Annotated in this window: 54 protein-coding genes and 1 tRNA gene (1 of these 55 only partly in view); 26 read left to right on the top strand and 29 right to left on the bottom strand. The window is 63.4% G+C overall.

Annotated features, from left to right (window positions below; translation table 11 throughout):
* Nucleotides 1-36 precede the first annotated feature (36 nt).
* Complete coding sequence (locus ABVQ20_RS35790) at nt 37-4,851, bottom strand: NAD-glutamate dehydrogenase (protein ID WP_354464543.1); 4,815 nt, start codon at nt 4,849-4,851, stop codon at nt 37-39.
* A gap of 138 nt (nt 4,852-4,989) precedes the next feature.
* Here ABVQ20_RS35790 and ABVQ20_RS35795 point away from each other — a divergent pair, with 138 nt between their 5' ends.
* Nucleotides 4,990-5,553 carry a peroxidase-related enzyme gene (locus tag ABVQ20_RS35795; RefSeq protein ID WP_354464544.1) on the top strand — a complete coding sequence of 188 codons (564 nt, stop codon included), beginning with the start codon at nt 4,990-4,992 and terminating at the stop codon, nt 5,551-5,553.
* 135 nt (nt 5,554-5,688) lie between these two features.
* The gene (locus ABVQ20_RS35800) at nt 5,689-6,015 is read left to right on the top strand and encodes a YciI family protein (protein WP_354464665.1); all 327 of its coding nucleotides are present in this window, start codon (nt 5,689-5,691) and stop codon (nt 6,013-6,015) included.
* Between the two features lie 9 nt (nt 6,016-6,024).
* On the opposite strand, the gene ABVQ20_RS35805 is transcribed toward ABVQ20_RS35800, so the two are convergent.
* Complete coding sequence (locus ABVQ20_RS35805; protein WP_354464545.1) at nt 6,025-6,639, bottom strand: LysE family translocator; 615 nt, start codon at nt 6,637-6,639, stop codon at nt 6,025-6,027.
* Between the two features lie 625 nt (nt 6,640-7,264).
* On the opposite strand from ABVQ20_RS35805, the gene ABVQ20_RS35810 reads away from it, so the two are divergent.
* Nucleotides 7,265-7,891, top strand: coding sequence for a DUF1062 domain-containing protein (locus tag ABVQ20_RS35810; protein WP_354464546.1), 627 nt, complete (start codon nt 7,265-7,267; stop codon nt 7,889-7,891).
* 62 nt (nt 7,892-7,953) lie between these two features.
* Here ABVQ20_RS35810 and typA read toward each other — a convergent pair whose 3' ends face one another.
* On the bottom strand, nt 7,954-9,783 hold the full coding sequence (typA, locus tag ABVQ20_RS35815; protein WP_354464547.1) for a translational GTPase TypA: 1,830 nt from the start codon (nt 9,781-9,783) through the stop codon (nt 7,954-7,956).
* Nucleotides 9,784-9,980: 197 nt separating this feature from the next.
* On the opposite strand from typA, the gene ABVQ20_RS35820 reads away from it, so the two are divergent.
* Complete coding sequence (locus ABVQ20_RS35820; RefSeq protein WP_354464548.1) at nt 9,981-10,262, top strand: hypothetical protein; 282 nt, start codon at nt 9,981-9,983, stop codon at nt 10,260-10,262.
* A gap of 55 nt (nt 10,263-10,317) precedes the next feature.
* Here the strand turns inward: ABVQ20_RS35820 and ABVQ20_RS35825 are convergent, their stop codons facing one another.
* Nucleotides 10,318-11,601, bottom strand: coding sequence for an MFS transporter (locus ABVQ20_RS35825; RefSeq protein ID WP_354464549.1), 1,284 nt, complete (start codon nt 11,599-11,601; stop codon nt 10,318-10,320).
* A 73-nt stretch (nt 11,602-11,674) separates the two neighbouring features.
* Here ABVQ20_RS35825 and ABVQ20_RS35830 point away from each other — a divergent pair, with 73 nt between their 5' ends.
* Together ABVQ20_RS35830 and ABVQ20_RS35835 are read left to right on the top strand one after the other, a co-directional pair.
* Nucleotides 11,675-12,292 (top strand): TetR/AcrR family transcriptional regulator, encoded by a 618-nt coding sequence (locus tag ABVQ20_RS35830; RefSeq protein ID WP_354464550.1) that lies wholly within the window; start codon nt 11,675-11,677, stop codon nt 12,290-12,292.
* A gap of 44 nt (nt 12,293-12,336) precedes the next feature.
* Entirely contained in the window at nt 12,337-12,927 is a 591-nt protein-coding gene (locus ABVQ20_RS35835) for a hypothetical protein (RefSeq protein ID WP_354464551.1), read from the top strand.
* A gap of 170 nt (nt 12,928-13,097) precedes the next feature.
* On the opposite strand, the gene ppa is transcribed toward ABVQ20_RS35835, so the two are convergent.
* The 5 genes from ppa to ABVQ20_RS35860 all read right to left on the bottom strand — a co-directional run bounded on the left by ppa (nt 13,098) and on the right by ABVQ20_RS35860 (nt 16,593).
* Nucleotides 13,098-13,631 (bottom strand): inorganic diphosphatase, encoded by a 534-nt coding sequence (gene ppa, locus ABVQ20_RS35840; protein ID WP_354464552.1) that lies wholly within the window; start codon nt 13,629-13,631, stop codon nt 13,098-13,100.
* 202 nt (nt 13,632-13,833) lie between these two features.
* A complete protein-coding gene (locus tag ABVQ20_RS35845) occupies nt 13,834-14,340 on the bottom strand; it encodes a GNAT family N-acetyltransferase (RefSeq protein ID WP_354464553.1) in 507 nt (168 codons plus the stop codon).
* A 119-nt stretch (nt 14,341-14,459) separates the two neighbouring features.
* A complete protein-coding gene (locus ABVQ20_RS35850; protein WP_354464554.1) occupies nt 14,460-15,098 on the bottom strand; it encodes a TPM domain-containing protein in 639 nt (212 codons plus the stop codon).
* Nucleotides 15,099-15,102: 4 nt separating this feature from the next.
* Complete coding sequence (locus tag ABVQ20_RS35855; RefSeq protein WP_435528489.1) at nt 15,103-15,927, bottom strand: TPM domain-containing protein; 825 nt, start codon at nt 15,925-15,927, stop codon at nt 15,103-15,105.
* Between the two features lie 21 nt (nt 15,928-15,948).
* Complete coding sequence (locus tag ABVQ20_RS35860) at nt 15,949-16,593, bottom strand: LemA family protein (RefSeq protein WP_354464555.1); 645 nt, start codon at nt 16,591-16,593, stop codon at nt 15,949-15,951.
* Between the two features lie 208 nt (nt 16,594-16,801).
* Between ABVQ20_RS35860 and ABVQ20_RS35865 the strand changes: the two genes are divergently transcribed.
* The 6 genes from ABVQ20_RS35865 to ABVQ20_RS35890 all read left to right on the top strand — a co-directional run bounded on the left by ABVQ20_RS35865 (nt 16,802) and on the right by ABVQ20_RS35890 (nt 22,208).
* Nucleotides 16,802-17,053 carry a hypothetical protein gene (locus ABVQ20_RS35865; RefSeq protein WP_354464556.1) on the top strand — a complete coding sequence of 84 codons (252 nt, stop codon included), beginning with the start codon at nt 16,802-16,804 and terminating at the stop codon, nt 17,051-17,053.
* Nucleotides 17,054-17,068: 15 nt separating this feature from the next.
* The gene (gene pdxY, locus ABVQ20_RS35870; protein ID WP_354464557.1) at nt 17,069-17,953 is read left to right on the top strand and encodes a pyridoxal kinase PdxY; all 885 of its coding nucleotides are present in this window, start codon (nt 17,069-17,071) and stop codon (nt 17,951-17,953) included.
* A complete protein-coding gene (locus ABVQ20_RS35875) occupies nt 17,950-18,720 on the top strand; it encodes a DUF429 domain-containing protein (RefSeq protein WP_354464558.1) in 771 nt (256 codons plus the stop codon). The genes pdxY and ABVQ20_RS35875 overlap by 4 nt, the downstream gene beginning before the upstream one ends.
* Before the next feature lie 147 nt (nt 18,721-18,867).
* On the top strand, nt 18,868-19,512 hold the full coding sequence (locus tag ABVQ20_RS35880) for a carbonic anhydrase (protein ID WP_354464559.1): 645 nt from the start codon (nt 18,868-18,870) through the stop codon (nt 19,510-19,512).
* A gap of 158 nt (nt 19,513-19,670) precedes the next feature.
* The gene (locus ABVQ20_RS35885; RefSeq protein WP_435528490.1) at nt 19,671-20,054 is read left to right on the top strand and encodes a nuclear transport factor 2 family protein; all 384 of its coding nucleotides are present in this window, start codon (nt 19,671-19,673) and stop codon (nt 20,052-20,054) included.
* 99 nt (nt 20,055-20,153) lie between these two features.
* Nucleotides 20,154-22,208, top strand: a complete 2,055-nt coding sequence (locus ABVQ20_RS35890; protein WP_354464560.1) for a M3 family metallopeptidase — start codon at nt 20,154-20,156, stop codon at nt 22,206-22,208.
* 163 nt (nt 22,209-22,371) lie between these two features.
* Here the strand turns inward: ABVQ20_RS35890 and ABVQ20_RS35895 are convergent, their stop codons facing one another.
* The 4 genes from ABVQ20_RS35895 to ABVQ20_RS35910 form a co-directional block, all read right to left on the bottom strand.
* Nucleotides 22,372-23,847, bottom strand: a complete 1,476-nt coding sequence (locus ABVQ20_RS35895) for a M81 family metallopeptidase (protein WP_354464561.1) — start codon at nt 23,845-23,847, stop codon at nt 22,372-22,374.
* Between the two features lie 139 nt (nt 23,848-23,986).
* The gene (locus tag ABVQ20_RS35900) at nt 23,987-24,811 is read right to left on the bottom strand and encodes a carbohydrate ABC transporter permease (protein WP_354464562.1); all 825 of its coding nucleotides are present in this window, start codon (nt 24,809-24,811) and stop codon (nt 23,987-23,989) included.
* A complete protein-coding gene (locus ABVQ20_RS35905; RefSeq protein WP_227344657.1) occupies nt 24,808-25,677 on the bottom strand; it encodes a carbohydrate ABC transporter permease in 870 nt (289 codons plus the stop codon). Before ABVQ20_RS35905 ends, ABVQ20_RS35900 begins: the two co-directional genes overlap by 4 nt.
* Nucleotides 25,678-25,824: 147 nt before the next feature.
* Complete coding sequence (locus ABVQ20_RS35910; RefSeq protein WP_354464563.1) at nt 25,825-27,057, bottom strand: ABC transporter substrate-binding protein; 1,233 nt, start codon at nt 27,055-27,057, stop codon at nt 25,825-25,827.
* A 181-nt stretch (nt 27,058-27,238) separates the two neighbouring features.
* On the opposite strand from ABVQ20_RS35910, the gene ABVQ20_RS35915 reads away from it, so the two are divergent.
* The 3 genes from ABVQ20_RS35915 to ABVQ20_RS35925 are packed head-to-tail and all read left to right on the top strand — an operon-like array spanning nt 27,239 to nt 29,971.
* Complete coding sequence (locus tag ABVQ20_RS35915; RefSeq protein WP_354464564.1) at nt 27,239-28,009, top strand: SDR family NAD(P)-dependent oxidoreductase; 771 nt, start codon at nt 27,239-27,241, stop codon at nt 28,007-28,009.
* A gap of 2 nt (nt 28,010-28,011) precedes the next feature.
* Nucleotides 28,012-29,079, top strand: coding sequence for an ABC transporter ATP-binding protein (locus ABVQ20_RS35920; protein WP_354464565.1), 1,068 nt, complete (start codon nt 28,012-28,014; stop codon nt 29,077-29,079).
* A gap of 10 nt (nt 29,080-29,089) precedes the next feature.
* On the top strand, nt 29,090-29,971 hold the full coding sequence (locus ABVQ20_RS35925; protein ID WP_354464566.1) for a MurR/RpiR family transcriptional regulator: 882 nt from the start codon (nt 29,090-29,092) through the stop codon (nt 29,969-29,971).
* Between the two features lie 206 nt (nt 29,972-30,177).
* Here ABVQ20_RS35925 and ABVQ20_RS35930 read toward each other — a convergent pair whose 3' ends face one another.
* Both ABVQ20_RS35930 and ABVQ20_RS35935 read right to left on the bottom strand, forming a co-directional pair.
* On the bottom strand, nt 30,178-30,489 hold the full coding sequence (locus ABVQ20_RS35930) for a DUF167 family protein (RefSeq protein ID WP_354464567.1): 312 nt from the start codon (nt 30,487-30,489) through the stop codon (nt 30,178-30,180).
* A gap of 13 nt (nt 30,490-30,502) precedes the next feature.
* Nucleotides 30,503-30,793 carry a YggT family protein gene (locus tag ABVQ20_RS35935; protein WP_227344663.1) on the bottom strand — a complete coding sequence of 97 codons (291 nt, stop codon included), beginning with the start codon at nt 30,791-30,793 and terminating at the stop codon, nt 30,503-30,505.
* Between the two features lie 161 nt (nt 30,794-30,954).
* On the opposite strand from ABVQ20_RS35935, the gene ABVQ20_RS35940 reads away from it, so the two are divergent.
* From ABVQ20_RS35940 to ABVQ20_RS35965, 6 genes are all read left to right on the top strand, one after another.
* Nucleotides 30,955-31,030: transfer RNA gene (locus ABVQ20_RS35940), tRNA-Ala, on the top strand.
* Between the two features lie 275 nt (nt 31,031-31,305).
* Complete coding sequence (locus tag ABVQ20_RS35945; RefSeq protein ID WP_354464568.1) at nt 31,306-31,542, top strand: hypothetical protein; 237 nt, start codon at nt 31,306-31,308, stop codon at nt 31,540-31,542.
* Nucleotides 31,543-31,856: 314 nt separating this feature from the next.
* A complete protein-coding gene (locus tag ABVQ20_RS35950) occupies nt 31,857-32,606 on the top strand; it encodes a helix-turn-helix transcriptional regulator (RefSeq protein ID WP_354464668.1) in 750 nt (249 codons plus the stop codon).
* Between the two features lie 399 nt (nt 32,607-33,005).
* Nucleotides 33,006-34,070: a SagB/ThcOx family dehydrogenase gene (locus ABVQ20_RS35955; RefSeq protein ID WP_354464569.1), complete on the top strand. Its 1,065-nt coding sequence runs from the start codon at nt 33,006-33,008 to the stop codon at nt 34,068-34,070.
* Between the two features lie 151 nt (nt 34,071-34,221).
* Complete coding sequence (locus ABVQ20_RS35960; protein WP_354464570.1) at nt 34,222-34,473, top strand: hypothetical protein; 252 nt, start codon at nt 34,222-34,224, stop codon at nt 34,471-34,473.
* 280 nt (nt 34,474-34,753) lie between these two features.
* Nucleotides 34,754-35,074, top strand: a complete 321-nt coding sequence (locus ABVQ20_RS35965; protein WP_354464571.1) for a hypothetical protein — start codon at nt 34,754-34,756, stop codon at nt 35,072-35,074.
* 58 nt (nt 35,075-35,132) lie between these two features.
* Here ABVQ20_RS35965 and ABVQ20_RS35970 read toward each other — a convergent pair whose 3' ends face one another.
* On the bottom strand, nt 35,133-35,333 hold the full coding sequence (locus ABVQ20_RS35970) for a DUF1127 domain-containing protein (RefSeq protein ID WP_354464669.1): 201 nt from the start codon (nt 35,331-35,333) through the stop codon (nt 35,133-35,135).
* A gap of 177 nt (nt 35,334-35,510) precedes the next feature.
* On the opposite strand from ABVQ20_RS35970, the gene ABVQ20_RS35975 reads away from it, so the two are divergent.
* Complete coding sequence (locus ABVQ20_RS35975; protein ID WP_354464572.1) at nt 35,511-37,028, top strand: winged helix-turn-helix domain-containing tetratricopeptide repeat protein; 1,518 nt, start codon at nt 35,511-35,513, stop codon at nt 37,026-37,028.
* 36 nt (nt 37,029-37,064) lie between these two features.
* On the opposite strand, the gene ABVQ20_RS35980 is transcribed toward ABVQ20_RS35975, so the two are convergent.
* Both ABVQ20_RS35980 and rtcR read right to left on the bottom strand, forming a co-directional pair.
* Complete coding sequence (locus tag ABVQ20_RS35980) at nt 37,065-37,460, bottom strand: GFA family protein (RefSeq protein ID WP_354464573.1); 396 nt, start codon at nt 37,458-37,460, stop codon at nt 37,065-37,067.
* A 110-nt stretch (nt 37,461-37,570) separates the two neighbouring features.
* On the bottom strand, nt 37,571-39,166 hold the full coding sequence (gene rtcR / locus ABVQ20_RS35985) for an RNA repair transcriptional activator RtcR (RefSeq protein WP_354464574.1): 1,596 nt from the start codon (nt 39,164-39,166) through the stop codon (nt 37,571-37,573).
* Between the two features lie 208 nt (nt 39,167-39,374).
* On the opposite strand from rtcR, the gene ABVQ20_RS35990 reads away from it, so the two are divergent.
* The gene (locus tag ABVQ20_RS35990) at nt 39,375-40,934 is read left to right on the top strand and encodes a vWA domain-containing protein (RefSeq protein WP_354464575.1); all 1,560 of its coding nucleotides are present in this window, start codon (nt 39,375-39,377) and stop codon (nt 40,932-40,934) included.
* Nucleotides 40,935-41,694: 760 nt separating this feature from the next.
* Entirely contained in the window at nt 41,695-43,107 is a 1,413-nt protein-coding gene (locus tag ABVQ20_RS35995) for an RtcB family protein (protein WP_354464576.1), read from the top strand.
* A 42-nt stretch (nt 43,108-43,149) separates the two neighbouring features.
* Here the strand turns inward: ABVQ20_RS35995 and ABVQ20_RS36000 are convergent, their stop codons facing one another.
* The 4 genes from ABVQ20_RS36000 to ABVQ20_RS36015 are packed head-to-tail and all read right to left on the bottom strand — an operon-like array spanning nt 43,150 to nt 45,833.
* Nucleotides 43,150-44,103 (bottom strand): TonB family protein, encoded by a 954-nt coding sequence (locus tag ABVQ20_RS36000; RefSeq protein WP_354464577.1) that lies wholly within the window; start codon nt 44,101-44,103, stop codon nt 43,150-43,152.
* Entirely contained in the window at nt 44,100-44,567 is a 468-nt protein-coding gene (gene exbD, locus ABVQ20_RS36005) for a TonB system transport protein ExbD (protein WP_354464578.1), read from the bottom strand. The genes ABVQ20_RS36000 and exbD overlap by 4 nt, the downstream gene beginning before the upstream one ends.
* A 12-nt stretch (nt 44,568-44,579) precedes the next feature.
* On the bottom strand, nt 44,580-45,548 hold the full coding sequence (gene exbB / locus ABVQ20_RS36010; protein ID WP_354464579.1) for a tonB-system energizer ExbB: 969 nt from the start codon (nt 45,546-45,548) through the stop codon (nt 44,580-44,582).
* A gap of 60 nt (nt 45,549-45,608) precedes the next feature.
* Entirely contained in the window at nt 45,609-45,833 is a 225-nt protein-coding gene (locus ABVQ20_RS36015; protein WP_354464580.1) for a hypothetical protein, read from the bottom strand.
* 299 nt (nt 45,834-46,132) lie between these two features.
* Between ABVQ20_RS36015 and ABVQ20_RS36020 the strand changes: the two genes are divergently transcribed.
* Nucleotides 46,133-47,857 (top strand): ABC transporter ATP-binding protein, encoded by a 1,725-nt coding sequence (locus tag ABVQ20_RS36020; protein WP_354464581.1) that lies wholly within the window; start codon nt 46,133-46,135, stop codon nt 47,855-47,857.
* A 60-nt stretch (nt 47,858-47,917) separates the two neighbouring features.
* Here the strand turns inward: ABVQ20_RS36020 and ABVQ20_RS36025 are convergent, their stop codons facing one another.
* Together ABVQ20_RS36025 and ABVQ20_RS36030 are read right to left on the bottom strand one after the other, a co-directional pair.
* Nucleotides 47,918-48,874: an LLM class flavin-dependent oxidoreductase gene (locus tag ABVQ20_RS36025; RefSeq protein ID WP_354464582.1), complete on the bottom strand. Its 957-nt coding sequence runs from the start codon at nt 48,872-48,874 to the stop codon at nt 47,918-47,920.
* A 147-nt stretch (nt 48,875-49,021) separates the two neighbouring features.
* Nucleotides 49,022-49,177, bottom strand: a complete 156-nt coding sequence (locus ABVQ20_RS36030) for a hypothetical protein (RefSeq protein WP_354464583.1) — start codon at nt 49,175-49,177, stop codon at nt 49,022-49,024.
* Between the two features lie 287 nt (nt 49,178-49,464).
* Here ABVQ20_RS36030 and ABVQ20_RS36035 point away from each other — a divergent pair, with 287 nt between their 5' ends.
* Nucleotides 49,465-50,232, top strand: coding sequence for an SDR family NAD(P)-dependent oxidoreductase (locus tag ABVQ20_RS36035; RefSeq protein WP_354464584.1), 768 nt, complete (start codon nt 49,465-49,467; stop codon nt 50,230-50,232).
* Between the two features lie 222 nt (nt 50,233-50,454).
* Here the strand turns inward: ABVQ20_RS36035 and ABVQ20_RS36040 are convergent, their stop codons facing one another.
* From ABVQ20_RS36040 to pcaF, 5 genes are all read right to left on the bottom strand, one after another.
* Nucleotides 50,455-51,399 (bottom strand): ABC transporter permease, encoded by a 945-nt coding sequence (locus ABVQ20_RS36040; protein WP_354464585.1) that lies wholly within the window; start codon nt 51,397-51,399, stop codon nt 50,455-50,457.
* Nucleotides 51,396-52,451, bottom strand: a complete 1,056-nt coding sequence (locus ABVQ20_RS36045) for an ABC transporter permease (protein ID WP_354464586.1) — start codon at nt 52,449-52,451, stop codon at nt 51,396-51,398. The genes ABVQ20_RS36040 and ABVQ20_RS36045 overlap by 4 nt, the downstream gene beginning before the upstream one ends.
* A gap of 309 nt (nt 52,452-52,760) precedes the next feature.
* Nucleotides 52,761-54,272 carry an ABC transporter ATP-binding protein gene (locus ABVQ20_RS36050; protein WP_354464587.1) on the bottom strand — a complete coding sequence of 504 codons (1,512 nt, stop codon included), beginning with the start codon at nt 54,270-54,272 and terminating at the stop codon, nt 52,761-52,763.
* Between the two features lie 174 nt (nt 54,273-54,446).
* Nucleotides 54,447-55,472 (bottom strand): BMP family protein, encoded by a 1,026-nt coding sequence (locus ABVQ20_RS36055; RefSeq protein WP_354464588.1) that lies wholly within the window; start codon nt 55,470-55,472, stop codon nt 54,447-54,449.
* A gap of 180 nt (nt 55,473-55,652) precedes the next feature.
* Nucleotides 55,653-56,298 carry the 3' portion of a 3-oxoadipyl-CoA thiolase gene (gene pcaF, locus ABVQ20_RS36060; RefSeq protein WP_354464589.1) on the bottom strand. 560 nt of this gene lie beyond the right edge of the window, so the window shows 646 of its 1,206 coding nt (coding positions 561-1,206); its start codon lies off the right edge, out of view; it ends in the stop codon at nt 55,653-55,655.

A 56,298-nucleotide genomic window follows, 5' to 3' on the forward strand; every position in this document is an offset into this window, starting at 1 on the left:
CGTTTAGCGGGGCGAGGAACCTAAGCTTGCAAGGCCTCACATCCCCGTCAGATCGCTCATCAGCCCGGACGCCACCGATAGCCGTGACACGGTGATATCGCCGCCCTCGGTCAGCGCCTGCAGCCGCTCGCGGATGCGCGCCACGCGCTCGCCGCCTGCTTCCAGCCACGCCGCCACCGGGTCCGCTGCACTGGCGTGACCGGTCAGCGCGGCCACGGCAATGCCGCGCCGGGCAGCGCCGATCGTGTCGGTGGCGCGGGACAGCGCGAGCTGGTCGTAGTAATCCGACGGCGTGATCGAGCGCGCCGCGTCCTCGACGCGAGGGATGCGGAAGGCGTCACTGACGGCGAAGAACGCCTTGGCCGCCGCGACGATGTCGGCGCCTGCCGCGCGTGCCGTCAGTGCGATGTCGGGAATAAGTTCCGCCACCTCGCTCAGTGCCAGTTGCTCGGCCAGTTTTTCCGGCGCGCCGGCCTTGAACAGCCCGTGCCGCTTCTCCTCGATCCGCTCGCGCGAGAAGGCCGGCAGCAATGAGACGAGCTTGGGCTCCAGCGCCTTGCGCGCGTCCTGCAACTCGGCGATGCGCTGGGCCAATGGCACCGTGCCCGCATCGTTCTTCAGGTACCAGCCGCTGGTCACATAGATCAGCCGGCTGACCGCCTGGTAGAGGTCGAGCTGCACCTGCCCGTCGATCTGGTTGTCGAGCCCGTCGATCTCGCGATAGAGCGCCGGCAAGGCAAAACCGTCACGCACCACGGCGAAGGTGCTGACCACGTCGGCGGCGGTGCGGCCGGTCGCTTCCTGCAACCGGTTGACGAAGGATGGACCGCCGCGATTGACCAGATCGTTGGCGACGACGCGGGCGATGATCTCGCGGCGCAGCCGGTGGCCACGGATTTCGGCGGCGTATTTCTTCGCCATGCGGTCGGGAAAATAGCCCATCAAGTCGCGGTCGAAATGCGGCTCGTCCGGCACGTCGCTGGCAACGATGTCGGAAAACAGCACGATCTTGGCATAGGCGAGCAGCACGCCGAGCTCGGCCCGGGTCAGCGGCTCGCCGCGCGCTTCGCGCTCGGCAAGGGCTGCCGGCGACGGCAGCGTTTCCACGGCACGGTCGAGCAGGCCGCGCGCCTCCAGCGCCGTCATGAACCGGCTCTGGTGCGCGATGTCGGCAAGCCCGCGCTTGCGGGCGATGGAGAGCGCCAGCGTCTGCTCGTAATTGTTGGACAGCACCAGGGCGCCGACCTCCCCGGTCATTTCGGCCAGCAGCTTGTTGCGCGCCGGCCGTGTCAGCGATCCATTGCGCATGGCGGACGCCAGCGCGATCTTGATGTTGACCTCGACGTCGGAGCAATTGACGCCGCCCGAATTGTCGATGGCGTCGGAATTGCAGCGCCCGCCATTCATGCCGAACTCGATGCGCGCCCGCTGGGTGACGCCGAGATTGGCGCCCTCCCCGATCACCTTGGCGCGCACGTCGAGCGCCGTGATGCGGATGGCGTCGTTGGCGCGGTCGCCGACCTCGGCGTTGGTTTCGGTCGATGCCCTGAGGTACGTGCCGATGCCGCCGAACCACAGAAGGTCGACCGGTGCCTTGAGGATGGCGGTCATGATCTCGACCGGCGTGGCGGTCGTCTTGCTGAGCCCGATCGCCGCCGCCGCTGCCGCCGGCAAGGTGATCGACTTCTGGTTGCGCGAGACGATGATGCCGCCTTCCGACAGTTTGGTCTTGTCGTAGTCCTGCCAGCTCGAACGCGGCAGGGCGAACATGCGCTCGCGTTCGGCCATCGACGCCGCCATGTCCGGATCGGGATCGATGAAGATGTCGCGATGATCGAAGGCGGCGATCAGCCGGGTCTTCGGCGACAGAAGCATGCCGTTGCCGAACACGTCGCCCGACATGTCACCCACCCCGACCACGGTGAAGGGCGAAGTCTGGATGTCCCGGTTCATCTCGCGAAAATGCCGCTTGACCGCTTCCCAGGCACCCTTGGCGGTGATGCCCATCTTCTTGTGGTCATAGCCGGCCGAGCCGCCGCTGGCGAAGGCATCGTCGAGCCAGAAGCCATGCTGCTCGGAAATGGCGTTGGCGGTATCAGAGAAGGTCGCCGTGCCCTTGTCGGCGGCGACGACGAAATAGGGATCGTCAGGGTCGCGCCTGATGACGCCGGCAGGCGGGATGACACCGTCGAGACCGATATTGTCGGTGATCGACAAAAGGCTGGAGACAAAGTTCTTGTAGGCCGATGTGCCGGCCTCGAAGATCGCGTCGCGACTGCCGCCCGCCGGCAGGCGCTTGGGGAAGAAACCGCCCTTGGCGCCGACCGGTACGATGACGGCGTTCTTGACCTGTTGCGCCTTGACCAGGCCCAGCACCTCGGTGCGGTAGTCCTGTGCGCGATCCGACCAGCGCAGGCCGCCACGCGCCACCGGGCCGAAGCGCAGATGCAGGCCCTCGACCTCGGAACCATAGACGAAGATCTCGCGCCACGGCCGCGGCGCTGGCAATCCCTCGACCGCATGCGAATCGAGCTTGATCGCCAGCGACTGGCCTTTCTCTTTCGTATCGGCAACGAAATGATTGGTGCGCAGCGAGGCTTCGATCAGGTTGAGGTAACGGCGGATGATGGTGTCGTCATCGATGTTCGGCACCTCCTCCAGCGCGTCCTTGATCTTGGCCTTGAGATGCTTTGCCGCGACCACGCCTTCGCCCTCCGCTGTCGGGCCGAGCCGGGCGATGAACAGCGCATGCAGACCGCGCGCGATGTCGGGGTAGCGGTTGAGTGCGGCGGCGATAAAATCCTGGCTTTGCGGGATGCCGACCTGCTGCAGATAGCGGCCATAGGCGCGCAGGACGGTGATCTCGCTCGACCACAGGCCGGCGGTCTGGGCAAGGCCGCTATAGCCGTCATTGTCGACGTCGCCGCGCCACACCGACAGGAAAGCATCCTCGAACAGCGCGCCGCCATCGGCAAGGTCGATCGGCTTGCCGTAGCGGTTCTCCAGCTCCATGTCGTGGATGAAGACCATGCCGGACTGGTCGTCGCCGATCTCGAAAGTGCGCTCGCTGATGACCCGGAAGCCGATGTTTTCCAGCACCGGGACGCGCCGCGACAACGCCACCGGTGCGCCATGATGATAGATTTTCAGCGCCGCCTGCTGCGGCTTCTGGTGGGCATGGCGATAATAGTCGATGGCGATCGGATTGGCCGCGCTGATCCTGGCGATGCGCCCGGCATCGACCAGCGCCACGGTCGGCGAGAAACTGTCGCGATAGCTCTCCGAAAAGCGTGAGGCGATGGCGGTAAGCGCGGCATCGGCGCCGGTTTCGGCCGCGGTTTCGCGCAGCGCATCGTCCCAGGTCCGCACGATGTCGCGGATCGCCGCCTCGATCGCCGCTTGCTCGACCTTGGGCGTCTTGCCGCCGGAGCGGCCGATGATGAAATGGACGCGCGCCAGCCCGCCTTCCGGGAAAGCCGGATAGTAGGCCGACAGCCGGCCTTCGAATACGGTCTTGAGGTACGTGCCTACCTTCTCGCGCACGACGCTGTCGTAGCGGTCGCGCGGCACGAAGACGAGGATCGAGACGAAGCGATCGAACTGGTCGGCACGCACCAGCGCGCGCACACGCGGCCGTTCGATCAGTCCCAGAATGGCTTCGGCGTGTTTCCGCAGGATCGGCACCGGTACCTGGAACAGCTCGTCACGCGGATAGCTTTCCAGCACGTTGATCAGTGCCTTGCCGGAATGGTCGCCGGGATTGAAGCCGGATTTGGCGATGATGGTCTCGGCCTTCGAGCGCAGATAGGGGATCTTCATCACCGAGCGCGTGTAGGCGGTCGAGGTGAACAGGCCGACGATGCGCAGCTCGCCCGAAAGCGCGCCCTTGGCGGTGTAGGTCTTGACGCCGATATAGTCGAGATAGATGCGGCGATGCACCGCCGACTTGGCATTGGCCTTGGTGACGATCAGCGGTTCCGGCCCGTGCAGGAAGGCGCGGATTTCCGGCGTCGTCGTCACCGCTTCGGTGCCACGCCTCAGCACCAGCACATCGGGATCGGTCAGGATGCCGAGGCCGGCCTTGTCGGCGCGTTCCAGCGTGCCGCTCTTCTCGCCGCCGGTGTACTTGAACTCGCGCATGCCGAGGAAGGTGAAATTGTCATCGCGCAGCCATTCGAGGAAGGCGATCGCCTCGGTGACATGGGCCTTGTCGAGCGGCACCGGCGCATAGCGGAATTCCGAGATCGCCTGGTCGAGACGGGCCAGCATCGGTTTCCAGTCGGTGACGGCGGCGCGCACCTGCGACAGGATCTTCTTCAGCCGCGCGGCCAGCGCCTCCGCCTGCTCGGCGGAGAGACGGCCGATATGGACGTGGACGACGCTCAGCCGGTCATGGTTGTGATCGCCCTTGGCGAAGCCGCCATCGCCGAGAATTTCGTCGACGCCGGCCTTGCCGTGCTTCACGACGATGACCGGATGGGTGACCAGCAGCGGCTCACCGGCGCTCTCGGTGATTTCGCCGAGGATGGAATCGAACAGGAACGGCATGTTGTCGTTGACGACGGTGATGATGGTCATCGGCCGGCCCTGCCGGACGACACCCGAATCAACATCTATGGCGACGACGCAATCACCCTTCTTGTGCCGGGCGACGGCGCGGCCGGCGAGGTCGGCGGCGCGCTCGAGATCGGCGACATCATAGGCGGCGACATCTTCCGCCGGGGCTCGGGCAAGCAGGTAATCCGCCAGCCTGCCGGGCTTTTCGCTCGCCTTCGCAGCAGCCCCGCTTGTCCCGCTTCCCTTGGTCCCGCTCGTCTTTTTTGGACCACCAGCGGTTTTCAGGCTTGCCATGATGCCAATTTCCTCCCGTCACATGCTTTTACGACTATCGTAGCAGATGACCCGTATTTGGCGACAAAGGTTTGACGGCTTGCGAACAAATATCGGAATTCATCGGAAAATCGCCCAGAGAATGAGGAGAAACGCTCCATGACCGGCAGAATCACCGCGCTTGACCTCGGCACCGTCGAGCTCAGCGAAGCCACAAAAGCCTATTTCGCCAAATGCGAGGAGAAGCTCGGCCTCGTTCCAAATGTGCTGCGCGCCTATGCCTTCGACGAGAAGAAACTGCGCGCCTTCACCGACATGTACAACGACCTGATGCTGGGCGAATCCGGCCTGTCCAAACTGGAGCGCGAAATGATCGCGGTCGCCGTCTCCTCGATCAACCACTGTTACTATTGCCTAACCGCGCATGGCGCGGCGGTGCGTCAGCTGTCCGGGGCCCCGGCGCTCGGCGAGATGATGGTGATGAATTTCCGCGCCGCCGACCTTTCGCCCAGGCAGACCGCAATGCTCGAATTCGCCGTCAAGCTGACCGAAGAGCCGGCAAAGATCGTCGAGGCTGACCGGGCCGCGCTTCGCGAAGCCGGCTTCACCGATCGCGATATCTGGGACATCGCGTCGACCGCCGCCTTCTTCAACATGTCGAACCGGGTGGCAGCCGCCATAGATATGCGGCCGAACGACGAATACCACGCCATGGCGCGGTGACGGGTCCCGGTTGCCGCAATCCCATGGAATATTAGGCGATTCGCATATTTATTGCTTGTTTGCCGGTTTGGTCCGATGATCACAGCGCGGCGTGACCGCATGCCCGGTTCGACGCCGCTGATCAAGGAGGAGAACATGGCGAAGTTTCTCTACGTGTATCATGGCTCCGGCAAGATGCCCGCGACCGAAGCTGAGCGAAAAGCGGCAACAGATGCCTGGACAGGCTGGTTTGGAAAGCTTGGCGCGGCCGTGGTCGACGGCGGCAATCCGGTCGGCATGTCGAAGACCGTGCTTCCCGGCGGCAAGGTCGAGAACAATGGCGGCAGCAACCCGACTGGCGGCTATTCGATCATCGAGGCGAAGGACATCGATGATGCCGCCAGAAAGGCAAAGGATTGCCCGATGCTGGCCATGCCCAACTGCAGCGTCGAGATTGCGCCCATCATCAATATGATGGGCTGAGGCGCCAGGTCAGGACCGTGCCGCGATCGCCGCCGCGGCACCGGCCATCGTGGTGGCACTGACGCGGTTGGCGATCTTCATCGCCCGCTTGCTCTTCAGCAGTCTTCGCGCCTGGGATGCGGCAAGCACCCAGGCGAGATCGATGGCGATGAGGACCACGGCCATTGTCAGCGTCAGCTCGACCCAGCCGACCACCGTCACCGAGGCGAGGTCGATGATGGTCGGAAGCAGCGCCAGGTAGAACATCATGATCTTGGGATTGCCGAGCGTCACCGCCATGCCGGCGAAGAACAGTTTAGCCGGCGAATCTTCACGCGGCATCTCGCCTTCCCCGGCTTCAACAGGCGCCGTCCACATCTTCCAGGCCAGATAGGCGAGATAGGCGACGCCAACCCATTTCACGACGACGAAGGCGAAATGGAAGGTCTGCGCCACGACAGCCAGCCCGAACACCGCCAGCGACAGCCAGATACCCTCGCCGATCCACATGGCGAGCAGGAACGGGAACACGTCGCGAAACCCCTTGGAGATGACGCGTGCCACGAGCGCCGCGATCGACGGGCCGGGCGAGCCGGCCGCGACGAACAGCGCGGCGGCGAAGATCAAGAGCGAGGTGAGATGCATGGCGAGGATCCCGACTTTGGGGTTGACGGCCATACTAAGCAGCAGCAGCGACATTGGCAAAGACAGCACAATCGCGTTGGTTAGCGCTGCCCCTCATTGCCCTGCCGGGCATTTCTCCCCGTATAGTGACGGGGAGAAAAAGCGCCGTCGCGAATGATTTGGCCAAATTATCGACGTTGCTGAATAAGCGACGAGGCCGCGGCCAGCCCTCTTCTCCCCGTCACTATACGGGGAGAAGGTGCCGGCAGGCGGATGAGGGGCGGCGCCGACGTCCGAAAAATCGAGCCCATATGCCGTCGTGTCGGTCGAACAGGCTCTTGCCCGTCTGCCACCTCGCCGCTAGAGAAGCCGCCCCGACATCCATTTCGAGCTTCACTTTGCCTCAGTAACCGCCGGTCTCGTCAACTCCCCTGGTACACCGCAAGGCGTCGAATTGGCGGCGTCTGCTTTATTTCATGTGTTCCTCAGGCGGCGGTTCGAGACCGGTTTGGCACTGCTGAACCGCTGTCGCGCGCATTGCGACGCCTGACTTTCCATTGCCGCAGCCTCTTCGCCACGCCGTGCCCGCATGGGCATCTCGACATCGCCGGCCTGAAGAACTTCCCAACGGGAAGGACTTTTCGGCATGTCTGGACACCTGCGTATCCGCTGGACGATCGTCCCCAGCACCGCGCCTCAACCTCTCATCAACTGCAATCGTTGCGGCGGCCTGAAGCCCTATCGCTGCAGCGGCAGATTCCGCGTCAATGCCAACGGCAAGCGCATCGACGCGTGGCTGATCTATCGCTGCGTCGACTGCGACAATTCCTGGAATTTTGGCATCCTCGAACGCTGCAGCCGCCGCGACATCGAGCCAGCGCGGCTGGCGGCGCTCGAAAGCAACGATCCAGTCCTGGCGTATCGTCACGCCTTCGATGTGATAGCGCTGCGACGCCAGGTCGGGCGCGTCGAGGAATTTCCGGATGTCGCCGTGCGCAAGGAAGTGCTCGAAGGCACCCGGGAAAGCGCGGCGGTTCTGGAACTCCGGCTTGGGCTGGAAATGTCGACGTCACTCCGACTCGACCGCCTGCTTTCCGGCGAACTCTCCATATCGCGCTCGCGACTTCAGGCGCTGGAGGAGAAGCGGTTGTTGAGCGTCGACCCGGAGGGGGCCAAAGCCTTGCGCAAGCCGGCCCGTCAGGGAACCACCGTCCGCATTGATCTCGTTGGCGAAGACGATCGGCAAGCCATCATCTCGGCGGCCGGTGGCTGAATGAAAGAAGGGGTGGAGCACCAGGTGCTCCACCCCTCTCAAACCTATCGAAAGCTGAAGGATTACGCCGCGCCGACCACCTTCGACGACTTCTCGAAGCGCTTGCGCTCATTGGGGTCGAGATAGAGTTTGCGCAGGCGAATGGTCTTCGGCGTCACCTCGACCAGCTCGTCATCCTGGATCCAGGCCAAAGCGCGTTCCAGCGTCATGCGGATCGGCGGCGTCAGCTTCACCGCTTCATCCTTGCCGGCGGCGCGGATGTTGGTCAGCTTCTTGCCCTTCAGCACGTTCACTTCGAGATCGTTGTCCCTGGAGTGGATGCCGATGATCATGCCCTGATAGACCTTGACGCCGGGGTCGATGACCATCGGGCCACGATCTTCCAGGTTCCACATTGCATAGGCGACAGATTCGCCCTGCTCGTTGGAGATCAGCACGCCGTTGGTGCGGCCCGGCAATTCGCCCTTGTAGGGCTCATAGGCATGGAAGAGCCGGTTCATCACGGCGGTGCCGCGCGTGTCGGTCAGCAGTTCCGACTGGTAGCCGATCAGGCCACGCGTCGGCGCGTGGAAGACGATGCGCTGGCGGTTGCCGCCGGAGGGGCGCAGCTCGACCATCTCGGCCTTGCGCTCCGACATCTTCTGCACGACGACGCCGGCATGCTCCTCGTCGACGTCGATGACGACTTCCTCGACCGGCTCCAGCAATTCGCCGTTCTCGCCCTTCTGCATGACGACGCGCGGCCGCGACACGGCGATTTCAAAGCCTTCGCGGCGCATCGTCTCGATCAGCACGGCCAGCTGCAATTCGCCGCGGCCGGAGACGAAGAACGAATCCTTGTCCGGCGATTCCTCGATCTTCAGCGCGACATTGCCTTCGGCCTCGCGCAGCAGGCGGTCGCGGATGACGCGGCTGGTCACCTTGTCGCCCTCGGTGCCGGCGAGCGGCGAATCGTTGACGAGGAAGGACATGGTCACGGTCGGCGGGTCGATCGGCTGCGCATGCAGCGCCTCGGTCACCGCCAGGTCGCAGAACGTGTCGGCAACGGTGCCCTTGGACAGGCCGGCAATGGCGACGATGTCGCCCGCCTGCGCTTCTTCGATCGGCTGGCGCTCGAGGCCACGGAAAGCGAGGATCTTCGAGATGCGGCCGGTTTCGATCTGCGTGCCGTCATGGTGCAGAACCTTGACCGCCTGGTTGGCCTTCAGTGTGCCGGATTCGATACGGCCGGTGATGATGCGGCCGAGGAAGGGGTTGGCTTCCAGGATGGTGCCGATCATGCGGAACGGGCCGGGATGAACGGTCGGCTCCGGCACATGCTTGATGACGAGATCGAACAGCGGCGCAAGCTGCTGGTCCTTGGGGCCTTCCGGATTTTCCGAAACCCAGCCGTCGCGGCCCGAACCGTAGAGGATCGGGAAGTCGAGCTGGTCGTCGGTGGCGTCGAGCGCCGCGAACAGGTCGAACACCTCGTTGACCACTTCGACATGGCGGGCGTCCGGGCGGTCGATCTTGTTGATGACGACGATCGGCTTCAGGCCAACCTTCAGCGCCTTGCCGACGACGAACTTGGTCTGCGGCATCGGCCCTTCAGCGGCATCGACCAGCACGATGGCCGAATCCACCATCGAAAGGATGCGCTCCACCTCACCGCCGAAATCGGCGTGGCCGGGCGTGTCGACGATGTTGATGCGGGTGTCCTTCCAGTCGACCGAGGTCGCCTTGGCCAGGATGGTGATGCCGCGTTCTTTTTCGAGATCGTTGGAATCCATGGCGCGTTCGGCGACGCGTTGGTTGTCGCGGAAGGAGCCGGATTGCCGGAGCAACTGGTCGACCAGGGTTGTTTTTCCATGGTCGACGTGCGCGATGATCGCGATATTACGGATTTTCATGTTCTGGTCTCGGGAGCGTTGCAGGCAGCAGGCCAAAGGCGCTGCCTTCTTTCGGTTGCGCGGCTCATACAGGGTTTTTCGCATTTGCGAAAGAGGAAGCGAGACACCAAATACTCATCAAATCTTAAGCATCATCGTGTGAGATGATTTTGTTAACCAAGGCGGGAACCTTCGGGAGCCCGGACAGTTCGAACATCATGACCGACAAACTCACCCGTTTCTGGCCACTCATAGCGTCCGCTGCATTTGCCGTCCTGCTGGCGGTCAACGCCGCGCAGTCCGCCGCAACGCGTAATGACGCGCGCACGGTTCTGCCGCCAGACACGATTTCCGCGCAACAGGTCTATGCCAATGCGCCAGACGGCGTCGATCCGATCGTGACCGGCCCCGTCAGCACCGCCTTCAAGCAAAGGCAGGATGCCGCCAACTGCGAAACCGCTGTATGGCCGAACATTCCGATGGTTTGCTACCCGAACTGATTTTTGATCCCTATCGCTGCAACGCCTCGAGGCCGGCAGAACGCCGACCTTCCCGTCAAGCCGCCTGCGGTTCAGGATCGAAGGCCGGGCGGCTGGTGTTGATCAGCAGCGAAATGCAGGCGGCGGCTATTGCCGTCATGCCGGCGATGAGGAAGGCAAGCTGGTAATTGCCCTGCAGTTCGCGCATCGTGCCGCCAAAGGCTGCCGCGGACGCCGCACCGATCTGATGGCCGGCCACGATCCAGCCGAAGACGATGGGACCGCTGCGGTCGCCGAATGCCTCGTTGGCCAGCCTGAGCGTCGGCGGCACGGTGGCGATCCAGTCAAGCCCATAGAGCACGGCGAAGATGATCAGGCTGACCGCCGAGAAACCGGAATAGGGCAGGTAGATCAGCGACAGGCCACGCACCGCATAGTAGAAGCCGAGCAGCTTGCGCGGGTCGAACCGATCGGTGAGCCAGCCCGACAGCGTGGTGCCGATCAGGTCGAAAATGCCCATCATCGACAGCAGGCCGGCGGCTTGCACCTCGCCAATGCCCATGTCGCCGCAAAAGGCGATCAGATGCGTGCCGACCAGCCCGTTGGTGGTGAAGCCGCAGACGAAGAAGGTGGCGAACAGGTACCAGAACACCCGAGTGCCGGCGGCGCGACGCAGCGTGTTTAACGTGTGCGCGAGGAAATTGCCTTGCGAGGCCGGCGGCGTCGGCGGCACGTCGTCGAGCTCCGCGCCATAGCGCACCATGCCGATGGACGCCGGCCGTTCCGGCACCAGCAACCAGACCAAAGGGATAAGACAGGCGGTGGCGACAGCCACGGCGACGGCAACCGGCTTCCAGCCGCCCGACTGCGCCAATGCCGCGAGCAAAGGCAGGAACACCAGCAGGCCGGTGGCGCTGGAGGCCGACATCAGCCCCATGACCAGGCCGCGATTGGTCTTGAACCAGCGATTGACGATCGTGGCGCCGAGCACGCTGGCGACCGCGCCCGAGCCTATGCCCGAAAACACGCCCCAGGTGATGAACAGATGCCATGGCTTGGTCATCAGCAGGCTGAGCGCTGTCGAGGCCGACATCACAACCAGCGAAGCAAGCAATGTGCGGCGCAGCCCGATACGTTCCATGAGGGCTGCGGCGAATGGTCCCGTCAGGCCATAGAGCAGGATGCCGACGCCGGCGGCAAGGGAGACGACATCACGCCGCCAGCCAAAACTGTCCTCCAACGGCAGCATCATGACAGCAGGCGCGGACCGGAGCCCGGCCGCGATGAGCAGGCAAAGGAAGATGACAGCGACCACAACGAAGGCGTAGCGCTGGCCAAAGGGACGGGACTGAGCTATCATGTTACTGACCGGTACGTTGCAGTTGGCTTCACGTATACGTACCGATCGGTAACACTGTCAAGCGAGTCCCCGAATGCCATCGGACAAAAATATTGAACCATCCATCAAGGATGATCACGGATCTGCCCCGCTGAAGGCCGGCGAAAAGATCCTCGACGTGGCGCGTGACCTGTTCTACCGGGAGGGCATCCGAGCGATCGGCGTCGATGAGATCGTCAAGCGCGCCGGCGTCACCAAGCCCAGCCTCTATCGCAGTTTCCCGTCGAAGGACGAACTCGCCGCCTCCTATCTCAGGCAGTACGATCTCGAATTCTGGGCCCGTTTCGATGAGGCGGTGGACGCCCATCCGGGGAATCCTCGTGCCCAGATCATCGCTTTCCTGACCCGTGTCGGCAAGCGTACGCAGATGCCGCAATATCGCGGCTGCGGCATGACCAACGCGGCCGTCGAATATCCAGAACACGGCCATCCGGCCCGCGTGGTCAGCGAGGCCAACAAGCAGGAATTGCGCCGGCGCCTGCGCGCCATGGCCACGGCGATGGGTGCTGGCGATGCCGAGACGCTCGGCGACGGTCTGCTGCTGTTGATCGAGGGCGCCTATATCAGCGGCCAGTTGTTTGGCCTCGGCGGCCCCGCGCAGTCGGTCGCCCGCAACGCCGACCTGCTGATCGAAGCGAGCTTGAAGAAATAGCGTTTGGCGGTACGCTGCGGCGGCTCGAAACGGAGTTGTCCGCCATGCGCGCGCTGCTGATCCCGCTTGTCCTCGCTGGCTTATGCCAAGCGGCCCGCGCGGGCGACATTTCCAGCGCCTACACCGATCTCGACTGGAAGAAGGACTGCGTGACTTATGCGCAGTCCGGACAGGGCGACGGCGACTGGGCCGACCTCGCCTGCTCCGGCTATCGCGGCTATCCCGTGCTCATCGCCTATGACGACAGCAGGGAATCGCTGTTCTACGGCTTTTCGCCCAGTGATATGACCTCGGTCTGGGAGAGCTTTTCCAGTTTCAATTCGGCTGGGCCGAAGGTCGAATGGCGTATCGAGACCAATGGCGACGCCGCGGTGCCCTTCGCGGCAATTCATCGCCGCTCGGTCAACGACCCGGAAAATGCCGACAAGAAAACCGAAGTCCTGATCGTCGCCAAGGTCGGCCAGATCGAGGCCCGCGACGGCTGCACGGTCGGGCTCGTATTGGCCACAGGCAATCCCGACGCCAACGACCAGGCGCGCAAGCTTGCCGACGAGAAGGCGCGGACATTCGCCTGCGGCAAGGACCGCCACACCGTCATCGGCAACGTGCCGGCTTTCGGTCGGGTGGATAACTGAGGGCGCATCGCGTTGAACCGACCGCATGCAACGCATTGACTAAGGATCGTCGGTCCGCGCCGCCCCTCATTGCCCTGCCGGGCATTTCTCCCCGTATAGGGACGGGGAGAAGGTGCCGGCAGGCGGGGCAGCGCTACGTTCGGAACTGTTCGCAGCTCCGGGGCGTCGGCCTACTTGTTCTTCTTCGCCCGCTCGATCGCCTCGACGATCATCTTCTTGGCATAGGCGGAATCGTGCCAGCCTTCGATCTTGACCCATTTGCCGGGTTCGAGGTCCTTGTAGTGCTGGAAGAAGTGCTGCACCTGGTCGCGCGTGATCTCAGGCAGATGCGTGTACTCGGTGACGTTCTCGTAGCGCAGCGTCAGCTTTGGCGAAGGCACCGCGATGACTTTCTCGTCCTGGCCGGCATTGTCTTCCATCACCAGAACGCCGATCGGCCGGACATTGATGACGCAGCCCGGCACCAGCGCGCGCGTGTTGCAGACCAGCACGTCGATCGGGTCGCCGTCGCCCGACAGCGTATGCGGCACGAAGCCGTAATTGCCGGGATACCGCATGGATGTGTGCAGGAAGCGGTCGACGAACAGCGTGCCGGCTTCCTTGTCCATCTCGTACTTGATCGGCTCGCCGCCGATCGGCACCTCGATGATGACGTTGACGTCCTCGGGTGGATTCTTTCCAGTGGCTATGGCTTCGATGCGCATGGCATTAGTCCCTCTCTCGATGGGAGACCGATAGCGGGCGGCGCGGAATGGCGCAATGCGGCGAATGGTGTTCGCCGGCGTCAGGCGAGACACGATGTCGCCCGGCGTGTTCAATCATCAGTACAAGATGTTTCAGCGTCGTGATTTCGTGTTGGATTCGTCCCGCGAACCGGCTTCGCCTTCCGCGATCATCCGCTGGCGGTCACTCCCAGACGAAGGCGACTTTCTTCAGCGCTTTCTGTTCGAAGACCTCGACGCCCTCGGCGACATCGCGGCCACCGGCGCCGGCATAGAAGGCAAGTGCGTTCTGGTTGTCTTCCAGCGCCCACACCACCATGCCCTTGAGCCCGTGGTCGGCAAGCCGTGCCCGGGCCGCGGCGAACAGCCGGCTGCCGAGCCCGATGCCCTGATATTCGGGGCGCATGTAAAGTTCGTAGATCTCGCCCTGCTGCCTGAGCTCCCTGGCGCGGTTCTTGCCGATCGTAGCGTAGCCGGCAATCTTGCCGCCGATTTCGACGACCAGCACGGTGGCGGCCCGGCGAATCGCGTTCGCCCACCAATCGGCGCCGCGGCGGTTGATCATCGAGGTCAGCGTCTTGTAAGGGATGATGCCGGAATAGGCGCCTTGCCAGGCCTGCTGGTGCACGTCGGCGATGTCTTGTGCATCGCGCGGCTCGGCTTTCCGGATGTCGATCGTCAACGTGTTCATGATTGGTTAACCATAAACCCGCATCGCCCGATTGCAAGAGTCCGCGTCGGCCGTGGCCACGCTTTCGCACAAGCGATCTTTCACACCTGCCGGACCGCGTCTTGGCTTGTTGGAGTGACCTAGATTTCGACCAGATGGTCGTCGAGCTCGTTGATATCGCCGGGGGTAACCGGAAAATGCTCGGCCAGCACGGCGCCCACGGATTCGATGGTCTTGATAAAGCCGTCGGCGAGACGGTCGTCGCCGGCATGCGCGGTCAGGTCGCGCACGGCGCCGTCCCAGACATGCTGGCCAACACGGCCATCGATGCCGCTGTCGGCGACCACTTCGGCATAGCGTTCGGCGATAGAGACGAACACCAGAACACCGGTGCGCGCGGCGGTACGGTGGACGTTGCGGGCCAGGAACTGTTTGAGCGCATTGGCGTGCGCCGCCTTGTAGCGCAGCCGCCTCGGCACGAGATGAATGCGCAATCCCGGCGCCACCCACAAAAGCAACACCACGCAGGCCAGCGCCAGAAGCTGGACGATGACAAAATGCGGCAGGCGCAGCGACAGCCACCACGCCTCCAGCCCATAGGCAACGGCGAGGCTGACGATGAGCATGCCGAGCGTCGCCATGAAGGCTGCCGGATAGAAATAGTCGTCGCTGGCATGCGCCACGACGCAATAGATCTCGCCGTCGGTCCGGGCCTCCGCGGCACGGATCGCGGCGGCGATGCGGTCATGATCCTGCGGGCTGATCGGTCGTGTCGCCATGATCTCACCAGCTTCCCGAGGAGCCGCCGCCGCCGGACGAACCGCCGCCGCCGGAAAAACCACCGCCCCCGCCGCCGGACGACCAGCCGCCACCGGAACTTCCCGACGACCAGCCGCCGGACGAACGGTGCCCGGGTTCGAACGTCATGCCGAGCCAGCGATAGCGGCCCGGCCCGAGTTTTTGGCCGAAGATCGGCGGCAGCACGGAGGCCGCGAGGCCGCCGAAGAAGATCAGCGCCCAGATACCGATGAAGACGGCGAAGAAGAGATTATCCGTGTTGAGCGGAGCGTGTTCGTTGCGCTTGCCGCGCGCCTCGAGCTCTTCGGGATTGCCGTTCAGCACCATGACCATGTCGTCGACGGCCTTGCTGATGCCGCCGGAGAAATCGCCGGCACGGAAGGCCGGCACCATGTCGTTCTCGATGATCAGCTTGGTGTGCAGGTCGGTCAGCGTGCCTTCGAGGCCATAGCCGACCTCGATGCGCATCTTGTGGTCGCTCGGCGCGACCAGAAGCAGGACGCCGTTGTTTTCCTTGGCCTGGCCGAGCTTCCAGAAGCGGAACAGACGGTTGGCGTAGGGTTCGATCTCCTCGCCGTCGAGGCTGGGAATCGTGGCGACGACGATCTGGTCGGACCCCTTGGTCTCGAAATCCGCGAGCTTCTGCGTCAACGCCGCCTTGGTCCCGGCATCGATGATGCCGGCATTGTCGACCACCCGCCCGGTCAGCGCCGGCAGCTCGGCGGCGAAGAGCCTGAGCGGAAGCAGAGCGACGAGAAGCGCTGCCGCAAGAATGCAAACGCGGTGCCAGCTCTTGTCAGCCTGGGAGATCACGGCAATCGGCCCTGGATATCAGCCGCCCTGCTTCGTTGTCGTTCCGAAGTCGACCTTCGGCACCTGCAGCTTGTCTTCGTCGATGGTGAAGTTCGCGAAGGGCTGGTTGCTGCGGAACCACAAGCTTGCCCATATCACCGAGGGGAAGGTCCTCAGCGTCAGATTGTAATCCTTCACCGCCTGGATGTAATCGCGGCGGGCGACCGCGATACGGTTCTCGGTGCCTTCGAGCTGCGCCTGCAGCGCCAGGAAGTTCTGGTTGGCCTTGAGATCCGGATAGGCCTCCGACACCGCGATCAGCCGCGACAACGCGCTCGTCAGCCCCGCCTGGGCATCCTGGAACTTCTTGAGAGCTTCCGGATCCTTCAGCGTTTCCGGCGTCACCGTTATCTGCGTCGCCTTGGCGCGGGCTTCGACCACGGCATCCAGCGTGTCCTTCTCGTGCGTGGCGTAGCCCTTGACCGTCTCGACCAGGTTGGGGATCAGGTCGGCGCGGCGCTGATACTGGTTCAGCACCTCGCTCCACGCTGCCTTGGCATTTTCCTCGGCGGTCGGGATGGTGTTGAAGCCGCAACCGGCCAGCAACGGCAGCACGATGGCCATCATCACGAAGGCGGGCAAGGCGCGGAGCCTGGACGGTGAGGAAAGGCGCTGGGCAAACATGATCGGATCCCTCGGCAGAAGTTGCAGGCAAAGCATTACCACAATCCGCGCGCAAGAAAATGACCCTGCCGGAAAGCATTTCCTGGCCCTGCCGGAAAGCATTTCCTGGCTTGAAGGGCGAGCATTTCCTGGCACGGCGCCATCCGGCGCACAGCCCCTGTGATTGGCAGGGCGAACACGCTAGGATCATCGCGAACGGGACATCACCATGGCGGGACGCCAGGACAACGACGACGAATCGCGCCGGATCCTCGAGCGCATTGCGCGCGAGACCGATCCGTCCGGTACGTCGTTCATGGCGCGGGCCGTGAAGGGCGCGCACGATCACGTCACCGCCACGGATGCCGACCGCTCGGATCCGATCGAATATTGGGGGACCCGCGTTGGCCGGGCACTCGGCCTTCTTCTGGCCATTGGCCTGATGATCTGGCTCGTGCTTTTCATCATCCGGGGCAATTAGCAGACAAGGAACATAATGAGCGCCGAACACACCGACGCGCCGCGCGCGGTCATCGTCATCTCCAGCCATGTCGTGCGTGGTTCGGTCGGCAATCGTGCCGCCGTCTTTGCGCTGGAAATGCTGGGCTTCCCGGTTTGGGCGGTGCCGACGGTCATCCTGCCCTGGCATCCGGGCCACGGCCGGGCAACGCGCATCGTGCCGCCGCTCGACCAGTTCAAGGCGATGATGGCCGATCTCGAGCGCGCGCCGTGGCTGGGGGAGGTCGGCGCCGTGCTGTCGGGCTATCTCGGCGAAGCAGGCCAGGCCGAGGCGGTCGCCTCGCTGGTTTCAGCGATCAAGGCCAGGACGCCGGACGCCATCTACATCTGCGACCCGGTGATGGGCGACAAGGGCGGTCTCTACGTGCCGGAACCGACAGCCGCCGCCATGCGCGACCGGCTGATGCCGATCGCCGATATCGCCACGCCCAACCGCTATGAGCTGGAATGGATGGCCGGCGCACCGCTGCCCGACCTGAAGTCGACCATTGCGGCCGCGCTCCACGCCGGACCGTCGACCATGCTGGTCACCTCGGCGCCGTCGATGATGACGGGCGGCACCGGCAATCTGCTGCTCAACGGCAGCCAGGCGCTGCTGGCCGAGCACCGCCTGATCGACAAGCCGCCGAATGGACTGGGCGACCTGACGGCGGCGGTCTACCTGGCGCGTACCCTGTCCGGTCAGCCGGCGGTCAAGGCGCTGCAGTCGACCACGGCCGCGGTCTACGAGATCCTGGCGCGCACGGCCAAGCGCGGCGGTGACGAATTGCAGCTTGAAACCGACGCGCAGAGCCTGTCGCATCCGATGGCCATGGTGCAGCTTCGCCACCTCACGCATCCAGGGCGGGACCGCCGGGCGTGATCGTCCAAAACCGCGTGCTTGTCGGCGTCGACGGCTGCAAGGCCGGCTGGATCGCCGTCATCGGCAATCCGGATGCCGCGCCCGTGGCGAAAGTCGTTGCATCCTTCGCCGTACTGCTTGCGGCACTTCCCGCCGATGCGGTCGTCGCCGTCGACATGCCGATCGGCCTGCCGGAGTTTTCGCAAAGAGGCGGGCGCGGACCGGAGGCGCTGGTGCGGCCGCTGCTTGGGCAGCGCCAGTCCAGTGTCTTCTCCATCCCCTCACGCGCCGCCGTCTATGCCGACACGGACGAGTTCACCACGATCGAAGCCTGGTATTCAGCCCACCGCAGGGCAAGCGACGTAGCCAAGACCACATCCGATCCGCCACGCGGCGTTTCGATCCAGGCGTTCGGCATCTTCTCCAAGATCCGCGAGATCGATGCATTGCTGATCGCGCGGCCGGAGTTGCGCGGCAGCGTCTTCGAATCCCATCCGGAGGTCGCCTTCTGCCGGCTGAATGGCGACCGGGCCATGCAACTGCCCAAGAAGATCAAGGGCGCCATCAATCCGGCCGGCATGGAAGAGCGCAAGGCGCTGCTCTGCCGGCACGGCTATGGCCGTGCCTTTCTCGATCAGGCACCGCCGCGCGGCGCGGCCGCCGACGATTTTCTCGATGCGGCGGCAATGATGCTGATCGCCGGCCGCATCGCCAGCGGCAAGGCCACGCCATTTCCCAACCCGCCGCTCACCGACCGTTTTGGCATACCGATCGCCATCTGGGCGTGACAGCGTCGGCGCCCGTCATGCTTTGGCGCATGGCATTTATGGCCAGCCCCCGCAATTCTGCATTGCTCGTGACAGGCTTTTACCGTTAGAGCCTTTTTCGACCGCAACGAGCTGCCGCCTCCAACCCCGGAAAGGCCTTAGCCGCCCATGCCCCATCTTCCCGACCATCTCATCGCCGGCTACCGCAATTTCATGAACGGCCGCTATCTCACCGAGAGCGGGCGCTATCGCGAGCTCGCCCGCGAGGGGCAGTCGCCGGAGACGATGATCGTCGCCTGCTGCGACTCGCGCGCGGCCCCCGAGGCGATCTTCGACGCAGGGCCGGGTGAGCTCTTCGTGCTGCGCAATGTCGGCAACCTCGTGCCGCCCTACGCGCCGGACGGCGAGTTCCATTCGACATCGGCGGCGCTGGAATTCGCCGTGCAGAGCCTCAAGGTCAAGAACATCGTCGTCATGGGCCACGGCCGCTGCGGCGGCATCCGCGCCGCGCTCGACACCACCTCCGCCCCCTTGTCGCCCGGCGACTTCATCGGCAAATGGATGAGCCTGATCGCGCCGGCCGCCGAAACGGTCTCGTCCAGCACCTTCATGACGGCAACGGAGCGTCAGACTGCGCTGGAGCGCATCTCGATCCGTTATTCGATCGCCAATCTCAGGACCTTTCCCTGCGTCTCGATCCTCGAAGGCAAGGGGCGGCTGTCGCTGCATGGAGCATGGTTCGACATCTCGACCGGCGAACTTTGGGTGATGAACAAGGACACCGGCGATTTCGAGCGGCCGGAGATGGCATAGAACGGTTTCTGAACTGGAGTTTGGCGCCCAAGAAAGCGGGAAGCGATTTAGTCTCGATCATGATAAGATGCGAGATGGAGCTCATCTCGGCTCCATCGGTGCAGGACAAGCTCCAGGGGGTGAGCATGGTGCGAAATTGGCGTCCGTTCGCATTGTCCATGGCAGCGCTTGCGTTTTTGCTGACATCGGCCCTTGCCGACGACAGCGCGCTGATCAGCCGCTGGTACGCGGCCTTGCTGGTTGCCGACCGTACCGAAATCTCGGATCTGCTTTCGGACGACGTGCGCATAAAACTCGATGATCTCGGCATCGTGCAAAGCAAGCAGGAGTTCATCGCCTCGATGGACGACTGGCAAGGCGCCGTCGCGGGCGCCGCGATCCGGCACCGGATCGCCAAGAGCGAGGGTGGCGTCACCACGGTCATTGCCTGCTACGATTTCCCCAGCAATGATATGCTGATGCAGGAGACCTTCGCTGTGACCGACAACCGCATCACCGCCAGTTCGCAGGCGGCGATCTCCGAGACCTGCGACGGCTACTGACGAAGTCCTGATCGGTTGCGATGTTGCGCGCCGCAAGCCCGCGCCCTACATCCGTGACGACACAACCTCCCCTCGCCGCCAATAAGCGAAAGTCTGTCCATGCCCTCCACGAAGACGCTCGACCTTGCCGCCCATCCGTTGACCGCGTGGCAGGGACCGCTTGGCCTGCCCGATTTCGCCAGCATTGGCGACGGTGATTTCTCCGATGTCTTCGACGCGGCGCTCAAGGCGCATGACGCCGAGATAGAGGCGATCGCCGGCAATGCCGAGGCGCCGACCATCGAGAACACGCTTGCCGCGCTGGAACTTGGCGGCGAAGCGCTCGACCATGTCTCGTCGATCTTCTGGTGCCGCGCCGGCGCCCACACCAACGAGGCGATCCAGGCGCTGGAGCGCGACATCTCGCCGAGGATGTCCAGGCATTTCTCGGCGATCTCGATGAACGAGAGGCTGTTTGCCCGCATCGACGATCTCTACCAGCGCCGCGAGACACTGGAGCTCGACGCCGAGACGCTGCGCGTGCTGGAAAAGACCTGGAAAGGCTTTGTCCGCTCCGGCGCCAAGCTCGACGCCGACGGCAAGAAGCGGCTGGCGAAGATCAGTGAGGAGTTGTCATCGCTCGGCACGAATTTCGGCCAGAACGTGCTTGCCGACGAGCGCGACTGGGCGCTGTTCCTCGACGAGGCCGACCTTGCCGGCCTGCCCGATTTCCTGAAAGGCTCGATGGCGGAGGCCGCCGAGATGCGCGGCCAGAAGGGCCGCTACGCCGTCACCCTGTCGCGTTCGATCTACGAGCCGTTCTCGACCTTCTCCGAACGCCGCGACCTGCGCGAGATCGCCTTCCGCGCCTTCACCATGCGCGGCCAGAACGGTGGCGCCACCGACAACATCGCCGTTGTCAGCGATATGCTGCGCCTGCGCGCCGAGAAGGCGAAGCTGCTGGGCTACGCCTCCTACGCCGCGCTGAAGCTCGACGACACCATGGCCAAGACGCCAAAGGCGGTGCATGCGCTGCTCGATCCCGTATGGGAAAAGGCGTTGGAAAAGGCAGCCGCCGACCAGGTTGAGCTGGAGCGGCTCGCAACGGAAGCCGGCAGCAACGAAAAATTCGCCGCTTGGGACTGGCGCTTCTACCAGGAGAAGCTGCGCGCCGAGAAATTCGCCTTCGATGAGGCGGAGCTGAAACCCTACCTGCAGCTCGACCGTGTCATCGATGCCTGCTTCGACGTGGCGACAAAACTGTTCGGCATCACCTTCGAGGAGAAGAAGGGCATTGCCGCCTGGCATCCCGACGCGCGCGTGTTCGTCGTGAAGAATGCTGACGGCAGCGAGCGCGGCCTGTTCCTGGCCGACTATTTCGCACGGCCGTCAAAGCGCTCCGGCGCCTGGATGAGCGCGCTGAAGTCCGGCTACAAGCTGGGTCGCGGCTCGAAGCCGGTGATCTACAACATCATGAACTTCGCCAAGCCGCCGGTCGGCGAGCCGGCCTTGCTGTCGGTCGATGAAGCAAAGACGCTGTTCCACGAATTCGGCCACGCGCTGCACGGCATGCTGACTGACGTCACCTGGCCTTCGGTTGCCGGCACCTCGGTCAGCCGCGATTTCGTAGAGCTGCCCTCGCAGCTCTACGAGCACTGGCTGACGGTGCCGGCCGTGCTGGAAAAGCACGCGCTGCATGTGAAGACCGGCAAGCCGATGCCGAAGGCTCTGCTCGACAAGATGCTGGCGACACGCACTTTCGGTGCCGGCTTCGCCACCGTCGAATTCACCGCCTCGGCGCTGGTCGACATGGCCTATCACGCGCGGCCAAATGGTCCGGAAGAGCCGCTTCGTTTCGAAGCCGAAACGCTCGAGACGTTGCATATGCCGGACACCATCGCGATGCGTCACCGCACCCCGCATTTCGGCCATGTCTTTGCCGGCGACGGCTATTCGGCCGGCTACTATTCCTACATGTGGTCGGAAGTGCTCGACGCCGACGCCTTCGCCGCATTCGAGGAAACCGGCGACCCCTTCAACCCGGCGCTGGCCGAGCGGCTGCGCAAGAACATCTATGCTGCAGGAGGTTCGAAGGACCCTGAAGAGCTCTACACCGCGTTTCGCGGCAAGATGCCGTCGCCGGACGCGATGATGGCCAAGCGGGGATTGGTTTGATTGGCTAATCTCCCCCCTCGAGGGGGAGATGGCCGGCAGGCCAGAGGGGGTCGGTTCGACCGGGCGCGACTCCCTGCGGCAGATGGAGGTTGCGCTTCACGCGCGGCGACCCCCTCTGTCGCCTTTGGCGACATCTCCCCCTCAAGGGGGGAGATTACCGGCGTCATACCTTCCAAGGATCAGCCACCCGAGGCCAGATCGGCCGCGTCAGCTTGGTGTAATTCGTCACCGCTGGCTCGCTCGGATACGAACTCGGCGCCGCGACATAGATGATCTCGGCGGCGATCGGTTCGAAGCCTGCATAAAAATGGTTGGTCGACTTGATCAGCAAGATATCCTTGCTCATCGGATCGACGCCGATATTGGAAAAGATATCCGGCTCGAATGTCTGGGTGCGATTGGTGTTGAGGATGATGTCGACCTCGGTGCCCTCGATGCGGACCAACGCGGTCGGCCCGAGCGTCACGCGGCTCGGTCCGAAACTCTGCCATCCCTCGGGAACCGCCTTCAGCACGCGCACGCGCGCGTCGATCGGCTCGCCAGCCTGCGGCCCGGCCTTGCCGCCGAAGCGCAGGTCGATGATGGCGCCCTCGCCCGCGGCCTGGCAGAAGGTCACCGCGATCGGATCCCAGATCGTCGCCACGCCGACCTTGTTCAACCCACGCGCCAGCATCTGCCGCAGCACGACGGTGCCGTCGCCGGGAACGCCACCGCCGGGATTGTCCCAGATGTCGGCGATGACCACCGGCTTGCCCGGCTTTAGCGCGCACACGGCCACCGCCCGGTCGATGCCGGCGGCGGCGCTCAGCATCGTCATCGCCGTCTTCTCGCGAAGCTCGTAGAGTTCCCGCCCCAGCCGCTCCGCCAGCGCATCGCCCTTGGCCTTGTCATTGTCGGTGACGACCAGGATGCGCGTACCCATTTCGGCCACGTCGGCCGCCATGAAACCATGAATGACGGAGACAGACAGCACGCCGTCCTTGCCGTGCAGCGCCTTGATGCGGTCGACAAAGGAGCGCATCGGCTCGCGGCTGGTTGGCAGCACCTGGATCATGCGGCAGTCGAAGGTCGAGATGACCGGCTTGATCTCGCCACGCGCCGCGGCAAGGCCAAGCTCCACCACATGCTCGCCGCGCTCGTAGAAATCAGTGTGCGGAAATTCGAGGAAGAAGGCGAGGATGTTGGAGGCGGCTACCCGCTTCGGCGTCAGATGGCTGTGCGGATCGAGCTCCACCGCGATCACCACATCCGGCCCGACCATCGTGCGGACGCGCTCGAGCAGGTCGCCTTCGCAATCGTCATAGCCCTGCGCCACCATGGCGCCATGCAGGCCGAGGATCACCGCATCGACGGGGAGCGCGACCTGCAACTGGCCGAGGATCTCGTCGCGCAGCGCCTCATAGGTCTGACGCTGCACGAGGCCACCCGGCTCGGCCCAGGTGGCGGTGCCCTCGATGACGGTGAGGCCCTCGGCGGCCGCGCGTCGTCGCAAGGCGACGATCGGCGAGGAGCACAACGTCGGCGTTTCCGGATGCTTGCCGGGACCTGCATAGAAGGCCATATCGAATGAAGCCCGGTCGGTCGGCACCGGCGAGAAGGTGTTGGTTTCCGTCGCCAGCGAGGCGGTGAAGATGCGCATGTTTGGAATTCCGCTTCGCTTCTCAGTTCGGGTTCGTTGCGGCTGGGCATGTAGACGAGATCATCGGCTGTGGCGACAGCGATGCATGCGACGACCCGGACACATGTTTGTGTGACATCCAAAATTCCATTCGGCGCGGCTACTTGACCGCCCCGAGCGCCAGGCCCCGGACCAGATAGCGCTGCAGCCAGATGAACAGGATCGCCACCGGCAAGGTCGCGAGCAGCGTCGCGGCCATCACATGGTGCCATTCGATCGTGTAGCGGCCGGCGACCAGCGAAAACACCTGGATCGGCAAGGTGTAGCTCTCCTGGCTGCGCAGCATGGTGAGCGCCACGACGAATTCGTTCCAGGCATTGATGAAGGTGAAGATGGCGGTCACCGCGATCGCCGGCAGGCATAGCGGCAGGAACACTTTGCGCAAGGTCAGCCAGCGGCCGGCGCCTTCCATCCAGGCGGCTTCCTCGAGATCGCGCGGAATGGTGTCGAAGTAGCTTTGCAGCATCCATACGGTGAAAGCGACGTTGAACGCCATGTAGATGACGCCGAGCGCAGTCGTGCTTTCGATCAGGCCCCAGGCGGCCATCAGGCGGAACAGGCCGAGCACCAGCACGATCGGCGAGATCATCTGCGAGATCAGCAGGAACTGGCGGAAGGCACCGTAGCCGGCGAAGCGAAATCGCGACATGGAGTAGGCGGCGGGAACGGAGATGATGATGGCGCCGACCGTGGCGATGATCGACACGTAGAGCGAGTTGGCGAGCGCCTGGCCAAAGCCGGTCGCCACCCACATGTCGGAAAAGTTCGACCAGCGGAACTCGCTCGGCCACCAGGTCGGCGACAGCACTTCCTGCCTTGGCTTGACCGCGGTGAGGAACATCACGGCGAAGGGAAAGATCGTCACCACGATCAGCGGCGCCAGCAGCAGCCAGGCGATGACGGTACGCTTCAGCTTGCTGTTCATGCGCGTTGCTCCCGCATCGCCAGCCGCACATAGATCATGGTGAAGACCAGCAATATGGCCAGCATCACCAGCGACACGGCCGACGCTTCCCCCAGCTTGCCGATGCGGAAGGCCAGCTTGTAGAGATGGGTGACCAGGATGTCGGTCGAGTTGGCCGGCCCGCCCTGCGTCATCACCCAGATGATCGGGAAGGAATTGAAGACATAGATCGTGTTGAGCACGATGGCGATGTTGATGAACGGCTTCAGCAGCGGGAAGGTAATCTCCCGGAATTGCTGCACGGGCGTCGCGCCCTCAAGTGCCGCCGCCTCGTAGAGGTCCTCGGGGATCGATGACAGGCCGCCGAGGAAGATGGTCGTCGTGAACGGCACCGTCACCAGGATGCCGATCAGCACCTGCATCGGGAACGCCGTCTCGGCCCGCGCCAGCCACTGGATGTTCTCATGGATCAGGCCGAGCCCCATCAGCGCGGAATTCAGCATGCCGCTTTCGCCGTTCAGCGCCCAGCGCCAGACCACCGCCGTCATGGTGAGCGAGACCGCCCAGGGCAGCATGATGATGACGCGGGCGAGGCCGCGGCCATAGAAGTCGGTGTTGAGGATCATCGCCACGGGCACCGATACCAGCAGCGCGCCGCCAACCACCAGGACGGTCCACAAGCCGGTGCGCAGCAGCGCCGAGAGGAAGTCGGGATCGGCGAGGAAGGCCTGGTAGTTGCCGAAATCGTTGAGCTCGCGCAGCTGGCCAAAACGGTTCACATCGTGGAGCGAAATCTGGATCAGGTCCCAGACCGGCCAGAAGATGACCACCGCCGCCAGGAACAGGCTGGGCAGGGTCAGGAGATAGGGCAGGAAACGATTCTGCATCGGCTGGCCAGGACCCTGATGTGGTGGATGTGAAGCCGAAATCGTGCCGCTCGTCCAACGAACTTCGGATGGAAACAGGACAGCGTGTTCGGAAGAGGTGGCGCGCCCGATGATCGGGGCGCGCCACGGGGCGCAGGGAGTACGCCCTTATTTCTTGAGCACCGCGTTGGCCTTCGCCGCTGCATCCTTCAAGCCTGCCTCGGGGTCGCCGCCGAGGTAGATCTTCTGCATGGCATCTGACGTGATCTGCGCGACCTCTTCCCAGCCCGGAATGACCGGCGCGAAGCGGGCATCCGGCAGCAGCGCGGTGAACGCCGCCAGATCGGCATTGTTCACATAGTAGTCCATTTTCGCCTCTTCCTTGTTCACCGGCAGGAAGCCTTCGCCTTGCGTGAACTTGGCGCGCTGTTCCTTGGTGAACAGGAAGTCGAGCAGCTTCCAGGCCTCATCCTTGTTCTTGGAGTTCTTGAACATGATAATGGAATCCGTCACGCCATAGGTGCCGCGCGCGCCGGTCGGTCCAGCCGGGATAGCCGCCACGCCATATTTCAGTTTCGGCGCCTCGTCCTTGATCTGGTTGGACAGGAAGGGTGCGGTAATCATCATGCCGACCTTGCCCTGCTTGAACAGGTTCTGCACGTCCTCGCGGTTGTTGGAGGTGACGCCCGGCTCGGTCAGCCCTTCGTCGATCATCGACTTGTAGAGCTTGGCGGCTTCGAGAGCGCCAGGCGTGCCCAGCCCCGACGTGCCGTCCTTGTTGAGGATCTCGGTGCCCTGGGACCACATTACGTAGTAGTAATAGACGTCGGTCTCGATCTCCTTGCCCTGCAGGCCGAAACCGAAGGTGCCGGAGCCCAGCGCCTTGATCTTGCGGGCGTCTTCCTGCAACTCGGTCCAGGTTGCCGGCGGCTTGGCGATGCCGGCCTTCTCGAAGAGTTCCTTGTTGTAGTACATGGCGCGCGCCGAAGCCGCGATCGGCAGGCCGTAGGTCTTGCCCTCCATGATCGACGGCGACATGAAGGTGTCGATGAAGCGGCCCTTGAAATCAGGTGTGATGTAGCTGTCCAGTGGCTCGGCGACGCCCTGCTGGACGAAATCGATCAGCCAGCGCGTGCCGATGATCGACAGGTCGGCATTGGTGCCGGCGGTGATGTCGGTGGTCAGCTTCTGGAGGAGAACATCCCACGGCACCACCTCGAACTTGACGGTGATGCCGGGGTTCGCCGCCTCGAATTCCTTTTTGACGCCCTCGAAATAGGGACCGGTCTTGGCGCTGTATTCGGCGACGGTGACCCGCACCTCGCCGGCATCCGCCTGCGCCGCGAGCGCCATCAAGCTCATTCCGGCCATCAGGCCGACAGTCCATTTTGCAAGGTTCATTCGATGTCTCCCATTTGATTTGCGCTTCTGCGCCCTCCCGCCATTGGACGACGAAAGATTGTGTGACTTTCCTACATTATCGATCATTTGGTGGCTTGCAAGAAGATTATTCTGTTGCTTAATTACATTCTCTGCACTAGCTCTGACGGCAATTGTCAGGGATCCCAAGGGGTGTCGCACGGTGGGTTCGAAAGCCGAGTTCGAAGGCAAGACTGTCGTGGTGACCGGCGCCGGCGGCGGCCTCGGCTCGGCGATCGTGGCGCTGATGGCGCAGAGGGGCGCACGGGTCATCGGCTGCGACCAGTCGAGCGAGGCGTTGACGAGCCCGCACCTTGCCTCCCGCCATGTCTTCAACCTTCTCGAGCGGGCTTCGATCGAGGGGGCGATCAGCGCGGTCCTCGACAAGGATGGCGTGCCGGATATCCTCATCAACAATGCCGGCTGGACGCGCGCCGAGACATTGTCCGCCCTGACGCCGGACAAGATCGAACAGGAACTCGACCTCAACCTGACCGGCGTGATGCATTTCGCCGATCCGCTGGTCAAGGCGATGGCTGGCCGAGGCTCCGGCAGCGTCGTCTTCATCTCCTCGGTCAATGCCATCGCGCACTTCGGCAACCCCGCCTATGCGGCGGCCAAGGCCGGCATCAACGCCTATGCAAAAGCGATTGCCGTCGAACTCGGCCGCAGCGGCCTGCGCGCCAATGTGGTCTGCCCGGGCTCGATCCGCACCGCCGCCTGGGACCATCGCCTTGCCAAGGACCCCGAAATCCTCGGCAAGCTGCAGCGGCTCTACCCGCTTGGCCGCATCGTCAATGCTTCGGAAGTGGCCGAGGCCGTGGCTTTCCTTGCATCCGAGCGCGCATCGGGCATAACCGGCGTGGTGATGCCGGTGGATGCCGGGCTGACGGCTGGCTGCCTGCCCTTCATCGACGACATATTGGGAGCGTGACCATGACCGACGTCGAGTTTCGCGACCTGTCGAAATCGTTCGGGCAGCACAAGATCCTCGAAAACATCAGCCTCGACATCAAGAGCGGCGAGTTCGTCGTGCTGGTCGGGCCATCGGGCTGCGGCAAGTCGACCTTGCTGCGCATGCTGGCCGGGTTGGAGACGATCAGCTCAGGCGACCTGCTGATCGGCGGCGTGCGCGCCAACGAACTGCCGCCGCAGAAACGCAACATCGCCATGGTCTTCCAGTCCTATGCGCTGTTTCCGCACCTGAAGGCATCGGACAATATCGGCTTTGGCCCCAAGATCCGCGGCGAAACCCGGACTGCCATCGACGACAAGGTCAAGAAGGCGTCGGGCGTGCTGAACCTCTTCTCCTATCTCGACCGCTATCCCCGGCAATTGTCGGGCGGCCAGCGCCAGCGCGTCGCCATGGGCCGCGCCATCGTGCGGGAGCCGTCGGTCTTCCTGTTCGACGAGCCGCTGTCCAACCTTGATGCGCAATTGCGCGTCCAGATGCGCACCGAGATCAAGGCGCTGCACCAGCGACTGAAGTCGACCATCGTCTATGTCACCCATGACCAGATCGAGGCCATGACCATGGCCGACCGCATCGTGGTGATGGACCGCGGCAAGATCCAGCAGGTCGGGCCGCCGCTGGAGCTCTACGACAGGCCGGCCAACAAATTCGTCGCCAGCTTCCTCGGCTCCCCGTCGATGAGTTTTGTTTCCGGAACGCTCAAAGCAGCGCCTGAGAAAAGCTGGTTCGAGTCGGCCGGTGGCGGGCGGCTAGTGCTTGCCGGCAAGGCCGCGCCGGCGGCCGGCGTGGTGGAAGCCGGCATCCGGCCCGAGCACTTCGTCATCGGCGAGGCCGAGGACGCGATGGCGATCAAGGTCGACGTGGTCGAGCCGACCGGCTCCGAGACCCATATCTACGGCACCATTGGCGCCGACACAGTGCGCGCCGTGTTCCGCGACAGGGTTCATGCGCGCCCCGGCGACCTGCTGCCGGTGACCGTCGACCCCGGCAACGTACATTTGTTCGACAAGGCGTCAGGCCTGCCGCTGTGAAAACACAAGCATGAAAACGCCGGCCGACATCATCACGCGCCTGCAGCTGATGTCGCAGGACGGCACCAAGTCGGATCGCCGGCTGGCGAACCTCGTGCTGTCCGATCTCGACTTCGCATCCAAGGCGGCGATCTCGGAGATTGCCGCGCGCGTCGGCGTCAGCGAGCCGACGGTGACCCGCTTCTGCCGCAATCTCGGCTGCGAGGGCCTGCGCGATTTCAAGTTCTATCTGGCGCAGGCCATCGCCATCGGCGGCCAGTACCTGTCGCCCGAACCGCTGAGCCGCGATGCCCGCGAGCAGCGCATCGCCTCCGCCATCACCGAAGCCGCGATCGCATCCATCCAGCGTACCAGCGAGAACCTCGACATGACGACGCTGGTCGACGTCGCCGCGCGCATCGCGACCTCCGGCAATGTGCTGTGCATCGGCTCCGGCGGCATTTCATCGATGATGGCTACCGAGATGCAGAACCGGCTGTTCAGGCTGGGCGTGTCGGTGCTGGCGCAGATCGATGGTCAGTTGCAGCGCATGTACGCCGCCGTTGCCACGCCGGACACAACCGTGGTCGCCTTTTCGGTTTCCGGCTATGCGCGATCCGTCATCGAGGCGGTGCAGGTCGCCCAGCAATATGGCGCCACCACGGTCGCCATCACGGCGCCGGACTCAGCGCTTGCCAAAACCGCCGACACGGTCATCCAGTGGCAACCGCTCGAGGATGGCAACATCTACAAGCCGACCTCGTCGCGCTACGCGCTGCTGGCGATCGTCGACATGATCGTCACGTCGGTCGCGGAGACACGCGGCCCGAAGGTGCTGGAGAACCTGCGCCGCATCAAGCAGAGCGTGAACACGCTGAAGGTAGACGATCCCCGCCTGCCGCTGGGGGATTGAGCTTCTGGGGCCAGAAGGGTTGCATTGCGGTGCAAATAGCCCCCTCACCCGATCGCCAATCGAATTGCGAAGAGCAATTCGGGGCAATCCGGCCTCTCCCCAAGGGGAGAGGAGTACGCTGCGCCCACGCCTTCCTCTCCTCCCCAGCGGGGAGAAGGTGGCCGCGAAGCGGTCGGGTGAGGGGCACTGCCTGGCAGAACAGAGCTTTATGCGCTGAGCGCCTCAACGCTCCTTGCCAACGTCGCCGGCTCGCCGACAACGCGCAGCGTCTTCAACCTGGCGGTGCCGCCGGCGACGACCGAGACAGCCGATGCCGGTACGCCAAGCGTCTTGCCGACCAGTCTTTCCAGCGCCGTGTTGGCGGCGCCGTTTTCCGGCACGGCGCGAACCCGCGCCTTCAAATGGCTTCGCCCATCCGCCGATGTCTCGATGCCTTCAAGCCGGTCCATGGAAGACTTCGGTGTCAGCCGGACGAACAGCTCGATGCCGTTCTCGCGGGTGCGGAACGGCGCGCTCATGCAATCGCCGGGCTCACAGGACCAGCGGCGCTACCGTGGTGAGAATGAACTGCCTGACGAAGAAGAGGAGCAGTAGCAGGATGATCGGCGAGATGTCGATGCCGCCCAGATCCGGCATGAAGCGGCGGATCGGCCGCAAGGCAGGCTCGGTCAGCCGGTAGAGCATGTTGCCGATGCTGCCGACGAACTGGTTTTTCGAATTGACCACGTTGAAGGCGTAGAGCCAGGAAAAGATCGCCGAGGCGATGATGATCCACCAGTAGAGGTCAAGCGCCATGACGATTGTTTGAATAAGGGCGAGCATGCCGGTCTCCGATTGTTGCCGACATGTAGCCACTGCTGGCCAAACCGGCAAGGGCCGCCTTCCGCCGCATGTCCGGCCCGCGGTTGGCAAGGGGGAAATTTCGGCAAGGCGCCGCCTTGACAGGAAACCGCGCCGCCCCATAAATGCGCCATCCGCTGGACGGGGCTGTAGCTCAGCTGGGAGAGCGCGTCGTTCGCAATGACGAGGTCAGGAGTTCGATCCTCCTCAGCTCCACCAGCGGATTTTTCAACCTGCATTTGCCCGATTCAGCTGAGTTGTCGGCGTCACATGTTCGAGTGGCTGACGTCCCATCAGATCGGAGTAACTGAAGGGACGCCAGCCGGCGGATCGACAGGTCCGCCGCAAGACAGATATGGCCGAGTCGCCGGGGTGCGGACATGGCGTGATCGCGGAAGGCGACACGCTAGCCGAGGCGAAACTGACCCGCCCGGGAACGTTATTGCCCACGGCTACGTTCATTGACCGAAGGAACAGACTTTTGGAGGCTGGACATGCGCGGCTTCGAAATGATTGACTTGCTTTGCGTGGTTGACGCTTGCAAGCACGACCAGGCGGTTGGACATTTCGTGTCGACGGCCAAGGCCGTGGAAGAGTTGCGTATCCTGACTGGCGATTTCGAGACCCCGGACGACGTGATGGCGAACGCCCTCTCGAGCGTAGCGCTCAAGCGCGGCTATTCAGTTTTGTTCGACGAACAGGCGGGCGCTGAGATCCTCCTGGCACCGTAGCCTGCCCTGTCGAACGAGTGGCCGGAACTCCGTCGCGCGGGGCCGGCTGCCGACGACGCGACGCTGCCAGCCGGCTTCGGCGCCTTGGCTTCATCCCTGACCATCGCGTCCGGCATCTGGCCACCTGGTTGTCAATTGGACTTATGGCGGTGGTCGCCATCGGGGTCCTGCTATTTGTTTTGACAGCCACCCGGTTATTGTCGGCCGATTGTATCAGTTTTTTCTGTGCGTTGCGTCACGGCGTTCGGTGGGGCGGCCGAAAACGCTATATGGGTTTCCAGCAAAATTATGACTCCGCCTGCGGAAGCAATGAAGTGCCCATTCGCGAGAATATCGCTGCGAACCTTAGACGGCTGTGTAAGGACCATGCCTCGGTAAGCGCGGTATGCCGGGAACTGCGCATCAACCGCACGCAGTTCGAGCGCTACCTGCAAGGCCAGACTGTTCCAAACAAGGCCACGGCCAAGCTCATATGCGACTACTTCCATATCGACGAGGCCGAACTGTACCAGGACCACGGCGGTTCGGCAGCGGGGGTTCCGGGCTTGCCTGCCGTTTCCGAAAGCCTGTTCAAGCAGTTGATACGCCCGCCGAGCCCATCGATAGCGGGGGGAACCTATTTCACCTACTTCTCCATCCCGGGTCGCGCCGACCTGTTGGTGCGGTCGGTGACCTTTGTCCGGCGCGACGCGGAGCTGGTCACATTCAGGAGAGTGACTGGATGGTCCGAACGCCGCGGATCGACATGGGCCCGTGCACGCGGCAATCACTACGGGGTGGCGATCGCACGCCTGAATTGGATCTATTTCAGCGGGGTCAATCGCCGGCAGACCGGCGAGCCGTCGCTCATCTCGGTCCAGTGGGCACCCATCTCGGAACCGGTCCTGACGGGAAAGGCGATGCTGTTGACCGAGTCCGGACCGGCATTTGTCTCTGTTATCATGCGCCAAGAAGTTTCCAACATTAGTCCCAGACATGCGATCCGGATGGCTCACGTCATCAGCCTTGATGACCCCGATGTCGATCAACTCGTGGTCAGCCTTACCAGGGATGGCGTCAGATAACCGACCTCAACCGCAGCTTGTTATGCTAAATGAGGATAAGATATCCGAAAAGAGCATATACTTGAGGCATCCTACTCCAGGTCGGAGTAAAATAAGTTTATGAAGTTTGTACAAAAGCAACAAAAGTTCAGATTGAACCCTTCATCTGATACTCTACTGTAATTTTAATAAACCATTAACTTCTTCAACACTACGTTTCCTTTCGTAGATCCCATTTGGGGGGTCAGGGAAAGGGATGAAAATGGCGAAGAAAGTGAACACCGCTCCGAAGTTGACGATTGCCGCTGGCACGCAGACCGTCTTCTTCTCCCAGGGCATGCACTACAACAAGCGCTGAAATCATGGGGCGTCGACAAGCCATGGCTCGTCGACGCCCCGCTCTGGCAATGGCGTCGACCAATGAAAATGCGCTCCTCAAAAACGCTGGTTTTCTACCCCGGGCAAGACAAGGTCACGGCTTGCAACTTTCTCACCAAGAGCGTGTTCGAATGCAGTTCCGAGGTTATCGGCCTTCTCGCCTCATGGGACGAATGGGCGTCTCCGGCTGATATCGCCCGCGCCAAGGGCTGGTCACGCTCCGAGTTGAAGGCTGTAGTTCCCCAATTGGTCGACTTTTCCGCCCTGGTCACAGCCGGCTCGCAGCTCGCCGAGCAGGAGGCGCAGTTTTCGGGGCAATGGGGCTGGGGCCTGCCGACCGCATTGATGCACTTCTGCGTCCAGGACAGTGAATTCATCACCATCGAGCAATCGGAAGAACGGCAGGTCAAGCGCGCCGGTCATATTCCGCAGCCCGAGCTCATGCTCAGGAATTCGCCCGGCGCCATTCGATTGCCGAACGCGCTGGACGACAATGATCTTCTCGCGCTTATGGCCCAGCGCCGCACCAACCGCACTGCGGGAGCGCCCACCATCACGGCCAGACAGCTCTCGGACTGCCTGTTCGCCGGCATGGGCATCACCGGCGAGACGACCAACTGCGTAGGGTCCCTGCCGCTCGGCATGACCCCTTCGGGCGGCGCCAGGAATCCCTACGAAGCCTATGTCGTCGCGCTGGCGGTGGAGGGCCTGGACCCCGGCGTCTACCACTATTCCGCCGCCGACCACGACCTTGGCCGGATCTCGGCAAACCATGTGCCGAAAATCTCCGAATTGATCGGCGGGCAGGAATGGGGAGACGCAATGCCCTGCCTGATCCTGCTCTGCGCAAAACTTGATCGCACGATGTGGAAATACGAGGACGCCAATGCCTACCGTGTCGTGCTGATCGAAGCCGGCCATATCGGCCAGAACATCATGCTGGCAGCGACAAGGCATGGCCTGTCGGCGTGTCCCACGGCAGCGCTGTGCCATTCGTCAATCAAGCGGCTGCTGGGCCTCGATCGCCTCACCGACGCGCCGATCTACGCCTTGACCATCGCCGCCCCGGCAAAAGATTCGCCCGACGCGGGCCAGTCGATCAACTAGAGTATCGGATCAAGGACTTTAGACCTGGCAGTAGAATAAGGAGGTGGACAAAAGACGCAGTCAAAGCGGGCAATCCGCAACCATTATGCATCAGTACACTTAGTTGCCAGTAAGCGTTCCTAGAGTTTCACCCAATTGACAGGAGCCACACGTGGCAAATCAATCGTTACGTCAGTCGGAAATCGACAGCCTCCAATACATTGCTACGATGACCAATGAGCTCGTCCAGATGGCGGAAGCGGGCCGTTTCCCAATGATCTCCTATCTGCTGGGCATGGCTTATGCGGAAGCCTTCGACGTTCTTCGCGGCGCACGGCCGGCACGGCACGCGAGATTTGGCAGCGAGCCGCGGTATCCCAAGGCCCATCCAGGGGACAGTCACGCTCAGCCAAGGAGAGCGTAGCAAAAATGCCGATGGCGGTTTCGAACGCAGAGACAGGCTCTGTGCCTGGAATGAGCCGATGGGAGATACTGTGCGCGCTGCAAAGCCTGCTGCCGTCCCTGAAAACGGCCGCGGCCCGCCTCGATCGCGTCCAGATGGCCTATTGGCTTGAGCAAGCCGACGCCAAGGTGGCCAACATCATCAGGGGCCGACCAAGCGACGCCACGATAGTTCCGGCATTGATCGCATCCTGCCCTGAAGGGCGGACATCGGCCTGCAGCAGCATAGGGGGATACCACGCATGAACATGATGGCACCCATCACGGGCATCGATACAGATGATGTATTTAGCCGACTTAGAGATATGATCGGCAGACGGCCGGACTCACCCGATGACGCCCGCACTGAGGCGCGCCGGCTCGTTTCACGGGCAATTGCCTATACATGCCATGCCGACAACCTCTGGGGCGCGGTGGATGCATTTCACGCTCATTTCGATTTCTTGATGCGGACAATCGATATCAACGGAGCCGGCGACCCGGGCCTGCGGAGCCTTCGCATGAAGTGCCGTTTCTACCTGGAACAGGTCGAAGCCCTCTGCCAGTCGCAGGCCTATCGATAGACAGGAGCTGATGCGAAGCATATCGCTTGGTCGTCGAGGCCGGGTCTGCATATCCGCCTTATCGTTGCCAGAAGGGCAGCTTGGCGATCTCCTCCTCGACCTGCAGTCTCGTCAGGCCGATATCATCGATCAAATGGGGATTGTCCTTCGCCATCCGCTTGAGTTCCCAGCGATAGCGTGTCCGCTCGCGCCAGGTCGCGATCATGCTTCGCAGGGTCGCCAGGCTGTAGCGACGCCGCGACACGTCCGCCGGCTCCATGGCCGCCGGCTCCACGACCGTTCCCGGCCGTACTGCGCGATGCGGTGCCGATGCAAGAGTATCCTTCACAGCAACCTCCATGTGACCGAGCTGAAAGAGGTTGAATTCTGCTGGATACGGTCAGCGCCGTAATTAAGCCCTCCCAAATAGTTCTCAAAACTTCCAAACGGGCTATAGATGCGCCCTATGCAGGGATCGCGCTTTGCCTTTGGTCCGTTCGTGCTTGATCCGGATGCGGGAACGCTGCTTCGGAGCGATGTTCCCGTTGCCGTTGGCTATCGCGGGCTGAAGCTGCTCGCGGCGCTCGTCGGTCGGCCCGGCGAAATCCTGGGCAAGGCCGAATTGATGGACGCGGCCTGGCCGGGCACCGCCGTCGAGGAAGGCAACCTCACCGTCCAGATCGCGCAGTTGCGCAAGCTGCTGGGTTCGCCCGCTGTCGGCGGTGAATGGATATCAACGGTTCCGCGCGTCGGCTACCGCTTCACGGGGGCCATCGAACGGCTCGGTGACGCGAAGCGAAAACCTCTGCCGCTGCCCGACAAACCATCGATAGCCGTGCTGCCCTTCGTCAATGTCAGCAACGATCCCGAGCAGGAATCCTTCGCCGATGGATTGACCGAAGACCTGATCACCGACCTGTCCAGGAGCGCCGGCCTGTTCGTTATCGCGCGCAACTCGGTCTTTGCCTACAAGGGAAAGGTCATGGATGTGCGCGAGATCGCAAGGGATCTTGGCGTGCGCTACCTGCTGGAGGGTAGTGCAAGACGCGCCGCCGGGCGCGTGCGCATCAATGCAAAACTGGTCGACGCGGAAAGCGGCGATCATCTATGGGCCGAACGCTTCGATCGCGGCCTGGAAGATATCTTTGCTGTTCAGGACGAGGTGACAGCCAAGATCGTGGAGGCTTTGCTCGGCCGGCTGCGCGCAACGTCGCCGCGCAACCGACCCAGGAATCTCGAGGCTTACGATCTCTGCGTGCGGGCGCGCAAGCTGATCGACGATTCGCCGCAGATGGCAAGGGAAGCGCATCTGATGCTCACCCGTGCGGTTTCGCTCGATCCGGAATACGCTGAGCCCTATCGCTGGCTTGCCATCAACCACTGGATGGGCTGGGTGCATTCCGGCGGGCCAACGGAAGCTGACCGAAACGTTGCTTTGGAGCTGGCGCGCAGGGCCGTGGCGATCGATCCCAATGATGCTGGCTGCCGCTGGATCCTGGCTTACCTGCTTGCCTATGAGCGCAGCTTCGCCGAGGCGGATGCGGAATTCGCCAGGGCAATCGAGCTCGATCCGAACGAGGCCGACACCTGGGCGGCATTGTCCGACATCGCGGTCCTGGCCGGGCGGGTCGAAGAGGGCCTTGAGCATATTCGCAAGGCGTTCCGGCTGAATCCTTTCCCGGCAAGCTGGTACTATCTGACGCTCGGGCAGGCGCAATATGCGGCGCGCGAATACGAAGCCGCTATCGAAACGCTGCGCAGGGACGAGACCTATCGGACAAGCTCACGCCGCTTCCTGGCGGCGAGCTTGGCGCAACTCGGCCGGCTCGACGAGGCGCGCGCCGAGGTCGAACTGTTCCTCGTCGGCAACCCGCGTTTCACAACCCGCCACTGGGCGACGACCGAGCCATTCCGCGACGCAGCGACGCTTGAGCATTTCGTCGACGGCTACCACAAGGCCGGTCTGCCGGAGTGACGCGTCGTTCGATCCGAAAGCTACCGCTCGTGCGACCTATCCCTCGAAGCGATCTGTGTCGTCGTCACGACCGCGCTCGTATCGCCTCGTGAACGGAAACGGCGGCAACCAGGACTCGCGACGGACGGTCCAGCTTTCGTAGGTCGGCATGAATTGGTCAGGGGCATCCAGCGATCCCAGGTGCACTTCGATTTCGTCCGCGCTGCGCGCGAAAACGGACGAGCCGCAGCGGGGGCAGAAAAACCGCCCGAGGTAATCACGTGTCTCGCCCTCGATCATCACCGCATCCTGCGGGAACACAGCGGCAGCGTAGAAAAGCGCCCCGTGATGCTTGCGGCAGTCGAGACAGTGACAAATGCCGACCCGGTATGGGGCTCCCGACGCCACGATGCGGACGTCGCCGCACTGGCAACCGCCGGTGAATCGGTCCATGCTGCGCCTCCTCTGAAATCAAGCTGCCGGAATGGCTACAACGAACAGTGCTGTCACCGCAATTGCCGGAGGCAGGGAGCATCGCTTGCCAAATCGACGCGCGGTGCCGATCATCGCCGGGCAATATCCTCGAAGCTGAGATCGAACCGCATGAGGTACTTTCGCAAGCGGTCGGCATCATTGCCGCTGGTCTTCTGCAGCCTCGAGACGGCGAACAGTTTTCGCCCGGCCGCGCTGATCGAATTGCTGTCGCGGCAAACCTCCAGCACGGTCGCCAATTGCGCCCGGTCGAAGATGTCGATCCGGCTTTGCCGCTCAGGTCCGAGAATTTCCGCCAGAATGGCGTCGCGGTCACCGGCATCGCCGGCGCGCCACAAGACGCCGAGCCGCTCGGTCTCGTCGCGCACCGTCTCCTCGTTGATGCGGCCGAGCGGCGCCAGCGTCGCCATGCGGGTGATGGATGCCGAGAGGTCGCGGAAATTCGCCCGCCACATCGCCTCCGGCGCGATGGCGAATTTCAGGTAAAGGTCGCGCGCTTCCTTGTTGAAGGTGACGTTCTGTCCCTCGCGCTCGCTGAAGCGGCGCAGCTCGAATTCGAGATTGGGCTCGATATCTTCCTTGCGGTCGCGCAGCGCCGGCAACTGGAAGGTCCACAGGTTTAGCCGAGCGAACAGGTCCTCGCGGAACCTGCCCTCCTTCACGCCGATCGACAGATCGCGATTGGTGCCGGCCAGAAGCTGGAAATCCGACGTCACGTCCTGGTCGGCGCCGACCGGCAGGAAGCGCTTTTCCTCGATGGCCCTGAGGCACATGGCCTGCTCGTCGAGGCCGAGTTCGCCGATCTCGTCGAGGAACAGCACGCCTTTGTTGGCCGATTTCATCAGCCCGGCGCGCTCGTTCTGGGCGCCGGTGAAGGCGCCCTTGACGTGGCCGAACAGCGTCGACATCGCCTGGTCGCCGCGCAGCGTCGCACAATTGACCTCGATGAAAGCGCCGGAGACCTGCCGCTGCGCCTTCTTCAACTCATAGATGCGCCTCGCCAGCTGCGACTTGCCCGCGCCCGTCGGACCGGTGAGCAAGACCGGCGCCCGAGAGCGGATCGTCACCTTCTCTATCTGGTCGATCATCTGGTTGAAGGCGGGATTGCGTGTGGCGATGCCCGATTTCAGGAACGATGTCGCCTCGTCGCGCTCGGCCGTAAAGCGCGTGGCGATCGCGTCGTAGCGGGACAGGTCGAGGTCGATGATCGAATGGCTGCCCGATGCGTCGTCACGTCCCTCCTTGCGTGGCGAAAGCTGCAACAACCGCGCAGGAATGAAATGGGCCTCGGTGAGCAGGAACCAGCAGATCTGGGCGACATGAGTGCCGGTGGTGATGTTGACGAGGTAATCTTCCTTCTCGGGATCGAATGTATAGGCGCGAGCGAAGTCGCGCAGCGCGGTATAGACTTCGCTGAAATCCCAATGATCCTTCATGCCGACGATGTGCGGCCTCACCTCGGTCGCCGGGGAAACCTGCTCGATGTCGGCAATGATCTGACTGGCCAGCCGCTGCGAGTGAACGTCGTGAATCAATTCCAGCCGATCGATGAAAAGCCCCGGCTGCTGGCACAGCGCTACCGTCGGTCGCCATCTTTTCCAGCGATCGTCCCGCCCGCTCGCATCAAGCGTCGTACCAAGAATGCCGATCGCAACACGTCTTCTCATTTTATCCCATGATATAAAACTGGATATTTTTGGATCATTATACAGGCGCTTGCTTAGACAGCACCAGAGGCCTCAGGGTTTGGAGAGAATTTTTATTTCTTAATAAGATCAGCTAGTTACGTGAATTTCGGTGAACCGACCCTCGCTCATCCGTCCAACTGGCACGCTGCCTGCAATGATGCTGGTGTGAAAATGAAGGATGAGATCAATGGCGAACAAATCCGTGTTTGCGACGATTGCAGGAAAGCTGCTCCCGCCGGCTGACGCTCGGAACCATGAAGGCGCCCAGGCTTATCGCCCGTCGCCTGAGCAGGCTCTGGCGCAGCTGGCGGCGACGGGAACGTTCAACGCGACCTTCTATGCCGAGCCGCGCGAGCAGCTGGACGAGATGCTGAAGCTCGCCTGGCAGGTCGAGCCGGGGTTCCTGGCACGCACCGCCGTCCACGCCTTCGAGCAGGGTTTTATGAAGGACATGCCGATACTGTTGCTGGCCGTTCTGTCCTGCATGCAGGGCGACGAATTCAACCGTGCGTTTGGGCGGATCGTGCGGAACGGCAAGATGCTGCGCAACTTCGTGCAGGTGATGCGTTCCGGCGCCACCGGGCGCAAGTCGCTGGGCACCCGGCCGAAGCGTCTTGTCCAGGCGTGGCTCGAGCACGCGGCCGACTTCGAGATCATGCGGGCTGCGGTCGGCAATGATCCGTCGCTGGCCGATGTCATCAAGATGGTTCACCCGAAGCCGAAATCAGCATCGCATGAAGCGCTTTATGGCTACCTGATCGGCAAGCCGCATGATGTCGCGGCGCTGCCGGAGGTGGTGAAGAGCTTCGAGGCATTCAAACGCGATCCGTCGCTGCCTGTGCCCGCCGTGCCGTTCCAGATGCTGACCTCGATGTCGCTGACGCCAGCGCATTGGGTGCAGGTCGCGCAAACAGCCGGATGGCAGATGCTGCGGCAGAATCTCAATACTTTTGCCCGCAACGGCGTGTTCAAAGTGGAAGGGTTCGCCGAGAAGCTGGCGGCGCGACTGCGCAACCCGGAAGAGATCCGGCGCGCCCGGGTGTTCCCGTATCAGCTCATGGTGGCCTTCACCATGGCCGACGCGGAGGTGCCTGGCGTGGTCAAGGACGCACTGCAGGATGCGATGGAAATCGCGCTCGGCAACGTTCCGCAGGTCGACGGCAATGTGGTCGTGTGTCCGGACGTCTCGGGCTCGATGAGCTCGCCGGCGACCGGTTACCGCAAGGACGCCACGTCGGTCGTGCGTTGCATCGATGTGGCTGCCCTGGTGGCCGCCGCGATGCTGCGCCGCAACCCGACGGCCAGGGTGCTGCCGTTCGAGAACGATGTGGTGGATATCCACCTCAACGCCCGCGACACGGTGATGACCAACGCCGCGAAGCTTGCCGCCATCGGTGGTGGCGGAACCAACTGTTCGGCGCCGCTGGCACGGCTGGTCCGTGAGAAGGCCAAGGTCGACCTGGTGGTGTTCGTGTCGGACAACCAGTCCTGGGTGGATGCTACGGCGCATGCACATCAGGGGACGGCGACGATGCAGGAATGGCGCAAGCTGAAGGCGTTGAACTCGGAAGCCAAGCTGGTCTGCGTCGACATCCAGCCCTCCACGACGACGCAGGCGAAGCCTCAAGTCGACATCCTGAATGTCGGCGGCTTCTCCGACCGCGTCTTCGACGTGGTCGGCACGATGCTGACCTCGAACGGCGACCCCGACCATTGGGTGCGCACGATCGAGGCGGTCGAACTCTAAACTACGGTCCCGGCGCTACGTTTGCCGGGACCACCCGAAATTCAGGGCATGACGAATGCCGATGGAACTACAGGGCTTCCAGGTCGCGGGTTCGATTCCCGCCGGAGCAACAGCTCCGTAGTTCAGCGGTCAGAACGGGAATATAAGGTTTCACAATAGACTTGTCGTCACACCTCGCAAGAAACAGCCGCAGCGAATGCCCGATGGAACTACAGCACAAATGGGATGCTCCGTGAGGTTCGACTCCTCACCTTGCAGGCGCTCTCTGGCACGAGCGGGACTCCCGATGTTTCATCACCCCTTGTCGCCGCGGCGACGTAATAGAATGGCGAATGCAGGCAGGACTACAGGTAGCGCGCCCGTCGAAAGGCGGGAGGTCGGGTGTTCAAATCACTCTCTCGCTCTGCGGAGCGAGGTGGCGCAGTCACCGTCTTGCCAACCCTTGTCGCCAGCCGATTGAACAGGGCGAATGCCTGCGGGAATACATTGGCATCTGGCGGTTCGAATCCGCCCGTCGGTCGGTTGACCGATCGGTTTCTCGCATCGACTTGTCGCCCGCCGGAGAGAAAGAGAATGAATGGCGAATGCAGGCAGGACTACAGGGATAGAGCGTCCGCAACGAAAGTCGCGGAAGGTCGGATGTTCAAGCCATCCCTTCCATCCGAGGATGGAAAGTAGCTCAGTAACTGTCTTGCCGATCCCTTGTCGCCAGTCCGCAATACGCAGTACTGCCCAGGGCAGTGTACCGAAAGTGAAAGACATGACCGAGATTTTGAGTGGACAGGATTTGATCGACGCCGGCATGGGGCAGGGCAAGTGGTTCGGCAAAGCGCTGGCCGCCGCCAACGCGGTGCTGGAGAGCGGCGGATCGCAGGGCGATGCGCTGGAGGTCGCGCGTGGCTTCGCGCCGCCGCCGGCCGTGGCTTTGCAGGTGGCCGCCTCCGTGCCGCTGCATCTGAACATCCAGGCGGATACGCCGGAGGAAACGGCCAACGTCGAAGCGGTCACGCGCACCATGACCGAACTGATGCGCACGCCGGTCGTCCGCGCTGGCGCCATCATGCCGGATGCCTGCCCGGCTGGTCCGTTGGGCACCATTCCGGTTGGCGGCGTCGCGGTGTCCGAGGCGATCCATCCCGGCATGCATTCGGCTGATATCTGCTGCTCGATGGCCATCTCGGTATTTCCGGGCGTCGCGCCTGCCGCATTGCTCGATGCCGTTCATGGGGTCACCCATTTCGGGCCGGGCGGGCGTCAGCGCGGCCAGCAGATCCGACCGGCCAAGGAGGTCTTCGAGCGTTTCGAGGCCAACCCGTTGCTGCGCGACCTGACCAGTGCCGCGATCGAGCATTTCGGCACGCAGGGCGACGGCAACCATTTCGCCTATGTCGGCACCCTGAAGTCGAGCGGCGAGACGGCGCTGGTCACCCATCACGGCTCGCGCTCGCCGGGCGCGCGGCTCTACAGCAAGGGCATGAAGATCGCCGAGGGCGTCCGTAGGACGCTGTCGCCGGAAACCTTGCCGCATAACGCCTGGATCCCGGCCGATACGCGGGAAGGCGATGAGTATTGGGAGGCCCTGCAGACGATCCGCGAATGGACCAAGGGCAACCACATGCTGATCCATGATCTCGCGGCCGAAAAGCTGTCGGCGAAGGTGTCGGACCGGTTCTGGAACGAGCACAACTTCGTCTTCCGCCGTTCGGACGGGCTGTTCTACCACGGCAAGGGCGCCACGCCGGCCTTCGACAACTGGGCCGATGACGCGACCGATCTGACGCTGATCCCGCTCAACATGGCGGAACCGGTGTTGATCGTGCGCGGCAGGAACGCGGCGCACGGACTTGGCTTCTCGCCGCACGGCGCCGGGCGCAATTTTTCGCGCACCCAGCACCGGCGCATGCAGGCGGGGCGCAGCGACGCCGATATCTTCACTGAGGAGACGAAGGGCATCGATGCCCGCTTCTTCTCCGGCGTAACGGATATTTCCGAGCTGCCGAGCGCCTACAAGAACGCGGCCTCGATGCGCCGCCAGATCGAACATTTCGGCCTGGCGGAGATCGTCGACGAGGTGCTGCCTTATGGCTGCATCATGGCCGGCGACTGGGAAGCCAATGCGCCCTGGCGCAAGAAGAAGGAGCGGCGCTCGCAGGAGGAGCGCCAGCGGTCGTGAAACACCATCGGGGCGGACAGCAATGCCCGCTCCCATTGCCTTCTACCTGGGCAGGTTGAACACGAAAGGCGCGAGGATGCTCGTGCCTACCTTCTCGGGTGGCGGTGCCGGCACCGTGGCGCCCTGAAGGGCCGACAGCGCCGCCCGATCGAGGTCGTCGCTACCAGATGAGCGGGAAAGTCTGGCGGTGAGGACCCGGCCGGATGCGTCGACCGTAAAGGTCACATACGGGTTGCCCTCCACGCGCCTCGCGCTCGCCGCTCTCGGATAGCGTGTATGCCGCTTGATCCAGGCTCCCAGACGAGAACTCCACCTGCTGTCGTCACCGGATCTCGACGCCGCCTCGGCGGACTTCGGCGCGGCCGTCTTGGCCGAGGGCTTCACATCCGCGCTTGCGGTGACAACGGTCTTGGCTGGCGCCGCCTTTTCCTTCTTCTGCCGGGGCTTGGGCTTGTCGACGGGCTTTTTGGCCTTGGCTTCAACCGGCTTCTTTTTCTCGACCTGCGTTTCGACCGGTTTCGGCTGCGGCAAGGGAATGACCACGTCAGGGGCGACGGCCTGGACGATGTCCGGAACGACCTCGTCCAGCGGGGGCTGATCAGTAGGCTCGGTGACGCTCGGTTGGGCTTGCGCTACCGGGTCGGACGGAGCGGCCTCCGCTTCCTCGGTCACCGGCTCCGGCGATGGGTCCGTGACAGGCTCCGCCGTGGTGATCGTTTCCTGCGTTTCTATAGGCTCCCTCTGGTCGGGCGGGGTCGGATCCAGCATCGCCGCCTGTTCCTCGATGGCTGGCGCGACCATCATGGGGGCCATGTCGATCACCATCGCTGGCGGCGGACCACCGTCCGACGCGTCGGCGTCACTCCATTCCTGGACCCCATAGGCGATAGCGACATGCGCACCGAGAACAAGCGCGGTGGCAGCCGTCCACAAGCCCAGGTCGCGCCAGCCAAAGCGCGACAGCTGAACCGAGGGGGCGGCCGACTGCTGGGTCATGGCACTGCCGCTCCGCCCGCGGCCGGCGCCGCGGCATCGGCGGATGGCATTGTCTCCAGGCCGACCAGCGCGATCTTCAGATAGCCGGCGCCGCGCAACAGGTTCATCGCCTCCATCAGGTCGCCATAGGCGACCGCCTTGTCGGCGCGCAGGAAGATGCGTGTCTGCTTGTCACCCTTGGTCCTGCCGTCGAGGACGGCGGCAAGGCCCGCGCGCGGCACGGTGTCGTTGCCAACAGCCAGGGTGAGATCGTCCTTCAGCGTCAGGAACAGCGGCGTCTCGGGCCGGGGCGCGGGCGTCGCGGTGGAGCCCGGCAGGTCGACATTGATATCGACCGTCGCCAGGGGGGCCGCGACCATGAAGATGATCAGCAGCACCAGGATGACGTCGATGAAGGGAGTGACGTTGATCTCGTGGTTTTCCTCGAGATCGCCTTCCGGATTCTCGTGTATTCTACTTGCCATCGCGCCGCTCCGTCATTCCGCCGCCACGGCGCTCAACGGCGGAACCGTACGGAAATCCAGGTCCCGGCTGACCAGCCGTTCGACACCGGCCGACGCATCGGCAAGAATCTGCCGGTAGCCGGCTATGGAGCGCGCAAAGACGTTGTAGATCACGACCGCCGGGATAGCGGCGACCAGCCCCATGGCGGTGGCGAGCAGTGCCTCGGCAATGCCGGGCGCGACGACGGCGAGGTTGGTGGTCTGCGCCTGCGATATGCCGATGAAGGCGTTCATGATGCCCCAGACGGTGCCGAACAGGCCGACGAAAGGCGCGGTCGATCCAATCGTCGCCAGCACGCCGGTGCCGCGCGACATGCGCCGCGACGCCGCCGCCTCGATGCGCGACAGACGCGACGCGACGCGCTCCTTCAGCCCATCTCCGGAGACATGGTCTAGCGCGCCGGCCGAAAGTGCGGCCTCTTCCTCGGCGGCCCGCACCAGCAAGGCACCGGGTCCGCTGTTGTGGCCAAGCGCACGGCCGGCCTGCGTCAGCGTCGCGGCGTCGCCGATGGCGCGCGCGGCGCGCCCGGCGCGAAGCTTGCCACCAAGGATTTCCAGCGACTTGGCCACCCATATCGTCCAGGTGACGAGCGAGGCAAACGCCAGGCCCAGCATCACCCCCTTCACCACGATGTCGGCGGCCATGAACATTCCCCATGGCGACAAATCGTGCGGCAAGGTCAGTGACGGCGCCGGGCCGCCGACCGTGGGAGTGTCAATGGCAGTGGCATTCGCGGGCACCTGCACCGGCGCGGCCGTGGCTGGCGCTCCATTCGCGGGAGCGACGGAGGCCGGTGCCGGCGTGGTTGGTGCTGCCGCGGCCGGTGCTGCCTGCGTCTCGACGACAGGAGGACTGCCGGCCGGCTGTTCTTGAGCGCAAACGCCACCGGCCGACAGGACGGCGGATGCGACCAGCGCGGCGAACAGACCAATTCTCGACAAGGTTTTCGTCCTCATTCTCGCAGCGGTGTGCCGCTCCCTATTTGGCGCAACCAAATCCAGTCACTGCACATAGCCTATCGGCTGGCCGGTGACGGGGTGCGCGAACACGCTCATCTCCACGCCGAAAATGCCCTTGAGCACATCGCCTTGCATGATCTGGTCCGGGGTGCCCCGCGTCAGCAGCTTGCCGTCCTTCAGCGTGATGAGTTCGCCGCAATAGGCAGGGCAGCGTTCGCTCGCCGGCGGCGAAATGCACCGCTTCGATGTGGAAGGCTGTCTCAGCATGAATTCCAGCCACGGTCCTGGCCTCTCTCCTGCGCGGCTCCCTGTTCCAGCAATCTGGCTTTTGGCGGCCGATGCCGGTTGACTATGAAACATGACCTTATTAGTCAACATTTAGATGAGTTTTTGAGTCAACAAAATTTTGGCACAGCCGGCTGCACGTCGAATTCCGGAAGCCGTGGGATGTACCGAAATGGCCCTGGCATATTGCCGCAAGGGATTCCGCGCCGATAAGCAGTGTCACCGACGGCGCACCGCCCGTGTGCGCGCCGCATACAGATGAAAGTCTCCGGTTCACCTCGATGATCAGACGCTTCCTTTCCTACTACGCCCCCTGGAAAGGGCTGTTCGCACTCGACTTTTCCTGCGCCGTGCTGGCCGGCCTGCTCGAGCTTGGCTTTCCGATGGCGGTGCGTTCCTTCGTCGACCAGCTTCTGCCGCGGCAGGAATGGGCGCTGATCATCGCGGCGGCGGTAGGCCTGCTGGTGATCTATCTGCTCAACACGGTGCTGATGGCGGTGGTCACCTATTGGGGCCATATGCTCGGCATCAACATCGAGACCGAGATGCGTCGGAAAAGCTTCGACCATTTGCAGAAACTGTCCTTCCGCTTCTACGACAACCACAAGACCGGCCACCTCGTCGGCCGCGTGACCAAGGATCTCGAGGAGATCGGCGAGATCGCGCATCACGGCCCCGAGGACCTGTTCATCGCCATCATGACCTTCATCGGCGCGTTCGCGCTGATGTTCGTGGTCAACATCCCATTGGCGCTGGTCACGGTGGTGATCGTGCCTGTCATCGCCTGGGTGACGATCCGCTATGGCGAGCGCATGGAGCGCAACTGGCAGGCGCTCTATGGCCGCGTCGGCGACTTCAACGTCCGCATCGAGGAGAATGTCGGCGGCATGCGCGTGGTGCAGGCCTTCGCCAATGAAGAGCATGAGCGCACGCTGTTCGCACGCGACAACCAGAACTATCGCCAGACCAAGCTCGATGCCTACCGGATCATGGCCGCCAGCAATTCACTGAACTACATGGGCATCAGGCTGATCCAGCTCGTGGTCATGATCGTCGGCAGCTACCTCGTCATCACCGGAAACCTCAGCAATGGCGGCTTCGTCGGCTTCCTGCTTCTGGTCGGCGTCTTCGTGCGTCCAATCGAGAAGATCAATTCGGTGATCGAAACCTATCCCAAGGGCATTGCCGGCTTCCGGCGCTATACGGAGCTTCTGGACACCGAACCCGACATTGCCGACCGTCCCGGCGCCAAGGTTGTCGGCAGCCTCAAGGGCGACATCGAGTATCGCGATGTCGGCTTCGGCTATGGCGACGGCAAGCCGGTCCTGAAGGGGATAGACCTGACCATCCATGCGGGTGAGACCATCGCCTTCGTCGGTCCGTCCGGCGCCGGCAAGACCACGATCTGCTCGCTGCTGCCGCGCTTCTATGAGGTGGACACCGGTCAGATCAGCATCGACGGCATCGACATCCGCGACATGACGCTGGCCTCGCTGCGCGGCCAGATCGGCATCGTCCAGCAGGATGTGTTCCTGTTTGGCGGTTCGGTTCGTGAAAACATCGCCTATGGCCGTCTCGGCGCCTCCGACGAGGCCATCGCCGACGCCGCGCGGCGGGCCCAGCTCGACGGCATGATCGCCGGCCTGCCGGCCGGCTACGACACCATCATCGGCGAACGCGGCGTCAAGCTTTCAGGCGGCCAGAAGCAGCGGCTGGCGATCGCGCGCATGTTCCTGAAGAACCCGCCGATCCTGATCCTCGACGAGGCGACATCGGCGCTCGACACCCAGACGGAGCGGGAAATCCAGAAGGCGCTGGCAGCACTCGCCAAAGGTCGCACCACGCTGGTCATCGCCCATCGCCTGGCGACGATCCGTGGCGCCGACCGCATCGTCGTCGTCTCCGATTCCGGCATTGTCGAGCAGGGGTCGCACAGCGAACTGATCCGCGCCGACGGCATCTATCGTCGCCTGCACGACGCCCAGCATCTTGCGCCGTCGCATTGATGCCACGGCACGGATGCAATGCTGGTCTGCATCATCCTCGGCCCTGAAAAGCCAATGATCTCAGATTGCTGAATGCGTCCCTTGCGCGTGGCGAGACGCATACGCCCCGGGCTGGAAAGCATCGGCTTCACCACGACGGACCAGCGAGTTGCGCAGCAAGGCGAGCGTTTCCCGGCCAACCGTGGCGATCTCGCGCGGCGTATCGACACCGACGATCATGAATTCGTCGATGCCAAGCCCGGCATAGGCCAGCAGCGACAGTGCGGCCTGCGCCGGTGGCCCTGAAACATCGACGGCTCTGTGGCCGGAGGCGCGAAGGCCATGGTGAATCCCGACCGGAAGCGCAAAGCGCAGCTTGCCCGCCCGACCGTGTTCGGCGGCGGCGCCGCGCGCCCGTTCCATAAGCTGCCGGACCTCGTCGATCGAGCCTGGCGCCAGCTCGAAGACGTCGGCATGCCTGCCGGCCACCTTCAGCGCTGTTCCGGACTGTCCGCCCATGCGAATGGTCAAGCTGGCGCCGTCTGGCCCCTTGCGCGGCACATAACCGCCCTTGATGCTGTAAAAGGTGCCCTCATGGTCGAAGGGCCGGTCGTTCGACCACAGCCGCTTCAGCAGAACCAGATATTCGTCGATGCGTTGCCAGACAACGGCATGACCGACGGGCCGCGTCTCCGCATCGTCGTCGTTGAGCGGCTCACTCAGCATCCTGAGCGACAGGCGCCCGCCGCTTTTCGCGCCTATCGACGCCAGCTGCCGCGCCGCCACCGTCGGCTCGATCACGCCCGCCCAATGCGCAAGGATGACCTCCAGCGAAGAGGTGCGATCCAGCACCTGGGCGGCGAGATCCATATTGGTCAGGAGCCCGGCCTGGTCGTCGACGACGATCTTTCGGAAACCGACATCCTCGATCAGCGACAGCTTCGTCGCGGTCTCGGCAAAATCATAGAAGAAGGGCACCGTGGAAATGGCGCCGGCAGGATGAACTTTTCCGGGAACATGCGTGAACTCGATCGGCATTGCCATCTCCATCACGTTGGAATCACGAGTGCGGCAAATTTTGCATCGCACCACACCGGGCGCGCGAACGCGCACCAGGATTCGGTTCATTCAACTCCAATTACGCAGAAGCGGTAGGACGCTACCCTTGGCCCTGAATCCTGCGGCTCAGGGAATGATGCCCAGGACAACAGCCCCGGTGAACACGAACGCAAGGGCAAAGACGACATAGGCGAAGGCGCCTGCATAGGCCGGGCGAAAGGTCTGGGCACTGGCCAGCCTCTGGGCGCTGCGATCAGTCTGAGCGTTCTGGGTATAGGACATAACGACCTCCGTCTCGGCCGTTAATCTATAAAACTTGTAGACTTTGTCGATTGCTATTTTTGGGCCACATGCAGAACTATTTTCTCATGGGTGACCGAATAATGGCAACAGATTGCTGAAATGGCATATCCGGATGCCCATGGACATGACATGTCCGTTTCACTTGGACGTCCGAATGGACCTATGCCCCGTTCTCGCCTCCCACTTCGGGCATTGGCCGTCGGCTGGGCACGCGATAGCATCGCCCAGCCGACAAACGCGGAATCATCGAACAGGGGAGCATAAAAATGGGCACAAGACTGGCCGGCAAGGTTGCCATCATCTCGGGCGGCGCGACGGGAATGGGCGGGGCGGCGTCGGAGCTGTTCGCCGCCGAGGGCGCCAAGGTGGCGATCATCGACCGCAACGGCGATGCGGCCGCAGCCACGGCAGCGACGATCCGGGCGCGCGGCCATGTCGCCGAGCATTTTGTCGCCGACGTGTCCGACGAGGCGCAGGTCGAGGCGGCGGTGAAAGGGGCGACCGAAAAGCTCGGCCCGGTCACCGTGCTGTTCAATCATGCCGGCACCATCGTGATAAAACCCTTCCTGGAGACGACGGTCCAGGAATGGGACTGGCTGCATGCCGTCAATGTGCGTTCGATGTTCCTGATGACGCGCGCCGTGCTGCCCGGCATGATATCAGCCGGCGGCGGCTCGATCGTCTGCACCTCGTCGATCTCGGCGGTGGCGGCGACGCCCATGGAGGTGCTCTACGACACCACCAAGGGCGCCTGCCACATGTTCGCCCGCGCCATCGCCGTCGAGTTCCGCGACCGCAACATTCGCTGCAACGCCGTCTGCCCCGGCTTCATCCGCACGCCACACGGACTGCGCGAGGTCGCCGACCTCGGCAGGCTCGGCGTCGATGTTTCCGACGCCGCATTGGCGGCGCAGCAGGGCCGTATCGGCGAACCGGAAGAGGTGGCGAAGGCAGCGCTTTACCTGGCCAGCGACGAGGCAAGCTTCGTCAACGGCGCGCATCTGTTCGTGGATAATGGCTTTACGGCGATGTGAGGCCTCCCAGAACCCAGGTACTCGCCCCAGGAACAGCTTGGCGCCCTTCCTCTACCCCGTCGATCGAGGGAGAGGTGTCGAGCGCAACTCGACGGAGTGGGGGTCGACCACGCGGTGCAGGAAGATTCTTGCGCCTTGGTCCCTTTCAATGTCCGTTGGCGACGGTTGCAAGGTGGTTCCCCCACTCCGGAGGGAGAGGAAAGGACACCAAGTCCTATTCGTCTAACGCTCTTCCCGTCGAAACGGCTTCAGCAGCGCCGATGGCGCCACCGCGTTGCGCGACATGACAGCCATGGCAATGATGGTGAAGATGAACGGCAGCATGAGGAACGCTTCGTAGGGGATGTGCCCGAGCCCGCTCGCCTGCATGCGCAGTTGCAAGGCATCGACGAAGGCGAACAAAAGGGCCGCACCCGCCGAACGCCACGGATCCCAGCGGCCGAAGACGACCAGCGCGATCGCCACCCAGCCGCGCCCGGACACCACGCCGAAGGTGAAGGCGTTGAACTGCGCCATCGACAGGAAGGCGCCGGCCAGGCCCATCAGCGCACCACCGAGAATGACTGCCTGGAAGCGCGTGGCAATGACGCTGACACCGGCGGAATCGGCGGCGCGCGGGTTTTCGCCAACCATGCGCACCGACAGGCCCCATGGCGTGCGGTAGAGTACGAATGCGGCGAGCGGAATGGCAACGATCGCCATGTAGACCAGCGCAAACTGGTTGAACACCGCCGGCCCGAGCACCGGAATGTCGGAAAGCCCGGGTATCGGCAATGTTTCGAAACCCTTGATGCTCGGCGGCACCGATTGCTGGCCGAAGATCAGCCGGTAGAGGAAATAGGCGAGGCCCGACGAGAACAGCGTGACACCGATGCCGCAGACATGCTGGCTGAGGCCGAGCACGACTGTGAACAGCGCATGCAGCGCGCCCATCAGCATGCCTGTCAGCACGGCGACGAGCACACCGAGCCACAGGCTGCCGCTGATGCTGGTGGCGGTGAAGCCGGTCATCGCCGACAGCAGCATGATGCCTTCGATGCCGAGATTGAGCACGCCGGCCCGTTCGGAGAACATCTCGCCAAGCGTGGCGAACGCCAAAGGCGTGGCGATGCGGATGATGGCGGCCAGGAAGCCGACCTGGAAGATCTGTTCGAACACCGCGCTCATCGGGCAGTCCCCACGCGGCGGATGCGATAGGCGGTGAACAGCAACGCCACCAGCATGGCGAGCAATGCGGTGCCCTGGATGACATCGCTGAGGAAGGCTGGCACGCCTGTGGCCCGCGACATCGCCTCGGCCCCGGTCATGACAGCGGCAAGGAAGATCGCCGCCGGCACCACGCCAAGCGGGTTGAGCCGCGCCAGCATGGCAACGACGATGCCGGAATAGCCATAGCCCGGCGAGATATCGCTCATCACCTGGAAATGCACGCCGCCGACTTCGCCGACACCGGCGAGCCCGGCCAGCGCGCCGGACAGCAGCGCGGTTGAGATCAGCACGCGCTCAACATTGATGCCGGCATAGCGTGCGGCTTCGGGATTCTCGCCGGTGACCCTGATCCTGAACCCGAGCGTCGTGCGCACGATCAGGAACCAGATCAGTGGCGCGGCGATCAGCGCCACGATGACGCCCAGATGCAGCCGCGTGCCTTCGATCAGCACCGGGAAATTGGCCGAATCCTCGATCGGCGGCGAGATCGGATAGCCGCTGAAGGAGTCCTTCCACGGCCCTTCGATCAGCGCCATCAGCGCGTAGTAGATGACGGAGTTGAGGAGCAGCGAGCTGACGACATCGTCGACTTTGAATTTTACGCGCAGCGTCGCAGGGATGAGTGCGACCGCCGCGCCTGCCGCGGCGCCGGCCACCGCCATCAACAGTATCGCAAGCGGCCCCGGCATCGGGATCGTGCCGACAAAGCAACTGGCCACCGCGCCGGCAAGCAATTGCCCTTCGGCGCCAATGTTCCAGAATTTCGCCCGGAAGGCGACGGCCACCGCCAGCCCGGTGAAGATCATGGGCGCTGCCCGCACCATCGTTTCGGTGATGGCGTAGCTGTCGCCAAGCGAGGCCGTGAACATCACGCCATAGGCATCGAGCACGCCGGCGCCGGCCAGCGCGATGAGGCCGCTGCACAGGACAAGCGTGACGCCGATCGCCAGTAGCGGCAGAGCGAGATTGAACCAGGCGGGCGTTGACGTCCGGACTTCCAGGCGAAACATCAGCTGTGGCCCTCCGCCCTCGGCACAGTGGTCCAACCGATGCTTCCGGCGCTGGCGCTGCCCCTCATCCGCCTGCCGGCACCTTCTCCCCGTATAGGGACGGGGAGAAGGGCGCTGCCCGCGACCTCAGCGCTTTTCCTGGAACGTCGGTGGTTGGCGAAGGCAGCGATGAGAGCGCCCCTCTCCCCGTCTCTATACGGGGAGAGGATGCCGGCAGGCAGGTGAGGGGCGGCACCGACGCCTAAGGTTAGCCAAAAGCGGGCGAGATCATTTGTGGCCTTTGCGAAGAACTGAGGGTAAAAATCCATGCTAAGCCCTCCCCTCCGCCCCGGTCATCATCAAGCCGAGCCGCGCGATCGTCGCATCGGCGCTGTCGAGCGTGCCTACGATGCGGCCCTCATACATCACTGCGATCCGATCGCAGAGCACCAGCAGTTCCTCGAGATCCTCGCCGATGACAATGATGCCGCAGCCCTTGGCGCGCATATCCAGGAACTTTTCGTGGATGAAGCGGGCGGCGCCGATGTCGAGGCCGCGCGTCGGCTGAGACACGATCAGCACCTTTGGATCAAAGGCAAGCTCGCGCGCCAAAAGCGCCTTCTGCAGATTGCCACCGGACAGCGCCCCAGCGCGCACCATTGGCCCGGGGCAGCGAATGTCATAGGCCTCGATCTGCGCCTCGGCGAAGGCGCGGATTGCATCCGGCTTGAGCAGACCCCTGCTGCTGAACGCAGCGGTGCCGATGCGCGGCAGCACCATCGAATCGGCGAGCGGCAGGTTGGTGACCAGGCCGGTTGTCATGCGGTCTTCCGGGATGCGACCAAGACCAAGCGCCAGAACCTCGCGCGGCGAGAACCGCGTGACCTTGCTGCCGGCGATCGTCATCTGGCCGGCGTCGGGCGCACGCACGCCGGAAATCACCTCCGCCAGCGCCCGCTGGCCATTGCCCGACACGCCGGCAATGCCGAGTATCTCTCCAGCCCGGACGGCAAGCGATACATCGCGCAGCGCCGTGCCCGAATGCTTTGAGGTGGAAATGCCGTCGAGCGTCAGCACAGCAGCACCGGGCGTCGATGGCCCCCTTGCCGGCGGCACGATCTCGTGGCCGCACATCAATTCTGCCATTGCGGCCGATGTCGTGTTGGCGGGATCGTCGACGCGGCCGGCGACACGGCCATGCCGCAGCACCGTGCAGCGATGGGTGAGCGCCCGCACCTCATTGAGCTTGTGCGAGATGAAGATGATGCCGAGGCCCTGCGCCGCCATCGAGCGCAACGCCGAAAACAGCCCGTCGACCTCGCTCGGCGCCAGCACCGCCGTCGGCTCGTCGAGGATCAAAAGCTTGGCGCCGCGAAACAGCGCCTTGACGATTTCGAGCCGCTGCTGTTCGCCGACCGACAGGGCTGACACGGGCAGGTCGGGATCGAGCGCCAGCCCATGCTGCCGTCCGATTTCGGCCAGCCGCACCAGCCCGCCAGCGCGGTCGATACTTCCCGATTTGCCGGGGATGCCGATAAGCAGGTTTTCCAGCACCGTCAGCCGGGGCGCCAGATGAAAATGCTGGTGCACCATGCCGATGCCGGCGGCCAGCGCATCGGCCGAACTGGTGATCCGCACCTTCTGACCCTGGATGAGAATCTCGCCGGCATCCGGCGCATAGGCGCCGAACAGCACATTCATCAGCGTCGTCTTGCCGGCGCCGTTCTCGCCCAGCAGGCCGAGGATTTCGCCCGGCGCAACGCTGAGGTCGACGGCTTCGTTCGCCTTGACGGCGCCGAAGCTCTTGGTGATGCCGCGCATTTCGATGAGTGGGGCGGGCAAGGGTGCTCCTGCGGAGATACCCCTCACCCTTGAGGGGAGGGTGCCGAGCGAAGCGAGGCGGGTGGGGTCACCTTAACCGCCTCAACGTTGATACTGAAGGATGGAGCGCGTCGCGGAGGACCCCACCCGACCCTGCGGGCCACCCTCCCCTCAAGGGGGAGGGGTACGCCTCACTCAATCCGAGACCGGCGTGTTCTCGTCGACATCCACCCGGAAATTGCCTTCCAGGATCTCGGCCTTCTTCTTCTCGACCAGATCCTTGACGTCGGCAGGCAGCGTCTTGTCGAACTTGTGGTAGGGCGCGAGGAACGAACCGCCCTTGGCCATGCGCGAGAAATCGCCATAGTCCTGCGCGGTGAAGACGCCGGCCTTGACCAGCTTGATCGCCTGCTCGACCGTCGGATACATGTCCCAGACCGGGCCGGTGATGACCGTATCGGGGCCGAGGCTCGACTGGTCGGACATGTTGGAGATGGCGAGGATCTTCTTGTCCACCGCCGCTTCGATGACACCGAAGCGCTCGGCATAGATCACATCGACACCGGCGTCGATCTGGGCGACCGCGGCCTCCTTGGCTTTTGGCGGATCGAAGAAGGAGCCGATGAACGAGACCTTCTTCTTGATGTTCGGATTGATCTCCTTGGCACCGGCAAAGAAGGCGTTGACCAGCCGGTTCACTTCCGGGATACCCATCGCCGCGACCGCGCCGACGGTGCCGCTCTTCGACATTTTGCCGGCGATCATGCCGGAGAGATAGGCCGGCTCGTGGATCCAGTTGTCGAAGACACCGAAATTGGGTTCCGCAGGCCCGGCGCCCGAACCGAACAGGAAGGCGGTCTTCGGAAACTGCTTGGCCGTGCGGCGGGATTCCCGTTCCGCCGCGAAGGCGTCGCCCAGCACCAGCTCATAGCCGCCTTGCGCGTATTCGCGCATGACGCGGCTGAAATCGGCGGTCTGCACCTTCTCCGACCATTTGTATTCGATGCCGAGTTCCTTCTGCGCCTTCAGCAGCGCGACATGGACCTGGTTGTCCCACGGCTCTTCGATCGGCGTGGCGAAGATCGCCGCCACCTTCAGCTTCTTGCCCGCCGCGAAGGCCGCGCCCGGCAGCATCGCGGCCGCCACGCCAAGTGCGCCGAGTTCCAGCACATTGCGCCGCGAAAGCCCCTTCGATTGGATTGGATTCTTCCGGTCTTCCATTGATTGCCCCTCTGTTTGACTGCCGTGTCGAGCCGGCTGTTCTCTATCAGACAAGGAACTATGGAACGGGTCTGGACTTTTGTCCACATGGTCAAATTTGAGAGTAGACAGAAAGCAGCCACTCCTTTGACGGTATGGCCGCCCTCTCATCTTGTTAACCGGCTAATAATTGGCTGTTGCTTAAACCCGTTCGAGGGCAATCGCGATGCCTTGGCCGACGCCGATGCACATCGTGGCCAGCGCATAGCGCCCCCCGTGCTCGCGAAGCTCCAGCGCCGCCGTGCCGGAGATGCGGGCGCCCGACATGCCTAGGGGATGGCCGAGCGCGATGGCGCCGCCATTCGGATTGACGTGCACGGCATCCTCGGCAATGCCGAGTTGGCGCAGCACGGCGATGCCTTGCGAGGCAAAGGCCTCGTTGAGCTCGATGACATCGAACTGTTTTGGCGTCAGGCCAAGCCGCGCGCAAAGCTTCTGTGTCGCCGGCGCCGGACCGATGCCCATGATGCGCGGCTCGACACCAGCGGCGGCACCGCCGAGGATGCGGGCGATCGGCGTCAGGCCGTACTTCTTCATCGCTGCCTCGGAAGCAACGATCAACGCCGCAGCGCCGTCATTGACGCCGGAGGCATTGCCGGCCGTCACCGTGCCGCCCTGCCGGAACGGCGTCGGCAGCTTGGCCAGCGCCTCGACCGTGGTGCCGGCTCGGGGATGCTCATCCTTCGAGACAACCACCGGATCGCCCTTGCGCTGCGGTATGGTCACCGGGGTGATCTCCTTCGCCAGCCTTCCATTGGCTTGCGCCGCGACGGCCTTGTCCTGGCTG

The organism is Mesorhizobium shangrilense, from assembly GCF_040537815.1.
Taxonomy (GTDB): Bacteria; Pseudomonadota; Alphaproteobacteria; order Rhizobiales; family Rhizobiaceae; genus Mesorhizobium; species Mesorhizobium shangrilense.

Coding starts and splice junctions, on each gene's coding strand:
- ABVQ20_RS36040 (WP_354464585.1), bottom strand. CDS start 51,399: ATGAGCGCGGTGTTCGAACAGATCTTCCAGGTCGGCTTCCTGGCCGCC.
- ABVQ20_RS36030 (WP_354464583.1), bottom strand. CDS start 49,177: ATGTCCTATACCCAGAACGCTCAGACTGATCGCAGCGCCCAGAGGCTG.
- ABVQ20_RS36015 (WP_354464580.1), bottom strand. CDS start 45,833: ATGCTGAGACAGCCTTCCACATCGAAGCGGTGCATTTCGCCGCCGGCG.
- ABVQ20_RS35945 (WP_354464568.1), top strand. CDS start 31,306: ATGCGCGGCTTCGAAATGATTGACTTGCTTTGCGTGGTTGACGCTTGC.
- pdxY (WP_354464557.1), top strand. CDS start 17,069: ATGAGCGCCGAACACACCGACGCGCCGCGCGCGGTCATCGTCATCTCC.
- ABVQ20_RS35920 (WP_354464565.1), top strand. CDS start 28,012: ATGACCGACGTCGAGTTTCGCGACCTGTCGAAATCGTTCGGGCAGCAC.
- ABVQ20_RS36020 (WP_354464581.1), top strand. CDS start 46,133: ATGATCAGACGCTTCCTTTCCTACTACGCCCCCTGGAAAGGGCTGTTC.
- ABVQ20_RS35905 (WP_227344657.1), bottom strand. CDS start 25,677: ATGCAGAATCGTTTCCTGCCCTATCTCCTGACCCTGCCCAGCCTGTTC.
- ABVQ20_RS35800 (WP_354464665.1), top strand. CDS start 5,689: ATGGCGAAGTTTCTCTACGTGTATCATGGCTCCGGCAAGATGCCCGCG.
- ABVQ20_RS35795 (WP_354464544.1), top strand. CDS start 4,990: ATGACCGGCAGAATCACCGCGCTTGACCTCGGCACCGTCGAGCTCAGC.
- typA (WP_354464547.1), bottom strand. CDS start 9,783: ATGAAAATCCGTAATATCGCGATCATCGCGCACGTCGACCATGGAAAA.
- ABVQ20_RS35865 (WP_354464556.1), top strand. CDS start 16,802: ATGGCGGGACGCCAGGACAACGACGACGAATCGCGCCGGATCCTCGAG.
- ABVQ20_RS35935 (WP_227344663.1), bottom strand. CDS start 30,793: ATGCTCGCCCTTATTCAAACAATCGTCATGGCGCTTGACCTCTACTGG.
- rtcR (WP_354464574.1), bottom strand. CDS start 39,166: ATGAGAAGACGTGTTGCGATCGGCATTCTTGGTACGACGCTTGATGCG.
- ABVQ20_RS35850 (WP_354464554.1), bottom strand. CDS start 15,098: ATGGCGACACGACCGATCAGCCCGCAGGATCATGACCGCATCGCCGCC.
- ABVQ20_RS35970 (WP_354464669.1), bottom strand. CDS start 35,333: ATGGAGCCGGCGGACGTGTCGCGGCGTCGCTACAGCCTGGCGACCCTG.
- ABVQ20_RS35810 (WP_354464546.1), top strand. CDS start 7,265: ATGTCTGGACACCTGCGTATCCGCTGGACGATCGTCCCCAGCACCGCG.
- ABVQ20_RS35805 (WP_354464545.1), bottom strand. CDS start 6,639: ATGCATCTCACCTCGCTCTTGATCTTCGCCGCCGCGCTGTTCGTCGCG.
- ABVQ20_RS36055 (WP_354464588.1), bottom strand. CDS start 55,472: ATGGAAGACCGGAAGAATCCAATCCAATCGAAGGGGCTTTCGCGGCGC.
- ABVQ20_RS35975 (WP_354464572.1), top strand. CDS start 35,511: ATGCGCCCTATGCAGGGATCGCGCTTTGCCTTTGGTCCGTTCGTGCTT.
- ppa (WP_354464552.1), bottom strand. CDS start 13,631: ATGCGCATCGAAGCCATAGCCACTGGAAAGAATCCACCCGAGGACGTC.
- exbD (WP_354464578.1), bottom strand. CDS start 44,567: ATGGCAAGTAGAATACACGAGAATCCGGAAGGCGATCTCGAGGAAAAC.
- ABVQ20_RS35830 (WP_354464550.1), top strand. CDS start 11,675: ATGCCATCGGACAAAAATATTGAACCATCCATCAAGGATGATCACGGA.
- ABVQ20_RS35860 (WP_354464555.1), bottom strand. CDS start 16,593: ATGTTTGCCCAGCGCCTTTCCTCACCGTCCAGGCTCCGCGCCTTGCCC.
- ABVQ20_RS35980 (WP_354464573.1), bottom strand. CDS start 37,460: ATGGACCGATTCACCGGCGGTTGCCAGTGCGGCGACGTCCGCATCGTG.
- ABVQ20_RS35995 (WP_354464576.1), top strand. CDS start 41,695: ATGACCGAGATTTTGAGTGGACAGGATTTGATCGACGCCGGCATGGGG.
- ABVQ20_RS35890 (WP_354464560.1), top strand. CDS start 20,154: ATGCCCTCCACGAAGACGCTCGACCTTGCCGCCCATCCGTTGACCGCG.
- ABVQ20_RS36000 (WP_354464577.1), bottom strand. CDS start 44,103: ATGACCCAGCAGTCGGCCGCCCCCTCGGTTCAGCTGTCGCGCTTTGGC.
- ABVQ20_RS36045 (WP_354464586.1), bottom strand. CDS start 52,451: ATGTTTCGCCTGGAAGTCCGGACGTCAACGCCCGCCTGGTTCAATCTC.
- ABVQ20_RS36025 (WP_354464582.1), bottom strand. CDS start 48,874: ATGCCGATCGAGTTCACGCATGTTCCCGGAAAAGTTCATCCTGCCGGC.
- ABVQ20_RS35845 (WP_354464553.1), bottom strand. CDS start 14,340: ATGAACACGTTGACGATCGACATCCGGAAAGCCGAGCCGCGCGATGCA.
- ABVQ20_RS35990 (WP_354464575.1), top strand. CDS start 39,375: ATGGCGAACAAATCCGTGTTTGCGACGATTGCAGGAAAGCTGCTCCCG.
- ABVQ20_RS35885 (WP_435528490.1), top strand. CDS start 19,671: ATGGCAGCGCTTGCGTTTTTGCTGACATCGGCCCTTGCCGACGACAGC.
- ABVQ20_RS35930 (WP_354464567.1), bottom strand. CDS start 30,489: ATGAGCGCGCCGTTCCGCACCCGCGAGAACGGCATCGAGCTGTTCGTC.
- ABVQ20_RS35965 (WP_354464571.1), top strand. CDS start 34,754: ATGAACATGATGGCACCCATCACGGGCATCGATACAGATGATGTATTT.
- ABVQ20_RS35880 (WP_354464559.1), top strand. CDS start 18,868: ATGCCCCATCTTCCCGACCATCTCATCGCCGGCTACCGCAATTTCATG.
- ABVQ20_RS35820 (WP_354464548.1), top strand. CDS start 9,981: ATGACCGACAAACTCACCCGTTTCTGGCCACTCATAGCGTCCGCTGCA.
- ABVQ20_RS35910 (WP_354464563.1), bottom strand. CDS start 27,057: ATGAACCTTGCAAAATGGACTGTCGGCCTGATGGCCGGAATGAGCTTG.
- ABVQ20_RS35825 (WP_354464549.1), bottom strand. CDS start 11,601: ATGATAGCTCAGTCCCGTCCCTTTGGCCAGCGCTACGCCTTCGTTGTG.
- ABVQ20_RS35895 (WP_354464561.1), bottom strand. CDS start 23,847: ATGCGCATCTTCACCGCCTCGCTGGCGACGGAAACCAACACCTTCTCG.
- ABVQ20_RS35835 (WP_354464551.1), top strand. CDS start 12,337: ATGCGCGCGCTGCTGATCCCGCTTGTCCTCGCTGGCTTATGCCAAGCG.
- ABVQ20_RS36035 (WP_354464584.1), top strand. CDS start 49,465: ATGGGCACAAGACTGGCCGGCAAGGTTGCCATCATCTCGGGCGGCGCG.
- ABVQ20_RS35790 (WP_354464543.1), bottom strand. CDS start 4,851: ATGGCAAGCCTGAAAACCGCTGGTGGTCCAAAAAAGACGAGCGGGACC.
- ABVQ20_RS35925 (WP_354464566.1), top strand. CDS start 29,090: ATGAAAACGCCGGCCGACATCATCACGCGCCTGCAGCTGATGTCGCAG.
- ABVQ20_RS35900 (WP_354464562.1), bottom strand. CDS start 24,811: ATGAACAGCAAGCTGAAGCGTACCGTCATCGCCTGGCTGCTGCTGGCG.
- ABVQ20_RS35955 (WP_354464569.1), top strand. CDS start 33,006: ATGAAAATGCGCTCCTCAAAAACGCTGGTTTTCTACCCCGGGCAAGAC.